Origin of the sequence: Bdellovibrio bacteriovorus (assembly GCF_002208115.1) — a bacterium.
GTDB lineage: Bacteria > Bdellovibrionota > Bdellovibrionia > Bdellovibrionales > Bdellovibrionaceae > Bdellovibrio > Bdellovibrio bacteriovorus_C.
Genome location: NZ_CP020946.1, coordinates 3,384,657 through 3,442,327 on the forward strand (window position 1 = coordinate 3,384,657; position 57,671 = coordinate 3,442,327).

Genomic DNA, 57,671 nt, shown 5'->3' on the forward strand with positions numbered 1-57,671 from the left:
AGGCCGCCGTGAAAGACGGCCTCGTCGCAGGAAACAGATCAAATTGTCAGCTCGTTTTACAGAGCTCGGGTCGTTACACTTGAGGGTGATCTTGATCAGTCAAGATCGGGAACCTAGGTCACTCCAGGATTAACCCTGGAATGACTTGTTCAAGAGTCCAAGTGCTACGTTAGCTTGGGAATTCGCTTGTGCTAGGACGGAAGTACCGGCTTGCAACAAGATGTTGTTCTTGGTCATTTCAGATGTCTCTTCAGCTACATCCACATCTCTGATACGAGAGTTAGCGGCTGACATGTTCTCTACAGACACTTGAATGTTTGAAACTGTAGATTGAAGACGATTCTGGATCGCACCGAAGTCTGCACGCATTGCGGAGACACTGACGATCGCCTGGTCAATCGCCGCCAAAGCGTTCTGTGCAGAAGCTTTGTCAGAAACTGAAGTCAGGTTCACACCCAAAGCTGCAGAGTTTGCATCGGCTTTGGAAGCGTCGAAAGAGATACGGTCGATTTCAGGATTATTTCTGGTACCAACTTGGAAGTCCAGGATGGATCCCACACCCGCCAGCAACTGAGTTCCGTTGAACTCTGTACCTTCGGAGATACGGTCGATCTCGGAAACCAGCTGATCGTATTCCACGTTCAGGAACTGTCTTTCTACAGGACCGATAGTATCGGAAGCTGCTTGTACGGACAATTCTCTCAGACGGATCAAGATCGAAGAGATCTCGTTCATGGAACCCTCGGCCACTTGAACCAGAGAGATACCGTCTTGAGCGTTTCGGGATGCTTGTTTTAGACCGCGAATCTGAGCTTTCAAATTCTCAGAGATCGCTAGGCCGGCGGCATCATCACCAGCTCTGTTGATGCGGAATCCTGAAGCGAGCTTTTCCATGCTCTTATCAAGACCGATCTTCGTCCCCCAGAGAACTCTCTGAGCATTCAACGAAGCACTGTTCGTATTAATTCTGAGACCCATGTTTCCTCCTCCTTGAAGATTTCTGAGTTTCTATCCTTGAAACTCAGTGCACCTACCGTGGTGCCCTTGGGCGGTTCATTTGCTTACCTTACTCATCGGAGTCCCCAGGAATTCCTAAAGTGATACGTCTCATTTTTTTACATTTCTGGACCGAGGGCTTGTATCAGGGACCCTCGCCCCGCCAGCCAAAATCAAGGCTAAATAGCTATTATCAATGAAGTTTTTTCAAACCACTTCGCCGCAGCCTGTAGAGGCAAAAACCCTGTATCTAGCCCTTGGTCCTGTATCAAACAGGCATATCTAGGCAAGCGCAAAGACCTCCTTTATCTATAGATGAAGCTGTTTGACAGCCCCCATGAAGGACAGCTAATTGAGATTCACTGCTAGGAGACCCCATGGAAATTCGCGATCCCGTTCACGGCTCTATTTACTACTCTGAACAGGAAGTCGCCGTGCTTGATACGGCAGAATATCAGCGCCTGAGAGCAATCAAACAGCTTGGTTATGCCGAGTTCAGCTTCCCGGGTGCGACTCACAACCGCTACATTCACTCTGTCGGCGTGGGCCATCTTGCCGGTGAAACATTCGATGCGATTTTCCGCGTTTATCCGTTCTCAAAACCCTCAGTCAAAACCCGCTTCCGTCAGGTGTTGCGCCTGGGGGCTTTGCTTCACGATGTGGGCCACGGTCCCCTGAGCCACACCACAGAGCAAGTGATGCCGCATTTGTCAGAGCTGAAGATTCAGCTTTACAAAGAACAAGAACAATACGGCGAAGAGGCGCACACAGTGATGAATCACAACCGTCGCGCCAATCACGAAGACTATACAATTAAATACGTCACGGATTCTGCGATCTCCGAAACCCTGCGCACGAACTTCCCCGACATTCAGCCGATCCACGTGGCGTGCCTGATCGACAAGGCCCTGCACTGCCCGGATGATTTCTTTGTCGACAATGGCGTCGACTTCCGCCCGATCCTGTCCCAACTGGTTTCCAGCGAGCTGGATGTGGACCGCATGGACTATCTTGAGCGTGACAGTTATTTCTGCGGAACGAACTACGGAAAAATCGATCTGTCCTGGCTGATTCAGAACATGACCTTCCACCGTCGTGAAAACAAAATGTATCTGGGACTGAATCGCCGTGCGCTTTATTCCTTCGATGACTTCCTGATTTCCCGTCACCACATGCACTTGATGGTTTATTGCCATCACAAGAGCATCATCTATGAGGAAATGCTGAACCGTTATCTGACTTCGCCGGATTGCACCTTCGTGCTGCCGGGGGATATTAACGAATACACCAAGTACAACGACTATCGCCTGCACGAGCATCTGTCCGGCGCCAACAACCCGTGGGCACAAAGAATCGCGCAAAGAAAACCGTTCAAGGTTCTGATTGAGCAGCACAACACGGCGGAATCTGAAAGCCCGGAAGCCATCAAAAAAGCCCTGGAAGCTGACGGTATTGAAGTGATCCGCACCAGTTCCAAGGCGCGTCTGTCGAAGTATCACACGGCTTCCCCGGAAGAGCGTGCACTACAGATTTATGTGGTGGACCAGTATGACCGCTGGGCGCAGCCGTCCCCGATCAATCAGACGACAGAGATCTTCCAGCGCTACGAAGGCGCTCGTATCATCGACCGTATCTATGTAGCTCCGGAAAATCTAAGACAGGCAGAACTGATTCTGAAAAGCCTGAAACTGTAAGCGGCCCGTTGAAGGCCGCCTGCTTCTAGCTTCGGAAAGAAAAGAACATCTTTAAAAGGATGATGGTGACAAAGGCCAGACCCAACAGCTTGGGGAAGGCCTTTTTCCATTTTGAGGGGAACTTGCGGATAAGTTTCACCACTTCAAAAGGCCCGACATCAGTGACCGGAAGATGCCCTAGCATTTCGGGAACCGACCCCATGTAAACCACATAATCCACACCGTTTCTTTGGCAGGCGAACAGATAAGCCGGGCCGCGCTTGTAGATGGCTTTTACTTCGGAAAGATCCAGCTCCAGAGGAGCCTTATTCCAATAGTCCTTCAGCGTGTAGTGCGGGATGAAATCCCACCACTGAAACATCGGAGAATGAGGGGTGATTGTGATTTTACCGGTTGCCTGCATTTTTAAACCTAACTTAAAGAGATAACCTGACCGTTCACCGCCGCACCAAACTGGCTGACCAGATAGGTCACGGTGTTGGTGACTTTCTCTGGTTCCGTGATGCGCAGGTGCGGTTCCTTCACCTTTAAAGTTTCAACCGCTTCTTTGATGGATTTGGCTTCCGGGTGCATGGCCAGAATGAATTCTTCGGTCAAACCCAGCTTCAGCACATTCACGGTGATATTGTGTTCAGCCACTTGCTTGGAAAGGCTTTGCGCAAACGGGACCAGCGCCCCACGAGAACCCGCAAGAATTGGGTCCGGATATATTTCATTCAGAAGATAAAGAATACGCCCGCGCTTACGGTTTTTCAGGAAGTTTAGCACCGCGTGGGTCAGCATCACCGAAGATTTGAAGTTATGCTGGATTTCATCATCCAGATAATCAATGCTGTCACCGATTTTATAACGATTGGGTTTGTTGTAGGCCTGGGCATCGATGAACAGATCCACACTGCCAAACGAGTGAGCTGCCGAGCCCACCGCGTCTTTGATGTCATCCGCAGTCTTCATCGGGGACTTGATTCCCAGCGCACGACCGAACTTGGGATTGATTTCACGGGCATCATTGATCTGATTGCAAAAACGCTGACTGGCACTGTTGTCAAAATCCAGCAAGACGCAGTCAGAACCCATTTGGGTTAAACCCATCACCAGACTTTGAACGGTTGAATTAAAAGGTCCAACAATAAGCGCCGTTCGTTCTCTCAAATTAAATTCCATGAGTCCCTGTTCCAGAGGCCGCAGTCCTTGGCGGCCCCTCTGTTAGATTCTTTCGATGATGATCGCAATACCCTGACCGCCGCCAATACAAGCAGAGCCCAGCGCATACTTGGCGTTACGGCGATGAAGCTCGTAAACCAAGTGATTCATGATGCGGGTACCGGAAGCGCCCAAAGGGTGACCGACAGCAATCGCACCACCATTGACGTTGGTTTTTGCCGGATCCAGCTTCAGTTCCTTTTCCACCGCCAGATACTGGGCCGCAAAAGCTTCATTCACTTCCACCAGATCCATTTGATCCAGAGTCAGTCCGGCTTTTTGCAAAGCCAGTCTTGCTGCGCCCGCAGGACCAATACCCATGATTGTCGGGTCACAACCAACGGAAGCGTAACTCACGATACGCGCCATTGGTTTCATACCCAGTTCTTTGGCTTTGGATTCGCTCATCAACAAAGAACAAGCCGCCCCGTCAACAATTCCAGACGCCGCCGCCGCTGTCACAATCCCGTCTTTTTTGAAGACAGGCTTTAGCGTTGCCAATTTTTCCAAAGTGGAATCCGGTTTAGGATGCTCGTCTTTTTCAATAACCACAGTGCCCTTACGGCCTTCAACTGTGACCGGACAGATTTCCTGTTTCATGAAACCTTTTTCGACCGCGGCATGGAAGCGCTGCTGGGACTGGATGGAATACTTGTCAGATTCTTCGCGGGTGATACCGTATTTCACCGCCAGATTTTCGGCGGTGATCGCCATTGGCATCTTTGCGTAAGCGTCAGTCAATGCAGAGGTCATTAGATCTTCCAGTTCGAAGTTCCCCATGCGCATGCCATCAAAGCGGACTTTGCGGGCCACATAAGGAATCTGGGACATTTGCTCGACACCACCGGCAAGAACCGCTGTGGCTTCCCCACACTGGATCATCTGCACCGCATTCACCCAGGACTGGAAACCACTGCCACACAGACGGTTGACCGCAAAGGCGCCCACTGCGACCGGCACGCCGGTTTTCAAACCAATGTGTCTTGGAAGATAAGCTGCATCTGCACCGGACTGAACCACGTTGCCAAAAACCACGTGATCAATCTTGTCTGCAGATAGACCGGCTTGTTCCAGAGTCGCTTTAGCGGCAGCGACACCCAGATCCGTTGCTGATACATCCTTCAAAGAGCCGCCGAAGGCTCCGAAGGGAGTTCTTTTTCCAGAGATAAATACGATTTTTTCCATGTCCTAAGGGTAGGACGCTTACCAGGACCAGGCAAGGCCAATCATCGACAGGCCCTGTTCTTTGTTGGCTTTGTGACTGACAACCAGATCTTTGTTGTTCATGACTTTGTCTTTGAACTGAATATCGGTTGCCGAAGCTTTCGCATCATAATTGACCGCAGCTTTCACCCAGCCGGAATATTCCACTTTCGCCAAAGCCTGGAAGGCTTCAACACGGAAAGAAAACTTGTGACTGACTCCGCGCGGAGTTGCCGCTGGCACCACCACGTCTGTTTTCAGCTTTTCCTGGGTTTCTTCCACAGCACGACCCAAAAGGCTGTTTTTGATAATCGGAGAATTGAACCACATATTGAAACCACGATCTGCGATACGGCTCATCACAGAACCCGTGCTTTCGTTGCTTTGAATGTCCAAAGGAATGATTTTGGCGACGTCTTCTTTGGTGATTTTTGGTGTGACTTTATCCTCAGGAATCACCAGAGGCTTCGTCGTACGCAAGTCCACCTTGGCCCAGCAGGCACCCGAAAAACCCATCATCATTAGAAGGCAAGAAACCAGAAGTCTCATACATACCTCCATATACAAAGAGCATTCCACCCAAAGTGGCTCCAGTCCCTTTAAAGCGGAGATAATAAGCAAATAACAGCACTAGAGCGGGATGTAAGCCTAAGGACGTCCAGCGGCACTTCACATGACAACTAATTGTCAGCCAGTCCATGGACTTGTTTCAAAACGATTCACGTGCGCACCGGTTTTGCATCTATGGTGCGTGAACTTGTGGGTCCTAAGAATTCAGTCAGCGGGTTTGTTGTGATTTCAAGAACTTAGATCACAGCCATCTTGCTGACTGGCTCAAAACGACACACAAAATTAGTTACTTGTCGAAAAGTTAAACACTGGAGACTCTATGAAACTCAAGAACGTTAAGTGTGGCGTGATGGCATTCGCGCTAACGGCAAGCTTCATCGTCCCCCAAACACCTCAGCAGGTGTGGGCGGCTGGAAGCACATCAACATTCCCGCTGAATTTATTCGGCGATGACGACAACAGCGATACAGGCCTGGGTTCGACATCCCCGACAATTCCATCCACGGGCGGTACTGGCGGCGGCAAATCCAACTCAAGCTCCAGCGGCTCTTCTTCACAGCCTCGTTCTTCGACGGTGAAAGCGACTTCAACAACGCCGGGTAAAATGAATGCGGCGAAGGTTCCGGAGGCTTACAGCTGTCCACTCTTCGACAATAGACCTCACGCAGAACTTATTTCTGCAATCGACTCCCTTTCCAAAGAGGTGAAAGCTTCTCCGGAATGTACTGGCAGTCCTTCTGCTAAATCTTTGGAAGACAACGGTAATGCGATCAAAGAAAGCATTTCTGCTCTTCAAAAACTCATGACGGCACAGGATCCTTCCCAGGTGAATGTGAACTCCATCGAATCCACAATGGCGTCTGCTTTGACGGCGGTGGGTAATCTGGGTGACATCGTCAACAACAACAACTTCCTGAACTCCAAGTGTGGTCGTCAGACGATGTCCACCGGTAAAGTTCTGTTGGCACTGAACGACGTGATCAACGGTCTGGCTCCATACGCTTTGTTCGCGGTTTCCATGAACGCGGCGCTGGGTCCGGCGCTTCCATTCGTTATCGGTGGTGCGGTTGCAACCAGCGGTATTTCTGCAATCGCGAAAATGATTGATCAGAACACTCTGGACATGAGCAATCCTGAACACCGCAAAGCGGTTCTTCAGAACACCTGCCAATACACGAAAGTGGCAAAGAAAGTTCGTTTCATGCAACTGGCTCAGTCCGGCAAGATCGAAAAGATCACTCAGGAGCTTGAAAAGAACGTGGACCTTTACAATGCGAAATTTGCCAAGCCAACCGGCGAACTGGCAAACCTGCTGAAGTATAAGGATTCTTCCGAGAAATACCTGGCAGCCGTGGGCAATCAGTTTGTCAGCGATAAAGCGGACATCACAACGGTTGAAGAACAAATCCAAAGCAACAACGACGACCTGATGGTTTGTACACTGGCTAACGAGCTGGTGAATTGGGGTGCGGATGGCAAGACCTTCCCGTCTTCTGCGATCGTGAATCTGGAGCGTGCGACAGTTCAATCGGACCGCACAACAAAACTTCAGGCTTTGACTTTGAAAACCCTGCACACCAATTCCATGAAACGTGTTGCTGAATACGCAGCAAAATCCGGTGACAACGAAGCGGCTTTGAAAGCATGTGCGCAGACCGGCCGCTCCTGGATCCAGGGCATTCGTCAGGCTGTGAACACCACTGGCAACGTGGTGGCTAAATCCAAGTCTGATCTGGAAGTTCAACTTTCCAGCAGCGCGGACTACCGTCAGTGGAAAGCTCAGTACACTTTGATCGAAACAGAAAGAACTACGATCAAACGTGTTGAGAAAGCAATGCAACAGTTGTCCCAGGACAATTCCATCATCGACCGCTCTGAGCTGGCTCAGCGTATGGTGAATTTGAAATCCGGTCTGTTTGGTTCCCGCAGCTCCTGGGGCTTCGGTAAACCACCTGTTCTGGCTTGGATCAACCACACTAAAACCATGCATGACCAGGCTGTTTCCGGTTTCATCGCCAACATGAAAGCATTGCGCGCAGGTTCTTACAGCCTGACTGACGCTGGCTTGGGCAAGGGCTTGATCATCACTCCAGCGGGCGGTTACTATACCGACCCTAAAATTCAAGTCGCAAGTGCGAAGATCAGCCAGAATCTGGCGAACTTCACTCTGGATCAGTTGCCAGTAGGTTCTCGCGAAAACGAAATCGCGTGTCAGCAGCTTGAATCCGCATGGTTGGATTGGTCTTCAGCGATCGACCATATCGGTGCGATCCAGTTCTTCTGCGACATGATCGATCCGGTTTTGGATGTTAAAATGGATGCGTCCGTTGTAACTTCCTGCCGTGGTAATGCTCAGCTAAATGGTCGTGGTTATGTGAAGTCCACAGTGGATCAGGCGAAATTCGTTCTGAGCTCCAAGGGCTTCCAGAATGAAGCAAACCTGGTCAGCAAAAAACTGAAAGAGCTTCAGTGCCCAATGCCGGCTGTTTCTGTCATGAATCAGTAATTCGAGTTTCTTAAATTAATGCCAAGTGAAGGGTCTCTGAAAAGGGACCCTTTTCTTTTTTAAGGGAAGATTGAAACACGCTCCGAATTGAGCTGAGCCACATCCAGAATATCCTGCCGACTTAAGCCCGCCTGAGCCGTGCGAATCACCACCTGCACCCCGGCCCGGACATAGTCCTGCAAGTCCGTTTTCAGCACGACTGAATTAACGTTGTAAATAAAAGGCTTGGCCGCCGCCAGAATCAAAAGATCGGCGCGGGAAAGGCCCGAGCTTCCCGACATCACTACCAACTGAACATTGGCATTTAAAAGAGCGACCAAGTTGTCCCGAGAAAGACGACTGCTATCAACGTAAAGCACATAGGTGCCAGCCGCCGCCATATCGATAAAATCCTGATTGGTATAGCTGGTCTTGCTGACGGAAAGCCCCATGTTCACATTGGGATTTGAAAGCATCGAAAGCAGCTCTGTCTTGCCGATCAAACTGACCTGATTCTGGCAATAAGTGATACGTGAAACCTTCGCGATCTCGGTCACATCCGCCGCCGTCATATTCGAGCCCGAATTCTGCTGCAGACACTCCGAAAACTGCGGAGGCAACGCCGCCCACACAGCAGATGACACCAAAAGAACCAAGACAAAAGACAGAACCTTCATAAGCACCTCACCTCAAGTTTAGTACCTACAAAAAAATATACTCAAAGATTTTCCATGATATTTGCCAAATCCACTGGCGAGGAACCGTTCAAAAAGGTCCAGCCGCAAGGCGGAGGTGCGCCCTCGCAGCGCAGGCGTGCTCCAAGCACGTCGAAGCGAGAAGGTGCGCCGACAACGCAGTCGGATGGGCCTTTTTCAACGGTTCCGGTCTATTCGTCTAAGATGTAGTTGATTGGATCTACGGCGGTACCGTTAATGCGGACTTCATAGTGCAAATGAGGGCCTGTTGAACGTCCGGTGTTACCCACCGCGCCCACAACGTCCCACTTGTTCACGCGCTGGCCGACTTGAACATAGATCTGTGACAAGTGACCAAAACGAGTCGTCACTCCATAACCGTAATCGATGGTGATCAGCTTACCGTAAGACTCATCGTAACTGGCAAAGACGATAACCCCGTCAGCCGGAGCATAAACCGGTGAACCCGGCGCCGCGGCGATGTCCAGACCCGCATGCAAGGCGGTCTTACCCGTGAACGGAGACACACGATAACCAAAACGTGAGGTGATCCAGCCCTTGGCAGGTTTCATGTTCGGCGTGGAGTTCAGCAAGCTCTGGCGCTCGGAAAGACTTTCCCAAAGATCAATGACACTTTGTTCTTTCAACTGGGTTTCTTTCACGGCCTTGTCGATACGAACCACCAAAGAGGCGTAGTCTTTATCCGCATTTTCGTTGGCCAGTTCACCCTGTTGATCGTTCAAAGGCTTTTTGTTGGCAAAGACCTGATCCTGTTCTTCCAGAACGTCGGTGCTTTCACGCTGCTCCATCGGTTCGTATTCTTCCACCGGCTGACCGGCAGCAGGCTTCGGACCCATGGTCAGCTTGGTGATACGGTCGTCGGCATCGACGTTCGTGATCAATTTCAACTTGGTGGTGAAGGTCTTTACGCGCTCCAAAGAGTTTTCCAAGGCGCTGACTTTACTTTCAACCACCTGGAACTGTTTAATCAGCTGAGCATTTTCAGCTTTAAGACGTTTGTTTTCCATGGCCTGCAACAGCAGACCGAAATAGTCCACCAGACCGGCGGCAAAAATGATGATAACGATGGCGGAAATAAAGGAGATGGCTTTAAGCCAGGCAGCCGAGAGCACAAGCTTACGGGTTTTCCCCGTCTGATTGCTCACAATAAACAGCGTGACCTTCTTTTTATCCAAACCTTGACCCCTACTTAGATATCTTCGCTAAAACTATCAGTAACTCTTCACAATTATTCGTGGAAATGCACCAGCATCACTGTGACGTTGTCATCTCCACCATTTGCCAGGGCTTGTTCTACACAGGCTTTAACGGCTTTGTCAGGTGTATTTTGATTTAAAATCTCAGAAATTCTTCCGTCTTCCACCAAACCGGAAAGTCCGTCGGAGCACATGAGGAAAATTTCCCCAGGGAAGATCTCGCGCTCAATGATATCAGGATAAACTTCGCGCTCATAACCCACGCTGCGGGTGATGACATTTCGCCCCACAAACTGGCGCACCTGCTCTTCGCTCATCACGCCGGCGCGCAACTGCTCATTGATCAGGGAATGGTCTTCCGTGATCTGCCAAAGGTTCGGGCGCTTGAAAAGATAACAGCGGGAATCGCCGACGTTTCCGACGTAAAGATGTTTGCCGCGGATATAAGCCATCACCATGGTGGTGCCCATACCGGCAAGTTCGGGACGTTCATTCGCCGCCTTGTCAAAGATGCGTTTTGAAGCCTCTTCGTAAGCCTGCAGAATCACTTCGCGAGGTGATTTTCTTGTGGCTTCCGGCTGAAGCATGATTTCTTCGACCGTCTCCACCGCCATGCTGGAAGCGACTTCGCCGCCCATATGGCCACCCATTCCATCCGCCACAATGAACAAACCCAATTCCCGATTGATTAAACAGGAATCCTGGTTCGAATCACGACGAAGACCTTTATCTGTCAGATACCACGAGTCAAATTTCATAGTTGTATCATTTTCACCCACTACCGACAGAAGAGTCAAAGTCTGGCCCTAGACTTGGGTCGCAATCTTTGAGTCCGGCTCACCATCTTCTCAATTTCAAGTGTCATAATACCGATAGAAAGGGGTGAGGTCTTATGAAGAAGTCACCGACTTTCAGAAAATATATTGTGCTGTCCCTGCTTCTGCACTTTGTGGTCGTAGGAGGCTTTTACATCACGAGTTTGCTAAAAGAAGAAGCCCCCCTGAAAGAGACTGTCAGTATTGATTTTCTGACGCCGGAACAATTGCAACAATTTGCCCAAGCTGAAAAAGCCCTGCAAAAAAAGGCTTTGCAGGTGCCTGCCAATCAGATTGTAGAGCAAAGCGAGACCTCTGCGAATGAGGAAGAGGTCGACACGCGCTTCCTTTCCGCCAAAAACCAGAAGGTTAACAAGCAAACTATCGCCGCTGAACGTGGTCAGTTCCAGAACACCAAAAAAGACCAGGCGGTAAAATCGGGTCCAAAAGGTGACGGCCGCCAGAAGAATGTGGCCAAATCTGAAGAGTCCCAAAAGCAAATCGCCAAAGATCTTTTCAAAGGTTTTGATGCCAATGAAGCGATCGAAAGACAGAAGCTTGCCGACCAAAAAACTGGACTGGGTGAAGGTCGTGGTACCGGTGAACAAAACACCGGAACAGGCGCTGAGGCCAGCCAATCCAACGATTATATTAAAGACGTTGAAGTGGGTCTTGAGACTTTGCTGAACACCCGCGAGTTCAAGTATTACTCTTACTACAACCGCATCCGCAAGCAGTTGTCCCAGCACTGGGAAGGCCGCGTGCGTGATAAACTGAGCAAAATGTTCAAAGAAGGCCGTGCTCCCGCTGCTGCCAACCAGGACCGCATCACTAAACTGATGATTGTTCTGAATGACAAAGGCACCCTGGTTCGCGTGCAGGTCTTGAGCGACTCTGGCGTGCAGGATCTTGATGACGCTGCCATTGAGGCTTTCCGCGCTGCTGCTCCATTCCCGAATCCGCCAAAAGGCATCGTGGAAGGTGATGGCACTGTGAAAATCCGCTGGGACTTTGTTCTGGAAACCTAAGCTCTTTTCATGAGGCTTTTTTCATTAAAAAGCCTCTGCCGACTTCCCTCGTGCAAATCACTTTGCTTCCTGTTATGACGGGCCTATGCAATCTTCCGCCAAGCCCAACACTCCCTTTGCTTTATTGATTCTTCTGCTGGCCAGTCTGACTGCGTTCGGTCCACTTTCCATCGATATGTATCTGCCGGCGTTTCCGGCGATCGCAGAAAATCTGAATGTGCCTTTGTCTTCCGTGCAAATGTCGCTGGCGTCTTTCTTCATCGGTCTTGCCACCGGTCAGATTTTTTATGGCCCGATCACTGATCGTTTCGGGCGCAAAAAACCTTTGTACGTGGGTTTGGGGATTTACGCTTTGGCGTCTTTGGTCTGCGCCTTCACCAAGAATGTGGAGATGCTGATCATTTTCCGCTTCCTGCAAGCTTTGGGTTCCTGCGCCGGCGTGGTGATTTCCCGGGCGATCGTGCGTGATCTGTTCACTCACCAGGAAACCGCGCGCGTGTTTTCACTTTTGATGCTGGTGATGGGGGTTGCTCCGATTCTGGCTCCGTTCTTTGGCGGTTACATTTCTGAATTCTTCGGCTGGCGCGCCATCTTTGCTTTGATGGTGATTATCAGCACCTCCTGCATCGTGATGCTGGCCATCTTCCTTCCTGAGACACATCAGCCGGATCAACGGGTGCATATCAAAGACTCTTTGAAAAACTACATGCAAATTATCAAAGACCGCCACTTCATGGGATATGCCCTGGCGGGAGGCGCGGCCCAGGCGGGACTGTTTGCCTACATCACCGGCTCTTCGTTCGTGTTCATCAATCTTTTCAATATTCCGGCGAAAAGCTTTGGCTGGGTGTTTGGTTCCAACGCCATCGGCCTGATTGCGTGTTCACAAATCAATGCACGCCTGCTGAAACGCCTGAGTTATGACGTGATTCTGGATAAAATCTTTGTCGTTCTTGGATTGCTGGGTGTGATTCTGGCCATGGCCGGAATCTTTAACTGGGGCTTCTGGGGCCTTGCGATCCCGCTGTTCCTGTTCATTGCCGCGTTAGGCATGACGTTCCCCAACGCCACAGCCGGGGCTATGGCGACACAGAGAAAAGCGGCTGGCAGTGCTTCCGCCCTTTTGGGAACTTTGCAGTACGGAATTGCGGCACTGTCTTCCGCGGCGGTCAGTCGTTTGCATGACGGCACAACCTTGCCAATGTGTGCGATGATTGGATTCTGTGGTGTGCTGGCTTTGGCTCTGCACCGCCTGTTGGTGAAAAAAACCACCTGATCGTCTGCGGGCAGATTGCCCCCATCGCAGGGCACTTTGCCCTGCCTTGTTTCGTGTAACTCAAATTAAGCCGAACACAGACAGCGCAAAACTTGCATTCACGGCCTTCTTATCCACCAGGAGGTCACCCGTGAAACATCACCCCAACAAGCCCGTTTCGTCCACAAAACCCACACAAAAACGCAGCCCCCCGTTGCATGAAACCGGGCGACATCAAAAGCCATCAAAACCTGAGGTGGGCCGCGTGCAACACACTCCGGAAGGCACCATAGAGGAAAGCCACGAAGAACAGGCCCCCTAAACTGAAAAATATTCATTCAGGGCTGCGTAGGGCACAGCCCCTTCGTCCTAAATAGAGCCAGAACTCTTGCTGCGGGGCTTAAAGGCATGGACTCCTCCTCTGTAGAGTGCTAGTTTGCAGTCGCTATAAAAGACTGAAAAAACTTAGGAGAACCACGTGGATAACACTAATCTCAAAAACGCAAAACCTGAGGTTCTGGACTCTATCGCTAGACGCGCCCATTACCTAGCTACCCAGATGATCTGGCAAGCCAATCATCGCCCGGACAAAGAAAAAGGCGATCCTAAAATCGGTGGTCACCCTGCCGGTTGCGCAAGCTCCCTGCACATCATGGGTGCGCTGCACCTGTTGGTAAAATCCGGTTTCGATCACATCGCGAACAAACCGCATGCTTCCCCAACAGACCACGCTTACAACTATCTTTTGGACAATTTGCTGAAGTCCGATCTTTCCAAACTGTCTTTGGAAGAAGCCAACCAGGCTATGCACGGTCTGCGCAAGTTCTCTAACGGTGACGAATATGTATTCCAATCCTACCACTCTGCGTATGACCCGGATCAACACAACTTCTTCCCGTCTGGCTCTGTGGGCATTCCACCTGTTGAAGCCGGTTACATGGCATTGGCGTACCGCTATGCTGCTGAACACGGTTACGATGTGCCAAAAGACGCTCACTTCTGGGCGGTTTGCGGTGACTCTGAATTCCGTGAAGGTTCCATGTACGAAGCGGTTCCGGATTTCTCTGAACGTGAGATCGGCAACCTGACCTGGATTCTGGATTACAACCGTCAGTCTTTGGATGGTCACCGTCTGGTGAACAACGCCATCCTGGGCGGTACGGATGCAGACCGTGTTGAAAGAACCATGGCAGCCAACGGCTGGGAAGTGATCCAGGTTCGTCACGGCGGCAAGCGTGAAGCTTTGTTCGCGAAAAAAGAAGGCGAAGCCTTCAAAAACTTCCTTGAAAAAGAACTGACGGACTATGACCTTCAGGCGTTGCTTTTGGTTCATGACCTGAAGCTGCTGAAAGACACTTTGGCCAAAGACTACCCGTCTCTTAAAAAGTTCCTGGCTGCGACGGCGGATCAGGATGTTTACGAAGCTCTTCGTGATTTCGGTGGACACGACATGATGTCCCTGGCGAAAGCCATGATGAAATCCAAAGAATCCAAGCGCAAGCCAACCATCATCATCGCTCACACCCTGAAAGGCTGGGGCCTGAAGGCGGCGGCTCAGCAGGGCAACCACTCTTCTCTTCCACACGAAGATGAAGTTGAAGAACTGCGCGCAAAACAAGGCATCACCGGCAATACACTTTATGCTCGCTTTGATGACAAATCCGTTGAAGGCAAATTCCTGGCTGCTCGTGGCGAGAAGATCTATGCTGACATCAAGGCTCAAAACGCCTTGAAAGCAAAAAACCAGGAATTCTTCCTGACCAAACTTGCTGAGTTCGGCGATATGCCATCTTCTTTGGAAATCAACACAAAGATGACAAGCTACCCGCACACACAGTGGATGCTGGGCCAATTGACTGCAAAACTGACTCGTATCTCCAACACTTCTTTGAATGAGTCTGAATTGAAAGCGGGCCAAAAAGCCCTGACGGACAATGAAAAACCATTCAAACTGCCAGGCGAGCTGTTCATCTCCATGGCTCCGGACGTGGGTACTTCGACGAACTTGAATCCAGCGATGGATGGCAAGATCTTCGGTGCTCAGGAAGTTCAGGACATCGAGGCAGAACTGGGCGTAAAAGACGGCAAACTTCCGGATCTGGTTCCTGGTGAAGACGTAACGGATCGTTTCCTGCGCTTTGAAATCGCGGAAGGCAACGTGATGTCCTGCGTGGGCGCATTCGGAAAAATGCGTGATATCGTGGGTGTGCCTATCATCCCATTGATGACGGTTTATGACTTCTTCCTGAAACGTGCATTGGATCAGTACTTCTACAACCTGTACTGGAAATCCTCTTTCATCTGCGTGGGTACTCCATCAGGTGTGACACTTTCTCCGGAAGGCGCTCAGCACGGCTGGAAATCCGACGTTCAAATCCCGAATCAGATCACTTGGGAGCCATACTTCTGCCAAGAACTTGACTGGATCATGGTGGACGCGATCCGCAGACACGTATTGAACGACAACGCCGGCCGCTCTGGTGTCTTGCTTCGTCTGGTGACTCGTGGTGCGGAACAAAAAGACTTCACAAAGTATCTTTCCAAACAAGCTCGTTTCAAAGTGGGTCTGGAAGGAAAACTGTCCCGCGCGGAATTCCCGGTTGCGGGTGCGGTGAACGAAGAGGAAGTGGCAGCAATGAGCGAAGCAGAAATGTTCGCCGTTGTTCGTGAAGAAGTGCTGAAAGGTGCTTACTTCCTGATTGATTACCGTGGTTACGCTGGCTACGAGCCGGGCGACAACGTGATCAACATCTTCGCAATGGGTGCTTTGGTGGCTGAAGCCATGAAAGCTTCTGAAGCTCTTCTGGCTCGTGGCATTTATGCCAACGTGATCGTGGTGACTTCATCTGATCTGTTGACTGGTATCCAGGCGCACGAAAACGATTACCACTATCTGCGCAACGAACTGGGCATCAACGCGGATCTTTATCTGAAAAAAGCAGAAGAGATCTCTTCCGGCGACCTGATCACGGTTGCGGGTCGTCGTATCCCGGTTGTCAGCGTTCATGACGGTGAAGCCGGTCTATTGGACAACTTGGGCTCTATCATTGGTGTTCGTCAGGAATGTCTTGCCGTTCGCAAGCACTCCAAGTGCGGTCGCCCTTCTGAGATCTTCAAGTATCACCACCTTGACGACGCTTCGATCGTTGAGGCTTGCGGCAAGGTTCTTTCTGAAACCGCTCTTGAAAAAGTCATGGTTTCTGAACAGGCATTGGGCGAAGCAAACCAAGCTTCCCACAAAGCCGCTCACTGGACTGATTTGTGGCCATCCGCAACTCACAGCCAGAAGCACTAATGCGCAAAACGCAAAAACAAGAACTCCCCTTCGATGGGGAGTTCTTTTATTCCCGCAGCAAACGTTTTGAAGAAGTCGTCTTTTTCGTCCACTTCTTCGAAGGCAGCAAAAAACAGCTGCTTCGTCACATCAAACTCGTCAATGAGATGGGTTTTGATGCTTTTGCCTTCAATCTTACCGGCACCCACAAAGATCTGACATCACTCAAGCTTCCGATCAGCTCCAAAGGCGGATTCGGGCTTAAACATATCTATGCTGATCAGATCGAAACCCTGTTGAATCAGGTGCCGGGCAGAAAAATCATCTTCTCGTTTTCAAATCCCACAGCTTCGGCCATTGAAGCCATGGCCCGCCGCAATTGCAGCGACACCGTGGCTCTCGTTTGTGACAGCGGCCCTTCGGGTAAGTTCATTCCTTCGGCTTACAACCTTTACACGCACGAATACAAGATCCGCCCTTTGCCATTGCGTCTGGCTTTGACCCCGGTGCTGAGTCTTGCCTGGAGCCCGTTCCTGCACAAGGATCTGGACAAGGACCTGAAGACCTTCCCGCAGGGCTTTAAGATTCTTTCCATTCGTGGCTGGAAGGACTTGCTGATTCCACCGGATCACATCGACCACGTGTTTGAACCTCACACGAATCTGGATTGGACGAAACTTTCCCTGCCAGAGGCCGGCCACCTGACTGGGCTGCGTGATTTCAAATCCGAATACGCGCCGACGCTGGAAAAATTCCTGAACAGTGTCGCAACCCCTTTGACATGATATTTGATCCGCAAAACCCTTTCCCCCTGAGACCCCTGACGGACTATGCCTATCACGAAGCTCAAGCCCATGCGGCTTTGGTGGATGACTGGCTGGGCTTTCAGTGCCTTGAGGTGGAAAATCAAATCCGCTCTCTGCCGAAAAATGCGGGCGAACATCAGAACTGGGAACACCTTTCGCTGCAGGCGTTTCAAACCCCGTACTGCGAAATTCACAACATTCTGGATCTTTTGCAGCCACAACCCGGTCAACATATCGTGGATCTGGGCTGCGCCTATGCGCGCATGGCCTTTGTTCTGCATCGCCATTATCCCGGATGCAGCTTCACCGGTTTTGAACTGGAAGCTTTGCGTGTGCATGAGGCCCAACGGGTTTATTTCCATCACACGGGAAAGAATCTGAATGCGCTATCACAGGATCTGTCGGCCACCGATTTTATTCCCCCGGCAGCGGATATTTATTTTATCTTTGATTTCGGCAATCAAAGATCCGTTGAGAAAACCCTGAACGACCTGAAAGACCTTGCCAGACGCCAGTCCATCATCGTGGTGGCCCGCGGAAAGCTGTCCCGATTCTGCATTCACAAGGATCACCCTTGGCTGACGGCCATTCAGGATCCCCAGCACTTCGCGCATTTTTCCATTTACCGTTCCTGATTTGCACTTACACAACAAGCTTTGGTTTTTGTGGCTGAATCCGGCCGCATTTTCTATTCTGGGAATCCTGGAGGGGACCCATGAAAATGATTTTGCCATCAGCACTGCTGCTGACTGCTGCCCTGTTCACTTTTTCGCAAGAATCTTCAGCAGGCTTTGGATTCGGAAAACGAAACGTCGGCTACATCTACGAAACCAGTTTTTCATCCATGGGATGGCGCTATCTGTCCCTGCTTGAAGACAAAAGCACGGATGATCCCAAAACCCTGGAATCATCCCAGCGCAATGCCTGCTACAAACGCTATGGAACCATCATCAATGACAACACTTTGGACATTCGCATCGCCATCGGTTACTTCGACTGGACAACAGGAAGCAACGTGCACTACGCCGGACGCAGTTACGGCGTCAGTCCTTCTTTGGACATCGGTGCTTATGAGGCCCTGAAAGATCTTTTGACGTCCTCTTGTGGTGGCAAGGCCCGCTTCTGCGGCTTCCGCAAAGATCCGCAGAACAGTTCACTATTCACCCGCGAAGTCACAATCCATGGCAAGAAAGTGCTGGCCCGTGTGGAAATTCGTTTTTCATCCGCAACCGAAATCCTGTCTGAAAATCTGGGCCGATACCGGGATACTCAAAATCAACGATCCCGCTATGCGGATGACTTTTTCACCCGCTCTTTGCGGGAAGCAGACGCCGTGTTTTACTTTGGGCATGCCAGAAATGGCGGAGGACCTGATTTCTATCCTCCCGTTTTTCTTCCCGGTACCAATAAGTTGAACTACAGCGGTTATTACAAAGCCAAGCGGCCCGGGTTTAACAAGATGTTAAGTGCATTGGATTCTTCCCGTCAGGCTCCGGTGATTGGGTTGATGGCGTGCGCTTCCCGGGATCACTTCCTGCGTCGCACGCAGGCGGTGGCGCCAAATTCCGGGGTCATCAGCTCGATGGATGTATTGAACGTGGACTATGTCTATACCGCGATGATTGGTGCGGTGGATGCTTTGTTGCGCGGTCAGTGCCAGAAAAGCTTTTATCAGTCCATTCGTATGACCAGTGGCAATCAGAAGTACATCACCATGGATGGAATGTTTGAATAGCAGGACCAATACCCTGCCATTTAGCCGGACCAGATCTTGGTCCGGTATAAATACAAGTCCCCGTTTAACCGATAAGGTTCCGGGAGACCACGATGTCAATCAAAGCCAAGATACTTATTATTATTTCCATCCTGCTCACGATTGCGACAGGCTCCGTCTATTGGATTAACAGAGATTCATTCGTCAAAGACAAGACATCCTATCTTTACTCTGATTCACTTGAACGCATTGAAAGAGCCTCCAGCGAAATCACTTCTGAATATCAGACCTACTTTGACAAGATCCGCACTGCTCTCTATTTCTTCGACTCCACCACCGGACAATTCAACGCTGGCATCAAGCCGCTGGCGACCACTCCTGAATGGGGAAGAATCCGCGCATTACGTATGAACATCATCAATGATCTGGAAGTCACTGACACCCTGGGCGTCTCGGCTGCACCGCTTGAGCAGGAAGCCCTGAAAGTCCTGAGCACCTTACAGGATGGTCGCACATTCACGCTGCACTCGACAAAGTCACCACAATACCTTGCGATTCTTTACCGCAAGGGAAATAACTATTTTGAGGCTGAAATTCAACTGCCGGCCCTGCAACGAATCTCCTCCGAAGGACGCCTGAGTCTGCTTAAAGGTGACAACAAGGATTTTTTAGGTGGCACAATCTTCGCCAATAATCCGCAACTGCAATACCATTTCCATAAAACCTTTCAACCGTCCGGCAAGGCCGGAGCAACAGAATTACGCCTTGATGGTCAGGACTATCTGATTTCCTACAAGGAAGTGCCTGTTCTGGGCACCTTCCTGATTAACACCGTTCCAATGAGTTCAGTTTTTGTAGTCGTGAAGAAGATCACCACACAGACTCTTTTCATCTCTTTAGGTATCCTTCTGGTTGGATTGTTTGCCGTCTATATCAGCATTGATTCCATCACCAAAAATCTTCTGGCATTGACCAATGCCATGTCCTCGTTCAATGCCAATGGGACTTCTGCAAAAGTGAAAATCATCAGCAAAGATGAAGTGGGCCAAATTGCCGGCATCTACAACAAAATGCTCTCAAAAATCGACGAGCTTCTGCTTCATACTGCTTCTAAAACTCGCATGGAAGCCGAACTGGAGACCGCGAAGGAAGTCCAGGAGACTTTGCTGCCCTCAACCAAGGCGGACACAGATGCTTACGTTATCAAGGGCTTCTATCGTCCGGCTTCAGAGTGTGGAGGAGACCTTTGGTTCCATCATGCAGAAGACGACAATGTCCTGATTTTTGTTGGGGATGCTACAGGTCACGGAGTTCCTGCCGCATTGATTACTGCCGCAGCCCGATCCATCCTTTCTGTCGCTGTTAACGAGAAGATCTGGGATCCTGCAAAAATTCTTTCTCTGATCAACAAGGTCATGTGTGACACAACCAAAGGTGCAAAAATGATGACCGCATTTGCATGTGTTTACAATATCAAGACATACGAACTGACCTATTCCAATGCCAGCCATGAACAGCCGTTCATCATGCCCACAAAGGGGGCTGATAAAATCACAAAAAACAGCCTGAGAATCCTTTCAGAAGCCAAGGGAAAAAGACTCGGAGAAAAGTCCGACAGCTCCTATACTAATTCCAAGGCCTCTCTGCAAAAAGGGGAAGGTTTGCTGCTTTATACTGATGGACTGACCGATGCGATCGATGCAGAAAAAAATCAGTTCTCTGAACGAGGCCTGTTAAAAACGATTGTTGAAACCTGCAACAAGAACAACAACAAAAGCCTGCACACTATTCTGGAAAAGAAGATTGTGGAATTTACCGGAGATATCGAACAGCCGGACGATATCACTTTCGTCAGTCTGTTCGCAAAGGCAGCCTAGAAAAACCTAGGCTGTTTTACCCATTACAACATTACCGTCCACCAGATCACTCAGGCGAACCGATCGTGACATCAAAACCTCTTCAGCTTTGATACAAACTTCCCGTCTGGTTCTGGACGTGATGCTCTTTTGCGGAACGACCACACCATCCTGCAGATCACGCTCTACCAACATCGCCTTTTTCTGAGGCAACGCCGCCAAAACCGCACTCTGCACATCGGCCTTTGATCTATACAAAGCGGCATAGATCACGTCAGTGTCATAGGAATCAAACAGTTCCGAAAGCAGCTCTGTACCCAGAATCTTCAAGTCAGAGAAGACCATAATCACCCTGCGAATACGATCGAACTCCTCGGGGTTTTCCTCTTCAAAGAGCTTGAGGATATCCATCTCTTCTTCCGGTGACATTCCGCGAACAACCCGGGCAAGAACAGAAGCCCCTTCCACTCGCAGTTCCGGACTGGCTTTCATCTCAGCAATTCTTGCCTTGAAGGAGGCTTCGACCGACTTGATCACATCCTGAGGAAGCTTTTCAATTCTTGTCAGTTCTGAAAGAACCCGGGACTTCTTTTCACCCCCCAGCGAGGAAATAATATCGGATGTAACCTCAGGAGGCGCATTCAAACAAAGGACTGCAACATTGGAAGCGCTTTCCTTTTCCAGAAGGTGATTTCGCTCTTCCGGCTTCATCTTCAATACGAACATGAATGGATTTTCATCTTCGTTTTCCATCTGATGCTGGATATAGTCTGCCAGGATCACTTTATAAACATCGCGAACGGCGGTCTCCATTTCAGATTTCGTTGGATCAGCCTTCTTATTCTTGATCGCCTGACCAATACGCGCCCAAGCCACCGCTGGGATATCTGTATAGATCTTTTTGGACGTATCCCAACCCAAGAACTCCATGAACAGCGTTACTTCGTGAGAATGCCCTTTCAGGACAAAATCAGAAATGGACTTGGAGGACAACTGAGGATACTGGGTTGCAATACTGATAACATGTTGCTTGATGGACAACAGATCCATCTCAACTTCCATTTCGCCGGCATTCGGTTCTGATCCAGCGGCCACAACCTCTTTGGTTTCTCCAGATTCATCTTTTTTATCTTCAGGACCGTGTGCGTATTCGTGAATCTCTTTAAGATCTTTTGGATTTTCTTTGGACTGACCACGTCTCCATGCCCAGAACATCAGACCAGACAGGGCCAGCAAAGATACGACAACGATCAAAGCCCACATTTTCCATGTTAGCTCGGGCAGCTCCGTAGGTTTCTTTTCAACAGTCGGATCCGCCGGAAGCTCAATTCGCTTCAACGCCACTGTGTCACCGGACTGCATGTCCAGATGAAGTTTGGATACCAGAAGGTCCTTGATCACTTTTTCAACGTCAGGATTCACATTGCGGGAAAGAACCACATGAATATCAGTGCGCGCCTTCATTTCATGCAGGCGGTTGGCTGACTTTGGCATCGCTGGGGCTTCGCCCATCAATGGCATTCCGGGAAGATACTGAGCTTCAACCTCGTCCTGATACTCTTTCAGCTTTTTATCGTCGCGATCGAGTTCAACCGAAACTACAAGAGTATAGTCTGTCGGACGAAGAATTGTATTCAAGACCGAACGAGCCCGAGTCTCGTAAATAGTCTCAAGTGTTCCAATCTCTTCTATATACTGAGCCTGAGCCCCCAACGGGCCGACAAGTAAAAACAGTAATGTTAAAAACGTCTTCATTGCATTCCCTTGTCTTTCATTTGTACTTCACTCAACAACACTTCAGCAAAAGTTCTCATGTGTGGATGCGGGGAACCTTCCACAATCTTGCTCAATTCCGACTTGTACTGGTCCGCAACGCCCAAAGCCCGAAGGCCCGTCAGAAACGCATCTGTCTTCTCTTCACTTTCAAGGTCCACTTTTTTAGCCAGATACTTCTTAAGATCACCATCAACATCTTTTCGGTGAATAACCAGATGTTTAAAAACACGCGGCCTCACCTTTTCCGGATAACTGCCATAGTTCTGGTAAATTTTTGTGAGAGAGTTTCTTTTAAAATGCTCATCTTTGACTTTAGTCAAAAGACGCAACCCCTCCAAGATGTTTCCTTTGGGAGCAATATCTTTATCCAGTTCTTTTTTTGCCAGAGCTGGCATGGGATCCATTGCAATCAACAGCTCAGAAATGCTGTCCTTCTGATTCGCGTCTTTGGTGGAAAGGTAGGTTTTTTCCAGCACCTTTCTGCTTTCTTCATCCACACCCAATTTCGTCAGAACTGAAACGGCATAACGAACTGCCTTGGCATCATCTCCCACCAACTGCGCGCGATCCTGGCATATGAATCTTGCAATGTGCAGTTTAAGATCATTCAGTCCGACCTGGTCACTTTCCAGCCATTCGATTTTCGCTGCATCAAGAATATAGATACTGGCTCTGAAGAACCGCTCATTGTCTCTTTTGGACTTTTCGACACCAAAGCTCTGCTTCAGGTTTTCAAAATTCTTTCCAGTCCACGCCTTGCCTGCCGGCGAGTCCATATGAGTTCTCACCGCACCGTTATGCGTTTTTTTCAACTGCTCCCAGTTAGTCAGACCGACGGAAGTTCCCGAAGGCTTTCTGTTGGAGAAAACAAAGTACCAGGCCCCAGCCCCAACCACGGCCAATGTTGAAATCCCAAGTGCAATTTTCTTAGCTCCGAACTTCATCCTGAAATCCTTTGTCTTCTAAAATGAGGTAAACCGCAGTCCCGCCAGTAAAGTAAAATTGCTGTAAGCAACCTCTTCTCCGACTTCACCAGACGAACTCAGACTTCCTCCAAAAACAACCTGTCCGATCAACAAGGTATCTGACGCCAGAGGAATCTCAACTCCTCCGCGCAAAGTATAATCCATGAATGTGGCATTAAATCCCTCTACTGAAAGATTGCTCATACCCAGATTGATTCCGGCAAAAGGTGTCGGTCTCCAGACCCTGGCATCAGCCCGACTGTCCAAAATCAGCTTTTGTCCGTTCAGACCCAAGAAGTAGTAACGACCACCAAATGAAATGCGGGTATAGGGAATCTGCTGTCCGCCGGAACCCATCATTTCCGTAAAGGAAACCGTAAATGCGCTGTTCATCGCGCTGCTGTTAATACTGTAATTGACCTCGACCGTAGTCGCTGAATCCAAAGAATCACTCAGGTCACCATAGGAGTAGTTCAAAGAAGAAGTGCCCAGACTTACGTCCCAATCAGACGTAAGGTAGGCCCATGAAGGTACGGTAACGAGTGTGAGCAACGCGACAACAAGGTACTTCATCAACGAACTTTCTTTCTCTCTTCAATTTCCACGTTGGATGCCGGGTATCTCATTTCAGTGCCGTTTGTCGGCAATGGCCCCAGGTTCAGTTTCTTATAAACATCAGACAGATACTGATAAGCGACTTTATTATAAGGATCCAGCTTAAGAGTGCGCTCCCAAGCCAGGCGCGCTCCCTGATAGTCTTTCATCAGGTACTTTACGGAGCCCTTCAACAACCAGCCATTATTGGAGTATTCGTCCAGCTGCAAGGCCTTGTCGATCTGATCCAGAGCTTTCTGATAGTCACCCTTCATGATGGCCTGCTGTCCCTGGAAAACCAATCCGACAACCTTGTCAGCACGATCCCGATCCACGCTCGGCATGCCGCCGGAAAGACGTGGAGAGAAAAGAGCATCTTTATAGAATGAACTTGTATTTTCAAGCAGGGCCACGCGCAATTTCAGCTCTTGCATTTCCGCCAGAAGTTCTTCCATTTTTTTATCTTCTGGTTTTTTGTTTTTATCCTCAGGCTTTTGCTGATCCGGCTTTTTTTCCTCGTTGGCAGCAAGTTCTTCGGCCTTCTTTTCATCATCAGTCAATGGATCCAGACGAGTGGCAACAGCGATACTTTCGCCTTCGTTCACCTTCACCATGACTTCTTTTGTTCGATAGTTCTGTTTCTCAAAGATCAGGAAGAAGACATCACCAAGTTTTGATTCTTCCTGTACTTGCAGCGGAGCAATTCCAAGAAACTTCTTTTCCTGGCTTTGTACGTCTTTGATATAAACCTTTGAACCAGCAGGATATGACTTGACGGAATATTTTCCAGCGCATGCAGTAAACGCAAAAATAAAACCAACCAACGACAACAATCCTAGTTGCCTTTTCAGCTGCATAGATCGGACCTCCATCCATAGAGTCTCACAATATTGACATTTTTAGATTAACACATATACAGTTTTTAAAGAAAACTAATTCTGAAGGGCGGCCCATGCGGTTTAGGTTCTTTCCATCGTTCTTACTTTTTTTCCTGGCCGCTGCCCTATACAGCCCGCAGCTTCGAGCTGAGCTTGAAGCACCTGTACTAAAAGCCAAGTTGGGAATGTCCATGCTGACTGTTAATGCAGGAGAGCTGGTCCAGAATGAACCTTTGGGGTCCATGATTACGATCCAGCCATCGGTGCTATGGAACATTTCCTCACTAAACTCTCGTATAGGTTTTCACTTTTTAGCTGACATGAGCAGTAACTATGGTGCCACACCGATTTCCGGAATTGGCGTCAGTGGATACTACTATCTTCGCGGACTGACTTCGGCTTATGAGGTTGCTGACGGAGACGTCCTGACACAAAAATCGAAACCAGGCATTTTTACTTTTGCCAGCTTCACTCCTGTGAATTTCAATCTCAATAAAATCGACAAAGAAGTACAGTCCAACTCTTTTGCTCCAAGCTCGACTGTCTATGAATTAATGATTGGTTTCGGGTATGAGTACCCAATTAAACCGAATATGCTTATTTCGGCAGAACTTGCGAAGAGAGATGGAACTCTCTCCGCATTAAGCAAGGAACTCAGCTATTCAGGCTACATGTTCTCTCTTGCCTTTGTGACTTCCTACTACTGAGTCAGGTCTTTTTGGAACTCTTCCGTCTTCTTCTCTAGTTGACGGATTTGCTTTTCCATACGCTCCAGCTGCTGCTGCTTGCGTTTTTCTTCCTGAGCTGCCTTGTACTTTTCCTGCATCTGCTGATACTTGGCCTGAGCGTTCTTCATTCTTTCCTGAAGTTCCGCTTCACGCTTCTGCTCTTCAACCTCCTTGGCTGTCAGCTTCTTCGTGAATTGTTTCTGCTGCAGTTTGTATGCCGCTTCGGCATCATTCAACGTCAACGTCACAATCACCCGGCGGTTTTCCGCCTTGTTGGCAGCAATGTCAGCGCCCTTTTCATCCTGGTTCGGCTTTAAAGGCCTTGTCTGGCCATAGCCGGTTGCCGACATGATCTTTGAATCCACATAACGCTCTTCAAAGTACCGCAGCACCGAGCTGGCACGAAGAGCCGAAAGTTCCCAGTTGGATCTGATTGGACCATCAGAGGCAACAAAAGGATCGTTATCCGTATGACCTTCAATGCTGATCTTTTCAACGCCCTTCACCGACTTGATAGCCGCCACCACTTTATTCAGAGTTGGCGCCGCCGCCGGCTTCAGATCAACAGCTCCGGATTCAAACAAAACAGAACCGTCAAATTTCAATGCAAGTGTATTCGGGTCATTGCCTCGGGAGATTTCAACCCCCTGCATTTCACCGGAACCCTTTAGAATGTTAACGATCTTCTGCTCTACAATCATCAGAGAGCTCTGGGACACGTTACCACCAAAATATTTTGCAATCTCTTTGCTGACCAGATCGAATTTATTGCTGTCGAACCGGCTCATGGAATACATAAGAACGAAGAATCCAAAAAGCAGGGTCATCATATCCGCATAGCTGACCAGCCAGTTGGATTCGTCATGAGCCGCATTGTGCGTGTGCGGCTCCTCATGAGGTTTTCTTCTTCTATGACCTGAACTGCCACTCATAATTAAGCCGCCTTACTTTGAACCGGTGCAGATGAATCTTCACGTTGATGCGGAGGTAAGAAGGACTGAAGATACTCTTTGATAAAGACCGGATGTTTTTTTGCCTGTACCAGCAAAACGCCCTCTTTAATGATCTCCCGAAGAGTCAGATCCGCCTGAGAAACCGTTTGCAGCTTTTCGCTCAATGGAATCAAAACAAGGTTGGCCACGGCCAAACCGTAGAAAGTTGCCACCAGAGCGACTGCCATCGCGGGACCGATACGATCCTGAGCTCCCGGCTCGCCCAATGTTTCAAGCAAACCAATCATACCCAAGGTCGCACCCAAAAGACCGAATGCCGGCGGGAAACGAGCCATGGTCTGCCATACTTTGGTTTCCTCTTCGTCACGTTTTCTTTTTCCGCGCAATGCATTCGAAAGAACATCATCAAGCTCTTCCTGATTGAATCCATAGTCAGCCAGAAGTTTCACGCCGTCCTTCAGAAATGGATGCGCATTGGGTCTTAAAGCCTGAGTGATGGAACGGCTGTCTTTACGATAGGCCTCAGAGATCTCAACAATGTTTTCGATAGCACCAAGATAGTCGATACGCTCACGACCCAGCACTTTACGAATGATGATCTTAGCAGCGCCAGCCAGGCTTCTGAAGTTGAAGCTCAACAATGCCACTGTGATCGTACCACCCACAACCAGGACAACTGCATGCACATTGGCAAAAACGATTGGATTCTTGGTGGAATCAAGGATTGAGTAAACTGCAATCCCCACCGCTGCAAGAATTCCCAATAAACCCGCTAAATTCATAAAACCTCCGGTTTTCTACATTAGTCTTATCGACCGGCGGCAAGAGTCCTTTACTGACCCTAGGTGTAGATTTGGTAATTTCTCGCGTTTTGCTTCTACATCTGCACTCGGCTCATAATATACTGAAAGGGGTGTATTGCGCCTTTTACAGAGGGGAATAAATGACTGAGATTATTCTTTATTCATGCCTGGGAATCTTTCTGATTGAGATGTGTCTGATCCTTAAGGAACTCCGACGGATCAATTTCGAAAAACGCTCCCAATCAACGATCAAAGAGCTTCAAGAGCAAAAAGACAAGCTCAACCAAAGACTGAATCAGGCTCTGTCTGACGTGGAAGGCATCAATCACCTTTGGAATCAGTCAATCATGTCAGAACAAAAGCTGAGAAAAGAGCTTGAAGTCACCAAAGTTCAGATGGTTTATCTGGCCCAAAAGGTGGTCAAGGCACAAGAGCCTGTTCTGGAAGCTGAAGAGGCTGAAACTGACAAAAAGTCCTATTGGGAAAAGAGCTCCGGAGAAGCCATGCGAGTACGCTATCCAATGACGGAAAAAACAATGGATTTCGTTTAGTAACAAAAAAAACCCGGGCTGACATGCACCGGGTTTTTTATTTTTCTTAATCACACTTGATGACTTTATAACTGACATCATCCTTGTTCATTACGAACAAATGCCGCCCACCAGGCATTGGCTCCCATAAAAACTTTTCCTTTGCCGGAGGAAGTTTAAAGCCGACGGAATACCTGACAACCTGATTGGGTTCAATCAGGCGGGAAACATAGCTCCTTCTCCAGAAGATGTTCTCGCGGGCCTCTTCCGCCAACCACAAGTCTTTTTCCACCAGATTTCCGTCTTCATCGGTGACTCGCTTGAAGTCCACTGGCTTCAAAGTCTCATACTTTCGCGAACTGTCCAGACTCCCATCCACTAAAGGGGAAAACTGCCAGCGCTCACCGGCATCCAGCATTCCGCTGATTCTATGGCCGAAAAAGTTTTTACCAGCGACCATAAAGGAACCAAAGAATTCCACCGGCAAACTGACTGTGGATGGCTTTAATGAAAGCTCTTTGGCATCACTTTGATAAACTGAAATCTCTGGTTTATCTCCGGAGGTGTAAGCGATCACCTGTCTGGAAATACGCACCCGGGCTTTGCTATTTCCCTGCAATTCGGAACATTGACTGTACGTCAGTGCATTCGCACCACCCACCGTCAGTATGGAATCCGGCGTTTGAGCTCCCCCTCGAGGCACGAGACCTTTCATGGTGAAAACATCGTAGAACCCAAGGACACCACCTTGAGTCACCAGCAGATTCTTGTCATTCAACTGCGTCCACTCTGCATCCGGACTCCAAGGCAGATTACACAAGGCCATGCTGCTTTTGGGTTGAATTTTTTCTTCACTGATCACAACCGGGAAGTACTTTTCCCTGCCTTCATACTCCCCGCGAACAACGGCGACATTTCCGAAGGAACCAACAAGTGAAAAATGGTCACCACCACCAGGCAAAAGATCATTGTCAGATGAACTGATCTGTTCAAGATAAGGTGCCATTTCCTGAGAGAATCCGATTCTCATCAAGCGCCACTTTTCAGACTTTGAATCCAGACCGCCGAAGTAGTACCGACCATCTGAACTTCTGAACAGGTGGGACGCAAAAGACACCGGCTGTCCTTCATACTTCAAATGACCTTCATTTTCGATTTTACATATCAGCGGTGCGGCCTTCTGCGGCATTCCGTCATCCAGAAAAGTAACAAGTCCCACACCCAGGATCACCACCACCGCCATCAGGGCTGGCATCTTAATCATTAACGGCACTTTGCTATTCTTCACTTTCCTGTCCATTTGAAAGCTTTCCTGTTACTTTTTCGGGCTAATACAGCTTACTTTGATAAGTTCCCGTTTTCCGGTGCTGGCAAGTTCCTTAAAGAAGCACTTGTCATCGACCTTGACCTGATAAGCGCCGGCTTTAAGAATAAACGGGAAGTTAGTCAGATAGTTCCCTATCAGCCTCTCACCATTGTCGTACAGATACAAGCCTCGCACGATCTTATCCTCGACAAAGAAGGCCGACGCCTCATTAACGTCATAAATATAGTCACCGTCAGGAATAATCAGATAGTCCTCGACGATCTTTTCAAAGAACGGCTCGCGGTAAAATCGCATGTTCCACTTTCCAGTGGGCAGGGAAACCCTTTCATCACTGGTGAAGGACTTAACCACCTTCTTTGTCTCGCGATCCAGCAATTGAATTTTCATCAGCTTGTTTAAGAAGTTCGCCTTGAAGAATCCATCGCCGACAACACGCAAGGTGACCTTTCTTTTGGGCAACACCGTGAATGTGGCAAAACGGTATTTCGGGCGAAGATTCACAATCGCCGTATAGCGCCCCGGAGGCACCTCAATCCCGATCCGCGCCTGGAACTTGCGATAGAGCTCTTTCTCATTCCCTTCCCTGAACAGAAACACCGTGGCGTCAGGATCCGGGCTGACCACAAAAAGATTCTTGTTGGGATTAAGCATCTTATCAAGTTCGTTCATCTTGTTATCGAGTTCGCTTTCACTGTCGGCCTGACTCATGTCTCCGATGCACTGAAGTTTCATCAGGGTGTCGGCCTGGTTGGCTAGTCCCAGAGCCACAACAAAAACCTTCAGATCCGTACCACTGTCCTTGATCTGCTTCATGATTTTGCAGGGATCTTCACCACAGGTTTCCTCACCGTCGGTAAAGAGCACAATTCTTTTCGGGCCTGCGTAGTGTTTGATGTCATTGTAAGAAGCCTGCAGTGACTTTCCGATCGGGGTCATGCCAACAGGCTCAAGATTCTGCACCGACATCTGAATCTGACCCAGCTGCGACTGTCCCGGCGTCAGCACCAGTTTGATGTCTTTGCAGTCTTTTTTCCTTTGAGACCCAAAAACCCGCAATCCACTGGAGCTCTTTTCTGTCCACTGGGACAGCAGATACTTGGAAAGAATCTTTTTCAGAATGTAAATCTTGGTTTTGTTTCCGGACATTTCCTGACCCATGGAACCGGAGCTGTCTATCAAAAAAGAAACCAAAGGCGTCTGCTCACTGGACTTCATTTCCTCGGTAAACGCCTCAACCGCATGCTTGGCTTTCACTGCTGCGGGATCAAAATCAAGCTCATCGAGCATATCCGATTTTTGCAGGCGAGTTGCACCCGCCGGAACAGTGTCATTGTCAGCATAAGCGTGCCCGGAAATAATCAGAGCAAGCAGCACCCAGACATAAAGCATTTTCATATCGGCCTACCTTGGCTTGAAGAAGCGGCTGACAAAGTCATCCAGACGCGCACCAAACATGATTTTAAAGAAGGTTTGAGACTCACCATACGACTGCCCTGGCGGAATATTATAGAATCCGTCAGCGGGATCAACCACTTCGCCGGAGAATGACATGGAATCCTGCCGTACTCCCGCCAGAACATCCACCTGCCAGCGTTTCACCCACGGAATCGCCTGAATATGCATCAGTGCTGTCGTTCCAAGCGTGATTTCATAAATCTGCCCTTTGCCCGTACTGCCGCGGGTAACTCCGCTGTCGCTGAAGGTCACCTCGGGGAAAAGATTTATGTCGGCATAGATACGGTTCCATGACCAGTCAAACCCCTTCGTGGATTTAAACAAAGGGTCACCCAATAAATAAGTGAATCGGCCACCCAGACCCAAACCCGAAGTTTTTGTACCCAGAACATTTTCGTCATCATTCTCAGTGACGAATTCGCCACTTAATGAAATCAGCTTTACCGTAGGTCTTAGCTCTTTCCAAATCGGAAGAAATCTGTAGTGCAGAGCCATTCTCATTTCGGAATAGGACGTCTGCTCCAGGGTCCTGTTGTAGGATTTCAATGGGATCTTGGCGCCGTATTGATCAAATTCGATTCCAAAGCGCCACAAAAAATCTATGTACCATTCAAAATGGGTGTTCAGATAGCTGTAGTCGAATGTCTTGAAACCATTGGCTCTGTTTGAAGTCACCGTTGACAGATTTCCATTCAGCAAACCGGTTTGTATCTGAATATATCCTGGCTCGTACGTCTCGGGATCCGGTTCGGGAAACGGACTGGTGGACTCTGGAGGTGGCTGTTCAACAGCACCAGGAGTCAATCTGGCCAGATTGATAACTCTATCTTTAGTGGTTGGAATTTTTACGAGCGTTCCCGGCTGAAGTATCAAGACAAGTTTCCCGTCCTGAACAGTTCCCACTGATCCCTGTGCGATGATCTCGACGTTATCAGCATACAGTCTGACGACTGAAATCAGATCACCAACACGAAGCAGTGGAGTTCTGTCCACAACAAGAATGTCGTTGTCGACTTTAACAATCGGGACCGAATCTCTTTGTATCAGATTCAGTCCCCATTCCTGCGCATTGCTGAAAAATCCAAGAAGAATTACACAAAGCAGTTTAAGCATTACTTAGCCCGGTAGATATTTCCTGTGCTGCGGCTGATTAACAAAATCTGACCCGAAGTGTACACCGCGATGCTATCAATAGGGTTCGGGGCAGAGCTTGTGTATATCTTATTATTTGTGAGATCCATGGTAAATATCTGATTGGAATCTCTCATAGTCCCTACCAAAGTCCGGTCGGCTGAATTCAACACAAATCTTCGCCCCTGCCCGGCCACATCAAATGGTGAAGCACTGAGTGTTCCCTTACCGAAGAATTGCAGATCCGAAGCCAACGGCGTGACGCCACTGCCATCTGCGAAGGAGGCGATCTCGCCAGTACCGGTCAACAGTACATAGACCTTGTTGGTCGTATCATCCAGAACGATGTCTGTAGGGCGTGTGTCCACATCCGCAGCCAGACCATTCCAGATATTGAAGCTGCTTACCAATGTCGGAAGATTTCCTGACTTAACCGGATAGACGTTAAAGACATACATCTTGTGCTGTATTGGAGATTCCTGCTGTGTTGCCACATACAATCTGTCCAGGTTCGCACTGTAAGCCATGCCGGATATCTTTTCTTTGGCTGCATTGAAGGAATATACCAAACCGCCATTTCCTGGCAGAAGATAGTCGTAATACAAAGCATCCTGAGCATCACTAGCATAGAAGACATAGTCCCCGAATGAAGCGACGATACGGTTGCCGGATGCACTTGTAGATGTGTACAGCTGCTTAAAGCAGGTGGCATCGCACTTATTCCCTGAACCCAAAGACAAAGCCGTCAGGTCGCCTCCAGCGATACTGACTGCCTGAGCTGTGGTGCTGTAGGGTCCAGAGCGACCCGGCTGTGAAACCAGATTGATTTTATAAGCAGAAGCACTGGTTTGCACTACTGCCAGACGTTGCGTACTGAATCCAGACGCCCAAGGCAATGTTTCATAGAAGTTCCAGACAGAACCTGACTTCAAAGATCCATTCGGAGTTGGAGCCACACCTTTGATACTCAGGAAGTCCCAGACAAAGTTCTTCAAAGATGAACCGTTTTTATAGCTTCCAGAGAAAATCAAGTGATCCAGATTTCCACTGGCAGAATTTACTGAGTATGGAACCTCATTCAACCAGGTGATGGACGATGGCGTAAAGCTGGATGGCGACGCCTTCCTTGCATTGGAAAGATTAAACACGCTTTCCGCAAGAAGATAAACGTTTCGTACACGCGCTGTCCATTCACGGGTCGTGACAAAGTTACCGTCTGTCACTTCAACTTTAATTTTTTGAATACCGGCCGTGGTCTGCCCAGTGTTCACCAATGAACCGGCTGAATCATTTGGCTTATATTTGAATTCAGGTCCTTCATCTTCAGTCAGGACGCCGTTCACATACCAACGATAGAAAAGGGTGTCATTGGCATTTGAATCCGTTGCAGTAACCTGGAAGGTACTCTCGGACTTTTCAGTCACCAAAACGGAGTCAGACGCCGGGAAATAGCTATTGATTACCGGGGCCTGCTCTAGAGGTGAATAAGGATCCTGCACGATTAGATTAAAGTATGTCGTATCAGTCTCGTTGGTCTTGGTGTCTTTAATCTGAATTCTGACCACATGACCTGTGCCACCAGACGGTGTCACATCATCGGGAATCTTAGGTGTCCACGTGATCACACCGTTACTGTCCACACACATCCCGTTGGCCACGCCACAGGCCCGTGGCGAATTCAACAATGTATAGGTTAGTGTATTACCCCGTGAGTTACTGACGATGGTTTTATAAGTAAATGGATAAGTCGCCAGACCACCTGCCGTCTGAGGCATAAAGTGCAGCGGCTGACCTGCCAGATCGCTTCTTGGACTGATAAAGTATGGCGGAGCTTTTACAATCAAACGTAGAGGAGCCGAACTGACTGTTGGAGTCAGCGCGACGCCATCCCTATCCACATCTCCGTTGTCAGTCAAATAAAGCGTCGCCGTATGAGTTCCGATATGCCCACGCTGCGGGCACCACTGAAGACGATAATAGTAGAACCGAACTCCGGAAGAAGTATTTGTTCCCGTGGACATGATGTAAAGCTTCGGCACGGCAAAGTCAGGATTTACAACGCCATTTTTCACGCAAGTCGCGATCCCAAGATTTCTGTTATAACTTGGATCAAAAGTGGTGATCTCTTCAGACCAGGTTTTAGATTGCGCATGACATGTCGTCACCCAGGATGAGCTGGTATCCAGCGTCGGATGAAGCAAATTTGTGCCATCATTATTTTTACACAACGTCAGCTTGGTCACAAAGGTGCCGCCACCAGGGATATTCATATCCTTGTCGTTCACAAAGAAGTCTTTATAGAAGTACGTGTCCGCCTCGATAGCCAGCTGATTGTTTGTGGCGATACCGCCAAATGTCGGATATTGATTGGTATTTACGACACGCACTTTAAAGAACAAGTCCTGTGATTTTGAAATAGCCGGACTGGTGCTGGCATCTGTCGCACGCATCTTCAGAATAATTCCGGCAGCACCTGAAAAAGCCTTTGCATGACCGTCGGTGGGCGTCCACTTAAACAATGCCGTCGTACGGCTACCTTTACCTGATGGGTCATCTTCACGTTTATTGATCGTCAGACTGACGTTGACTCCTGGTGCACCACCATCAGTTCCGTTTTTAAGATCTCGCGTACCAAGCAGTGATACACTGACAGTTTTCAATTCTGTACCGCGATTTGGATCCTTCAGATAGAAATAGAAAGATCCTTCTTTACCCTCCTGGAAGGTCCCCATATCGATAGGATTGGCAATGGTCGTTCCAACCCCTGCTGCCAAAGGTGCAAATGAGCTGTCTGACAAAATCGGAGCCACGTTCTTTTCAACAACCACCAGACTCAGGTTCGTCTGAATAATAGCGGCTGCAGATGTCGATCCACCAGACCAGGATGGATACTCGTAACCGGTAAGCTTGAATGAGAATGTCCCTGACAGATCCTCATCATGTGGTTGATAGCGCAAATAACACCGGGAGCTTTCAAAGTAACCCTGATAAGCCGCTCCCGGCGCCGTGTTCGTACAAGGTGTACAAGTCGAAGCATAGGTAGCTCCGGCCTCGCGACAGAATTTATAAGCGCCTTGCGGAGCTGTCCCCACCGATTGAATACCCATACTAAAATAGTCGAATTTGTCGATCGGATACCAGTAAGGGTCCACTTGATAATAGGGTGACGGAATGCCTGAACCGGAATCTGACAGCTCGACTATTCCATCTGTCAGATCGATTCCTTCATTGGCATAAATGACCGACGACGAAACCAGACGAGAAGATGTGTTCCAGTAAGAATAGCGGACCTGATATGGCAGCTCCGAAATATAGCGCGGATCAGATGTTAAAGTGTCATACCGTCCGATATTAGAGGTCCGTTTCACCCAAACATCTGCTGTCGTTTGACCGACAGCAAAGTTCACCGGCGAAATGACCGAGTAAAGCGCAAACAGTGAGTTGCGGACGATAAATCCTGCAGGAATAGTAAATGCAGTCGTGGTGGAAGTTCTGCTGAAACGAACTTTCCCTTCAAATGTAAACTTACTCAAAGCCAAGGACGCCGGATTGTCCACCGTCAAAGTCGCCGCCCCCGCAGGCAATGCACTTACGATCGTGTTGATTGTTCCATGGTCTGAAATATATCCATCCAAGGCACGATACTTGAATTCCCGAGTGGTGTTTCCACTGAGAAACTTATCGTCTTTCCAGATATTTCCCGCATTCACGTCAACCAGATTAGATCCCGTAGTCGCGGACAGCACCGGCCCACCGGGCTGGGCACTGGTGATACTCATGGCATCGCCAGCATTAAAAGTGATCCGTTTTCGCCATACCGGCACAGATACACTGCTGCTTGCCGCCGGGAAAACAAATGCGGTCGGGATTTCAAACTCAATACTTGGATTGCCCGTTGTTTTCACAACGAACCCTTTGGGAATCGTGACATCTGTTGCAAATATTCCCGGACGATAGAATGTCACCAGGCCCTGATCAGAAATCACTGCGGTATTTTTGACTGCGATCTGCGCGTCGGCCAAGGCAGAACCCAGAACCGTCACAGAATTTGCGGCGGCATCCCGGTTTACAGCCACAACCGGAATATAAGCTTTCAAATCCTGTGCATTCAAAGTCACCGCAAGCGCAGTCTTATAGGCAACAACATTTCCCGAAACCCCACTGGTCGTCGTCACAGCAAAATTCTTGGGAATAACCACATCACCGGTATGAGTCGTTGCCCGGGAAAATACAACATAGCCAGCAACGTTATTGATCGCAACATCACCCGCAAACACTGTGCGCATCGGGAATGTTCCACCCTCTTTTCGGTACACCGGACCATCACTGGAAATGGTTTCTTTAAGCACCAATGGGTAGCCCGTTGAATTGTCATACATAAGCTTCAAACTGTCCAAATTGGTTGAATCAAAGCTGAAGAACTCAAACCAGACCGGACTGCCACTATAGCTTGTGGCCTCAAGATTACGAATAACCTGTGGATTCACAGAGTTCAAGGTTGTCTGCGGAACTCTGGTCAGCAAACACGGTACGGTGATACGGGGTTCAGCTTCCAGATCAAAGACTTCAGCTTTACTGATTCCTCCGTGATTATCCTTCACACTGACGGTGATATTCCCCTTAAGTGCGGCCCGCATTGGCTTCCACGTATATGTAATACGAGTTCTGGCTGCTGTGATTTCCCGTGGCGGAACTTCGGTCAGATCCGCAAACAAAGTACCACCGATGGTGATCTCCATCGTATCCATTGGATCCGCAGCCGGCGTCGCCACGTTGTCCGGGTCTGTAATATCAACATAGAAAGTATACGGATCACGGCCCAAAGGATCCTGGTCCGAACAGGTATCCCATTCGCCCGGAGTCATCGTCGGATCTTTAGGTGTCAGTCCGGCAATGACCGGTGCCGAGTTGATATCCACAATTGTCAGAGGAATAGTGACAATGGCCAAACCACCCCGACCGTCTTCGATACGGGCAATAATGTTCGTAGAGCGTTTACGAGCATCTTCGTTGTTCGGCGTCCACTTCATGGTGATCTGGGTTTTGCCGGTCAAGGTCACCGGACTTGGATTCCCATCAACATAGATCGGGCGCGATCCGCTGATACTGTCCACCACGACACTTAATGGATCGCCATCGTCATCCAGGAACTGAACCGTACAGGTCCATTCCTGATTTTCCCTGGCTTCTTTAGGGCATTCAAAATAGCTGATCGGACGGCGATTGACGTCCTCAACGTAAACATCCCAGTTTGCCGTCAGGATCTTACCGCCATCAGTAATCAAAACAGTGATCAGGAAAGGATCCAGACGACCGTCATCATAGCCAGGAGTCCAGCTCATCCGGCCTTCGTCAGAAGCAACAGGGGTTCCTTCCAAACGCCACGCATAGAACAGCTGATCGCCTTCGGGATCTCGTGCCGTGGCACGCATGGAAAGCTCTTTTTGTTCACGAATGCGCTGATCCACCAGCTTGGTCGAAGACTTTTCATCCAGAATCGGCGCACGGTTGTTCACACCGAACGGATAAGGTGCACTCAGCACATCCCCATTGGCGTCATAGTTAAAACTGACCTGAAAATCATTTTTTAGAAGTTCCAGGAACGTATGATCGACCGACAGACCATTGCGAATGAATCCATACAGCAGGTCTGTATTGAAGCCTTCCTGCAGACCGAAAAGCTCCATACGTTCTTTTTTGAATTGTGTAATATAGGCAATAATTTTTTCGAATTCCAAAGAGGAATAAGAAGATATGGAACGGTCCGGATAGTTGGAGATCAGATTGAAGGCCAATGTGCTTTCAAGGCTTGGTTTTACCACAACATCCGGGAATATCAGGCTGTACCAGGTGGTGGTGCTGTATTCCATGATCGTTTTCAGAACCATCGGGCCTTTTGAACTGACCCCTTTGGGAAGAATGGTTTGCACCAGGTTCTTTTTTTCCAAAGACGACAGATCGACAAGGTTCTTGATCAAACCAGTAGTCTGACTGTATTCAGCAATGAAGAACGAATACTTTTCAGAAGTAATAGTACGGACTTCAGTGGCATCGATTTGAATCAATGCCCCTGGATCAATAACGATTTCGCTGGTCTTACTGGCTTCCTCCAGGCAACCCGTGGTGAAAGCAAATGAGATCATTAGCAATAAACGTACAGCTGTTTTCCCCATTTATCCCCCAACATTAACTTCCTAATACAGCAGGAAGAATGTGCCGGTTTGAACACCCTTTGTTGTTCCATATCCACTATGCTGCTGCGTTGGAACGAGCAGATCCATACTGCCATCCCCGTTAACGTCCCCCGCGCTGCCAAGATCATAGAAGTACCATGGTCGAATCGAAACTTCAGTTTGACGAACAATAAACGGCTTCACCTTGCCGGCGCTGTCAGCAACAACAACGCTATCTGGAATATCTGAAGTATGCAGACCAGTTGAGCTGCCGAAGAACATCACACCACGGCCATAACCATCAACTGCGTTAATTGGATCGTCCCAATAAGGAGACCCCAGCAACACGTCATCAAAACCATCATCATTGAAGTCCCCGGTTGTTCTGCTGGACATCAACGTCATACCGTATTGCTGACCAGATTCCGCATCTTTCACATAGAAGGCCTGCGGTGCCGGCTTGGGCGTATTGCTGCTTCTGTTACATTCAATCAGCGGCGTAATCCCAAGGGCAGGGTTCGAGAACTCCACTTGTGTATTCAGATTGCTGAATGCATAAGTCCAGACTGCACTTGTATTATCCGATCCGCAGATCGGCCCGTAATAGACATAACCCATGCCCGCTTTAGCCAATGAAGACGATGGGGACTGCACAGGAGCTGTTACAACCAGATCCTCGTAGCCATCTCCATTGATGTCCCCCGGATTCGCAATTCTGTATCCAAACAGTCGATCCGAGCTGTTCAAGCCACCAAATAACGGAGGCATGATAGCCCGCGTGGTTCCTGCGGTACCATTTCCGGTTCCACCATTTCCATTCAGTGTGTTATCCGAAGCCTGGAAGGCAGTATCACTCGTACAAGTCGACGCAGCATACGGAGCATAATAGCTTTTGCGTTCAGCAGCCTGAATACCCTGAGCTCCACCCCGATAGATGAAGATTCTGCCATAGCTTTTCTTCGGATTGGTATCATAGTAACAAGCCACGTCTTCCCAACCCGGAGCCGAAACATACAGATCGTCATAGTCACCGTTACGCATAATTGCGACGCTGTGACCGAACTGGTGTCTCATGGTATCGTAACCATACGGAACGTTTTCCACCATCGGACTGTATAGGTACTGAACCTTACATTTATTATTAGGAGCACCGGTGCAGACTTTATCAGCCGTTGCTGCCGTTTCGGTTCCATAAGTATCGATCAACCAAGAGCTGACACTTGATGGATTCACAAAATTTGGGCTTGGCTCATCGCCAGCTGTATACGATGGGCTTGCTTTCTTCGGCGTCTGCACACCCTGTGCAGACCCATAAAAGATCGCCAGTTTCCCCATGTGCACCGAGCCTCTGCCAGAATAACAATCTTCATCCGCCACAGGAAGACACTGCCAGCCCTTTGCTGGTGCTGCACCCGTTGGAGGCGGCCCCGGGTTGATCCCGTCTGCTACATTCATTTTGAACATTGAAGTCGCATGGCCATCAACCAGCACAAGATCTGACTTGCCGTCACCGTTGAAGTCACCGTGATAGACATACTGCGCACGATGCTTGAAGGATGCCGCATAGTCGGCATCTTCAACTGAATTTGCACCCCAGATCTTGGTGATGATCTGAGGGTCACCGATGGCCGCCACCCACGATGGGCTGTTGACTGCAGACAGCCCCGATGCAGAACCATAGAAGACCGTCACTTGTCCGGTTGCATTTGGATCCACAAAGGCAACATCCGCAAATCCGTCGCCATTGACGTCACCGGCTGCGAAGGCTCTCAGCGCCCAAGAAGCGGAAAGACTGGAAGGACGGACAATCAGCTGAGGCAGAGGAATATCGTCATTGGTGATTCCCTGTGCCGGAGCCACCGTTGGATAACAACTGGAGCTGTCTGTCGCCGCATCTTTGAAGATCAAAGCGATATTCTCAAGACAGTATGACGTTGAAATCAAACCCAGCTTGGATCCATAGTACACCACCGCATCAGTAATCTTACCGGTGCCGGTTTCAGATGCTTTCGAGATCTTTGCCACGACGTCATCGTATCCATCACCGTTGATATCACCAACGAAAGAGGCCGACTCATATCCAAAGACCTGCATGCTTCCAAGATTGTCCACAATTTTGAAATCAGGCGTTTGGTTCACACCGGAAAGGACAGAACCGCTACTCAGGAAACCGTACACAGCACCGCCGCCCAATTTGTGCGAGCGATCCAGGTAAGCTCCGGCAGCCACATCCAGATACGGACGTCCACTCGTGGCGAAATCACCATCGAAGTTACCGATAGCCACAGATCTGCCAAAATAGGAATACGTCAATGACTGATCATTATAGAACTTAAGGAAGGTACTGGTCAGACCATAGCCTTTATAGCTTGAGAAAGCATAGACAGCACCGGCGCTGGTTCCCACCGTCGTGTCACCGGTAGCACCCACCACAACATCCATCTGACCATCGCCAGAGATATCGCCGACAGCGATAGCACCGGAATGTGCACCCAGATGTGCCAGCGAATTAATCGATTCACTTCGCACCAATGTGGGTGCACAGTTCATTTTTGTGGATGCCGTTGTGTCACTGAATGCGGCGCAATTCGGCATCTGATCAAGCCAGTCATTTGTTATGTTCGACCCATTCAAGCGATAGAAAGAGTCATATTCATACAACCGGCCCGCATTACCATAGAAGGTCCATAGTGCACCGGAATTGGTCTTGGTTGGGGACGAGAAGAAGCCAGTACCAACTACGATATCCGCCCAGCCATCGCCATTGGCATCTGCAAAAGCAGTTTTGGTTGTATTTGTACTGTCATAGCGTGATGAGTCGCCAAGAATAGCAACAGAGCTACCAAAAGCTCTGGACACATAGCCCGACAAATCACCGCGCGGGAACAGAATACGGAATGAAGACGCATCCGCCAGGCAGGAATAGTGCTCCAAATTCAACATTCCTCGGCGCCCGCACTTCCAGAAAGTTTTACGATATGGTTGATCAATATCTGAAATTGCCGGAGCAGAATCTCGACCACGGCCAAAATAAATAAATGCCGCACCTGGCGCGCCACCAGTAACTGAAATGCTCCCGCTGTCGGTTCCATTCCCAGCTTTAATGCCATAGGCATTATTAACACCGTTAGCCGTGAAAGACGTCCCACCAAACCAACCACCATCACCCGGTGTTACGGATTTACAGTTGTCGGGGCATGAACCACCAGTAGGCAGCTTAAAGTTCGCCGAATCGGATGCATCCGGATAATTGAATCCCGGAGCCCCAATGATCATATCAGATCCACCCACAAGTGTGCCGTCAGGTCTTCGAACTTTGAACTTCCCATCCACATCAGCACCGCCGGCAATGGAGAAACCAAACTTCATGCCTGCAGTTGGAATTGGTGGATAAATCTGAAGGAATCTGAATTTGGCATCAGAAGCACTCTGCGCAATAGATGCTTCCGGAGTTTCATAACCAACTCCATAGGCCGACCCAAAGTACATGGAAACATATCCGACATTGGTGACATATTTGGATTCACCAGGCAGAGCAGCATTGGCTACCCCCTGCCACACCCCGCGCGGAGCACCAATGGCAATGTCATCGTATCCACCGGCATTGAAGTCACCGACGAAGGCAACAGACAAGCCGAAATTATTACGGATGCGGGCCCAACTAGGCACTGTTTGTGCCGGGTCATAGTAACCAGCTGGATATAAAGCTGTGTTCGGCCACAACATGACCGCCGAACAAATCGCCCCCTCCAGAACCCCGTTACAAGTTTCGATATTCTGCTGCATGTCCTTAACATGCCCCGGTGCTTTCAGGCCTTTTTCACTGCCGAAGAAGACAAATGCCGCACCTTGATCTTCGATCCCGCCACTGTCAAACCCAGGGGCACCAACCAGCAAGTCCTGACATTGATTAGAACCACTGATGTCCCCGTTCACATTTCCTTTACCCGCCAGTGCATAGCCGAATTGACTGTACCTGTCCAAATCATCAAATGTGATGATCTGAGGATCTTTACCGGGACGTGCCGGACTGATCAACGGCTCGCCAGTTCTGTTCAGCTTGTAAACACCATTGATAAGCTCGGAATAATAAATAACAACGGCCCCGGCCTGGGGTACCGTATTCCCCAATGAAGTGATGGAGGCATTGGGCATACCGACAGCCAGATCCTCATATCCATCACAGTTGAAATCCCCGGAAGTCATGGCTTCACCAAGGAACGCCACACCCAAATCAGAATTCAGCACCGGAGGTGATTGTTTGATCGGGGAAATACCTTTGATATAGGTGGACAGTCCGTCAAACACTCTTGTCTCATCGACGGTGCTGTCTTTGTAATTTACGCGAACCTCAATGTTCTTAGCCTCGCCAATAGGCAGATTGGCTGATGAAGAAAACACCAAAGTGCCCTTGCCAACCAGTGGATCCGATATCGCCTGCCCGTCTTTATAAACTCGGGTGGTGTAGTTTTCGTTTCGATACTGCAGATTTACAACTGGCTCGACATCCACATAGGGCAAAGAACCAATGGAAATACGGCTGAGCTTGACCACGGGCTCCGGGAACGAAGACGTTGTATTGGCCGTTACAACCTTGGTGGAACGTTCATAAGTTCCATCTTTATACTTAGCCTGAACAACAAAGTGATAGCGGCTGGAACCGTCCAGATTCTGGAACACATACTGGTTGGCAATCGTGGAAGCGTTATAAACTGTCCAGTCAGACGTATTGGCAGCTGTCGGATCTTCCTGCTTTTTATAGAAAATCAAATAGCTATCAACCTGCTTGTCATATTCCCAGGAAACCGTGACGGAGTTTTCAGTTCCCAAAACCGCCTTGGATACGCCGGCAAATCGCTTCCAGGTGGTCACCGTGACCTCGCGCTCGCCGCCGACCACGCTGTCTCCACTTTTTCCGACAACCTTATAGGTATACGAAGTATCCGGACTCAGATTGCTGACAGTGTATTCACCAAACTGAATCACATCCAGAGGTTCAGTCTTGGAACTGTCATAGATTTCATACTCTTTGTAACGATCATGCAGGTTCCAGATGATTTTAACCGACGTCGGAGATAAAACCTCGATGCGGTCCACACCGCTGAAGTCCACCAGCAAGGAACCGCTTTCAAGTTTCTCGGTACAAGAAACCAGTATCGTCAGAAGAGATGTCAGAGCAAATATCTTCCTAATAAAGCACATAGATCACTCCAGTTGAATATGCTTGTCCTGACGGATGAGTTCTTCCAGTTGAACCCACAACAACATCCAGCGCACCATCACCGTTGACATCGCCAACAGCATTTTGACTCAAGTACGTGTATTCATTTTGCGTCCGCAATGGCAAATAAACCAAAGAGGGCTCACAGATCGGACTGGATCCGCCGCGGTAGCAGCGAGGTGTCGGAGTCGGCGTTTCCACGATTCTTAAACCCAACTGACTGCCGAAGTAGACTACGTAGGCGCCCGTGCCCTCGATCACTTGATCAGAGTCATAAGTTTTGCCCGGAGCATTTACCAACAGGTCCGGATAACCATCCAGATTCATGTCACCAATGGCGGCAAGCCCCACCCCGACCTTGTCGCCTGGAACAAACAAAGACGATTGAATTCTTTGTGGTTTTGGCTGCAATACATTGGCGTGCATCGTATTAATTGGCAGCGGATTTAATGCCGAATCAAAGTAGTCTGTGCTGTTCAAATCCGTCGCTCCGTAGAAGGCATAACTGCCGCCAACAACAGCTCCGTAGAAGACATAGGTAATACCGGTATTCGCAGACGATGAAGAGGCAAATGGTGCCGAAAGCGCCACGTCGTCAATATCATCTCCGTTAACATCCCCCAGACCGGCAAGGCTGTAACCAAACATTTCCCCTGGGGTGGATCCCACAAGTTTCTGGATTGGAGTGTATGACAAACCCCGATCGGTTCCACGATACAGATAAGCACGTCCTGAGTAGGAATTATAGCCAGGATCAGAAACCAACAGTTCTGAATAGTCATCACCCGCGGCTTCATCAAGTGAATCCAAGCCTATTGCGCCCCAGCCAAAGTACACACCCGAATCGACAGAAGCAATCTGTTGAATTGAGCAAACGGCCGGCTTGGCAGCAGTACACGGCTGTTCTACAACCACGTCGGCTTGAGTTTCAGATATTACATTTCCACTGCCATCATAGGTCACGTTACGCAGCAGAATGGTACCTGTCGCACGATTCACCTGCAATCCGCTGGCACCGCCATAAAGCACGAACAAGCGTCCACGATTTCCACTGACAAAGTTACCAACAGCATCCGCCGGAATAACAGAATCCGGCAGTTTGTAGGTTCTTGCGCCGGAACTGGACCACATGCCTACGACAATATCGCTGTAACCATCGGCATTGAAGTCACCATAATGAACACCCCGATTGTTTGAACGCATTTGAGAGAATTTAAAAACATCCGGTGTCGAAGACTCTCCGCCATACAAATAACCATCATGGAAGACGGCAACAGCCGAAGAGGAATTTCGGGCAAACCAAAGAGGGTTGTTACCCACTGGATTGATCGACGGTTCGCCTATAACAACCCCAGAACTTGAACCATAGAATATATAGCTGCCTTTGGAACCGATCACCATAATATCGTCATAGGCATCACCATTGACACTGCCAATACGATGGTACGCACTTCCCAGATAAGCATCCGCCGTACTGGAAAGTATGGTAGGAGAAGTCGGAACGGAAGGCGTCTTCGACGGCGCTGGTGAAGTGATCAACCCGCTGGCACTGCCATAGAAGATAATCAATTCATATCCCTGCCCCGTGGCAATATGGGTCATAACATCATCGTACCCATCGCCGTTAACATCCCCGACCGCTTTTCCTTCTTCAAAGGAATAGTTCAGCTCCTTACTGAAGTTGGGCTTGATGGTCTCGGACGCTGTCGTCACTGAAGATGCAAAGGCACCTTTTGAATTAAAGATGAAGAGCGCACCATTTCCGTATGCAGGAGCATTTACGTATGGGGCACCGGCAACAAAGTCACCTTTTTCATCTCCATCAAAGTCACCACCCGCCAGGCTGCCAAGGCCAAAGCTTGCACCTGAATTCAGATCCTTTGGATAAATAATTGAAGGTCCAAACGGATTGATACCACCACTGTACCAGGTACACTTGGTCGTACATCCGACAGTGTCATCATCAGACAAGACCGGTGCGGTGATTTCAGTGATCGTGCTTCCATCATCCTCTGTTCCAAATGTCGAAACATCCGGACTGTAAAGATAAACAACCCCGTTATTGGTAATATTCGAAGTGCCCGAGCTGTTCTTCACAGACCTGAATGGCGCTGACACCGCCAAAGATGGCAAGGCGCGAGACTTGGATTCCACATCAGGTACCGTACCCATGGAGTATCCAAACTGAACACCGGTTTCCGCTGGGCTTGTGAAGATCATCTGATGGTTGCAATGCAGCAGGGTTCCTGTGGCAACAGCGTTGTTTCGGCTGTTACAGGCAACTGAATTGGCAGCAGCAATCACTTGACGCCCTTGAACCAATCCACTGTTCAGAATCCCCTGGATTCCACCCGTGGTATATGAAGACGACTTCGGCGTCATATAATAACCAAACACCACTCCGGCGTTCGTAGCGCCCTGAACAGTTGATTGAGGCGCACCTACAAACAAAGAACCACTGATGTCCGGCACCGCATTGGAAGTTTTAATGATACTTTCAAGCGGGTATCCATTCTGATTTTTAACCCCGTGGATACTGAAGCCGTAACCCTTCACGGTCACATTCGCAGTTTCCTGAGCGCCCCCTGCGGCCGCCATATCAGGATAGGACTCCTGACAATCCCAGCTTGAAATTTTATAGCGATCAGCTCCGGAGGTTGGATTCACCCCTTTACAAGTCACAATAGAGCCTCGTCCCGATGCACGGTCCGGGACACCAATCACCAAATCATCACACTTGGTGAAATCAAAGCCCTTGGCTCGTTCAAGATTGGAAGGACGGAACTGAGCCCCCGCCGGGCTGCCGGTAATACAAGTACGGGAATTATATGCGACACCCAAGGCGCTAGCAAAGCCATCCAGGTATCCGTACCCAAATCCATCAGATAAATCCGCATCAAAAGAACCATCTGTAAGAAATCCGGTAGCGCTGAGACCTTCAGCCGTGATTGGAGCATGATTCAAAGTACTGCTTGGCGGATAAAGTCCCCAAACACTTCCACGCAGGACATGAACAGCACGCGCGTATGTGCCCGTTTGCTGAACACCAATTGCCAGATCATCATAGCCGTCGTTATTGAAGTCACCGAAAGCGATGGATTTGACGTCTTTCACGTTCGTGTCATCCAGCTGAACCGGACGACATTTATGTGATGACGGTTCACACGTCACTTCATTTGTGCCATATGATGTACCACCGCTACCAGAAACCAATCCAGTCACAGGGTCGCCAAAGATAACAAAGACCTTTCCATTGTCTGTGGTGATCGCCAGATCATCACAAGAATGGATCTTTTTTACCTTTGCCAGTGGCATCTGTCCGGAACCAGTAAATGGAACGTGCAGATCATTACAACTGCCAACTGTACTTGCTTTCGTATCCGGCAAAGTTTCCGGATCAAATTCTTCCGATCCATAACGGCTGTAACAGTCACCATTCGCATTACCCACCGCCATCTTCAGCCCCAGACGTGCCTGAGCCCCCACAGATGGATAGTAAATCAGCTGAGGATTTGGAGCCTTGGCCCCTTCCGTCGGCAATTGGTCCGTTTTCAAGCGAGGATCCGGAGTATATGGCGTCCCGTTTTCATCCTGCTGGTCAGCCGGTTGGTATCCATAATAAACAACAACCGCACCCAAACCGGCACTGCGATAGGCATTCACCACAGGTGTTGCCCGCGGAGCCGTCACGGCCACATCATCAAATCCGTCACAGTTAAAATCACCTACAGCTGTATTCTGACCCAGATCCTGAATTCCAAGACCACCGTTCACCAAACGTGGATAAAGCGGGTCTTTCGCACCGGCTCCTTCAAGAGAACGAATCAAAGGTTTCGTGAAGGCACCTGCGCCTTCGGTGCCAATATTTACGATTGTTGCGGCTGAACCGGAGCTGACTTTTGCATACCAGTCTTTTTGGCCAGGGCCGATTGAAGTCAGGGCACGGAAATAGTCATTCCCCTGAACTGAAGCCACACGAACATCGGTTGCCCGATCAAAGATCTCTGTCTTATATGTCGTGTCTCCGTTTTCAGTCCAGAACCATGGATAGTTTCCGGAAAACGCCATGTTGATTTTTACCTGCGGAAGGTTCGGCAAAAGCGACTGAACCAGCATGCACGGAGCTTTGGAATTGATATAAGCCAGAGTGTTGTTTTCCGGCTGTGAAGTTCCGTCACCATATTTTGCAACAACCCAGAAACAATACTTCGAACCACTTGCCAACGTCGTCAACGAAGTCTGCCCTTTGCCAACAACTGAAGCTGTTGGAGACATCAGGTTCCAAGACTGGGACTCCAAACGAGTGAACACCTGGTATTCAACGTTTTCGCCATTTTTAAACCAGTTCACTTCCACAGCACCATTGGTCTGCGGAATCACGCCTGAACTTGGTACCGGCGTGAAGTTTTCCAGAGTACTTACTGCAACGAATTTTTCAATACCGACTTCGGTTTCATCTTCCGCCTGAACACCCACAACAGAGAACTGATAGGACGTTGCCGGATTCAAACTGTCCACGATTGTAGAAGCAAATGTCACAGTTTTGCGAGGAGTGCTCTCACCTTTGAGATAAATTCTGTATGCTTTAAATCGGGACTGCAGTGTCCAAGAAAGACGAATTGCTGTCGGTGAAAGTGCCACAGCAGAGTCCACGCCGTTGAATTTTGACGGCAAAGTGGTTCCCTGCAAGCCTGCCTTCGCACACGAAAGCAAACTACCGCAAATTAGGAAATACAGAAGTGTGTATTTTAACGACATATACTTCACAGTATAAGTATCGGAATTTATGAATGGAATTAAAGATCTATCGATGCTCGTTCTTGGTACAGTCCAGTTCCTTTCGTATCAAACTGGCCTTTAGTTTTACACTCTTTCAATGATTGAGCTGAACTCGCATGTACGGCATCTGATATTCCACAATGTTGATCCGTTGGGAAAATGCGGGTAACACTTTAAAATTACTTAGCCTCCCATGCAGCGGTCATTTAGGACTTTTGCCTCATTGCAAGTCAGCAGTATGTGACTATTTTGCAGGTCATATTCCATCACTTCAGTATACTGACCTTGTCTTCGCCAAAGGAGGAATTCATGGGTCAGCTTGAACACCTGCCACACCCCAGCCGCCTACCCTCTTTGAATCATCACACATTGGCTTTCTTTTCGAATCCCGATGATGTTCGCAAAGCAGCTTCGGCTTTGGTGAATGCCGGATTCCATGAAGGGGATATCAATGTCTTTGAAGGTGATGACGGTGTTGAGGCTGTAGATCTTGATTCCGACCATGCCGACCTGATGGAAAAGTACTATCGCAAGTTTGTGAAGTTTTCAGATTCCGCAGAATGGCACTTCCTGCTGGAGGCCGACGATGAGCTGCGCCGTGGGCACGTCCTGATGTGCCTGGTCACCATGAACGTCGAGGAAAAAAATCTGGCAGTGCCTATCTTAAGAAAGTACAAAGCCTTCGACATCCGCTACTGCACCGGCATCGCGATCGAAGAGGTTGTTTAAACATTCTTTATGCGGTACATCTGTCACATCCTTTGCGAGGTGACAGATGACCGATCTTGAATTCAAAATCTATAAAGTTCCTTCTGAATTCGGCGAATGGCTGGCGGCCTTCGAAGACGACCAGTTGATTTTTCTGGGCAGTTACAATGCCGGGAAGAAGCTGGTGGAAGGCGACCTCGCGGCTTTGATTGCAAAATTCTACAGCGTGCGTATCGGCTCTTTCCAACCCGCGCCCTGGGACCACGGCAACTTCTGGACAACCCAGCATCAGATCAAACTTCAGGGCACCGAGTTTCAAATGAAAGTGTGGCTGGAGCTTTTGAAAATTCCCTCAGGAAAAACCGTCACCTATTCTGAACTGGCCAAGAAACTTCGCAAGGGCTCAGCTGTTCGAGCCGTGGCCACGGCGGTGGGAAAAAATCCCATCAGCTATTGGATCCCCTGTCACCGCGTCGTCGGCCAGGGTAACAATCTTCTGAAGTATCACTGGGGTCCGGAAGTAAAAGAGTATCTGCTGATGAAAGAAGGCGTTCTTTAGAACTTCAGATTGAAGTTCAGCGTAATGCCGGGATTTCCGACATAGTCATACTGATCAGCAAAGTCGACATTTGGAATGACCTGTACGTCGAGCATGTTCTTGTACAGGATGCGGCTCCAGGCCACGCCCAGATTGTAGCTTTTCATCTGATAGTTCGGGCGGTTCTTCGAGGTGACAAAAATATTGTAAGACATATTGGTCACCTTCGAGAACCACTGCCCCAAAGCCACACCATTGGTCACCGTGAACAAATGGGCGCGGTCTTCATAATCCCCTTCATTCACAAAAGTCAGATTGAAGCGCTGAGAAAGCTGAAAGGCAAAGTTGAAGGCCAAAAAGATTCCTGTGCCCTTGTCAGCATCTGCATAAAATTGCATCTTTGGATTCACGCGATAGTTTTTTCCACGCTCGACCACACTTTCAAATGTCAGTGTGTGTGAAATCAGGAAAGATCCCGCAAAGCTGATACGCGGTTGGAAATACGCTTTGACGTCCCCCAATTTGCGGAAGAAACCCAGGGTCGCCCCGTAATCCCGTTCCCGCGGGGTTTGACGAAGATATGTCTGGGAGATACCGCGTTCTTTGGTTTCATCATAGCTGGTAAAAGTGATTTGCCAGTACTCTTCGACATTGGGAAGACGCAAGTTGAAATTGAATGCGAAAGCGTCATTGTAACCCTCTTTTTCATTGTAATAAAAAGACGGCTCAATCAGGAAGGCGGTTTTGTTCTGTTTGGTGGTGTACTGCTGACCTGCCAGAAACAAATCGACCCCTTCGGCCACACCGTCAAACCATTCAGAAATGGCGATATTGCCGGTGATGAAGGATTTTTCCCATTTGCCTTCCTTGGATTCAGACTCGGCTTCAGAGTATTCAGCGCGCGCGTTTCCACAATACAGGGCCAGGGCCAGCATCACTGACCCCAGAGCACTTATGCGCGCGAAAGATATTGGTGCTTTTTTCCCCTGCACGTTTTAGTCTCCAGACATGAAGTATTTTAGACTTATCCTTTGCCTCCTGTCGCTGAGTATCTCGCTGCTGGCTGCAAAATCAGTCCAAGCCTACATCCCTCAGCGTGGCAACGTCGTGGCCACACTCAGTCCCTATTTCTTTCAGACAAATTATGACGGCCACGAACAGGGACAAAACAAAGTGGACACCGGAATTTCTTTGGTGGCCAATGGGGATGTCGACAACAAAGGCAGTCTTGAAATCGCCGTGATCTACATGAACAAAACCTATTTCCGTGAAGACGGCAGCCGCACGGTTGCTGAAAAAACCCCGCTGATGCACATCACAATGGGATATCGTCGCTGGTGGACTGAACTTTTTTCGACCTCTTTGGCTCTTTATACCTCTTATCCGATGGGTCTTGTGGATGTGCTTCACAATGATTTCACTCCGGAAGAGGACATGGGAACAACCGCTCGGTCCACCACTGAAACCGGCTTGGATCTCGCCCTTCAATATGAACTGATCAACCGGGAGCGCTTTTCGATTGTGGCCGAAGGACGCTATTCATATTCACTGACCAAAAAGTCCAACGAGTACGCCGACCAGTACGGCGCCAGCATCGGGATCAGGTACTTCATCCAAAGCAAAGTGGCCTCCCCTAAAGAACTCCGGGATTAATCAACCTCTGATTTAGGTTAGTTAACTATTTGATTTTGTAGTTCTTTTAAGAAACACAAACTTTGGTCCATATTTGAAAATAGCCTCTTTACTTACATATAATTTACATAGTAATTTATGTGTAAATGGAGAGCTTCAAATGAGCACCCTTGCCCTTCCCGAACTGGCTAACATCCCTTTTGTCTCTGCCGAGCAGCTGCAACCGCCGCCGGGACTTCCCACTGGCGTGAATGTCCTGGATGACTTTCTGCTGTGGCGAGGAGTCCCGCAAGGCGACCTCAGCCTGCTGCAGGGGGCTCCGGGCACCGGCGCCACTTCTTTGTGGATTCGCATCGTTCAAAACGTGCATTCCCAGAACAAGTGGGCGGCGTGGATCAACGGGGATGCTCAGCTTTTTCCGGCTCATTTAAGCAATTACAAAATCAATCTGAAAAAACTGCTGGTGGTCAAGGAGCCCAAAGAAAACGAACAGCTTTTCTGGCTGCTGCAAGAGCTGATCACAAGTTCCCTGTTTGAAGTGATCGGCTGCAACCTGAAAGAGATGTTTTTGAAAAACCATCAGCTGCAAAAACTGAAACGGCTTTGTCGTCTGCACAAGGTGGCTTTGGTTTTTGTGAATCAGAAGGCCAGCAAGTTTGTAAACCCGCTGTTCAGTCTGATGATTCATTTTCAACGCGACTTTATCACCATCCAAAGGGCTTTGCACCGTCCAACGCCATTCAATCTGGCAGGGAGTATGATTCATGCGAACTTTATGCATCAATTTAAAAACACCGCAAGAAAGCTCCTCAGCTGAAGCTTTTTTGGTGCTAAGCCCGCGCGTTCAGTATCGCTTCCCGCACTATATCTTCGTGGACATTGGCTCGACCCAGCACTTGATGGGCGGCGAAATGGGCTGCCTTGAAAAAGCGCTGGAAATCGCCTCGAAGTTTGCCCCTGATGCCAGCGCCGCCATTGGTGATACTCCTGCGGGCGCACAGATGCTGGCAAAGTGGCGTCCATCGCATATCAGTCTGCGCGGCAAGGAACAGGAAAGCTTCAAGGGTCTGGGGCTGGATGCACTGAAGGATCTTGAAGGTCTTTCACCGTGGGCACAGAAAAAACCAGTGGAGCACATGATTGCCTTCTTCCACACCCTGGGTGTGTATGGGTTGGAAGGTGTTCTAAATTTTCGTCTGAATTCACTGCGGGAACGTTGGGGGGATTTTGGTGTTTTACTTTGGAATCGTCTGCATTCTCAGGACTCTCAGGTCATTTCACCTCTTGTGCCTCGCGACCCTCTTGTGGGCTATGGCTACCTGGATGATCCCTTAGGTTCAGCCCCTTTGCTGATGAACCGGATCAAGATTCACCTGGACATTCTGTTTGCGCGCCTGCAGGGCCTGGCCCGTCATGCGCAGCGACTGGATGTGGTTTTGCACTGTGAATACTCGGACAAACGCTACAATCTTTCCATTGAACCGGTCAGTCCGACGCGCGATCAGGAGTTATTCGAGGATCTGCTGTTCAAAAAACTAGAACAGCAGGTTCTGGAAAATCCGATCCGGGAATTTGAAATCACTTTGTTTGATGTACCGGAAAAGATCCAGCAACTGGATTTTTTTGAACCCCGGGACAACACCGAGGACCGCTGGCGCCGCCTGATCAGTTTTGCCAAACAATCCCAGTGTGAAATGGGCTTTCTGCAAATGGAGGCCAGTCATTTCCCCGAGCAAAGCTTCCGCCTGGTGACGGACTGGCCCGAAGACTTCAAACCCCAGGATCTGGTGGAAAGACAGGACGAGGCTTTGCAGATCAAATCGGTCTATGCCAAAGCTCTGGCTTCCAGCCCGCGCCCGTCCCTGCTGCTGGAAAAGCCGCAGGCACTGAGCACGGGCGAAGTGCAGAAGCTTCGTTTCGTGTCGTCCCTTCCCAGTGAACGGATTGAATCGGCTTGGTGGCAGATTTCAGTTCAGGATTTAAAAAACAGAGATTATTACTTTGCGCTCTCTCATCAAGGTCAACTGCTGTGGGTTTTCAAAGATCGCATAAATTCACAGGTCTACTTGCATGGGTACTTTGACTAATAAAGCTTTAGTTCCGTCACAAAATTCCAGGCTGCCGGCCAAACCCCGGCCGCGCGCCAAAGGCTTCGTCGAACTTCTGGGGCGCAGTAATTTTTCATTTCTGCAAGGGGCCTCCAGTCCTGAAGAAATGGTCTCGCAAGCCGTGGAGTTTGGTTATGACGGCATGGCCCTGTGTGATCTGAATGGATTGTACGGTGTGGTTCGGGGTTTTCAGACCATTCAGTCCCCGTCGTTGTTCACCGCCTCCCCGCAAGTGAAAGAGGGCTTTCATTATCTGATTGGCTCAGAGCTGACTTTGACCGACGAAAGCTCCGTTGTGCTGATCCCGATGAACAAACAGGGTTATTCGCATCTGTGTGAAATTCTGACATTGGGAAAACGTCAGGCCGCCAAGGGGTTTTCCAAACTCAGTCTGGAACAGATTGAAAAATACAATCAGGGACTTTTGTGTCTGGCCATTCCTCCGTGGACGGATGAACGCTATGAAAAACTTGAAAAGATTTTCGACAACCGCCTGTATCTGCCGCTGTGGCGCGATCTGACCTGGGAATCCCAGGAGTTCTGTCGACAGGGATTTGCACTGGAAGAAAAGTATCAGGCTCGTTTGTTTGTTACCCAGCGCCCTTTCATGCACAGTCCGGAACGCAAGCCCTTGTTTGATGTTCTGACCTGCACGCTTCATCACACCACGTTGGCAGAGGCGAAAAACAAACTGATTCAGAATTCCGAGAGATGCTTAAAAAGCCTCGATGATATTTCGTGGCTGTGGCAGGACCGCCTGGATCTTGTGGAAAAAACTGTGGAGATCTCGGCACGTGTGACGTTTTCATTAAATGAAATACGTTACCGCTATCCCGCATCCAGCTTGCCTTTGGGGATGACACCCACTGAGCACATGCGTGAACTGACGATGAAAGGGGCGCAGTGGCGCTATCCGGAAGGCATTCCTGAAAAAGCCTTAAAGCAAATCGAACACGAACTGGAACTGATCAAGGATTTGCAGTACGAGGATTATTTTTTAACTCTGAAAGAGATCTGCGACTTCGCCTCATCCCGAGGAATCCTTTACCAGGGCCGTGGTTCCGCTGCCAACTCGGTGGTGTGTTTTTGTCTGGGCTTAACCGCGATTGATCCGGTGAAAATGAATCTGCTGTTTGAACGTTTCCTGTCGCGGGAACGGCGCGAACCGCCGGACATTGATATCGACTTTGAACACAGCCGCCGCGAGGAAGTGATTCAGCATATCTATGAAAAATACAACGAACGCCACGCCGCCATGGTGTGCACGGTGATTCGTTATCGTTCCCGCATGGCCATTCGTGAAACTGCCAAGGTGTTCGGCATGCCACTGGCTAAAATCAATGCCATGATCAAATTCATGGGCCGCGACGGAATGAAGCGTCTGCTGGATCCCGCCGTGGCAGCGGACTTCGGCATGGAGCCTGAACCTTGGAAGATGTTCATGGCTCTGGCTCAGCAGTTGCATGGATTCCCCCGTCATCTGGGAATTCACAGCGGTGGCTTTTTAATCACTCAAGATCCCATCACCGAAATGGTTCCGGTGGAAAAAGCCACCATGAACGGCCGCTATGTCATTCAGTGGAACAAGGACGACGTGGATTTCCTGCGCCTGATGAAAATTGACGTTCTAAGTCTGGGAATGCTGACGTGTCTGCGCAAGTGCTTTGATCTTTTGCGTGATGTGAAAGGCAAGGACTACAGCCTTGCCACTTTGCCTGCCGATGACAAGCCCACTTACGACATGATCTGCCGTGCGGAAACCGTCGGTGTCTTTCAGATTGAATCCCGCGCGCAGATGAACACGTTGCCGCGCATGCAGCCGCGGAATTTTTATGATCTGGTGATTGAAATCGCCCTGATTCGTCCGGGCCCATTGCAAGGGGGCATGGTGCATCCGTTCTTGAAACTGCGCCAGAATCGTCCCAAAGAAATCAAATATGCGCATCCGGCCCTGGAGCCGATTCTAGAAAAAACCATGGGCGTTCCCATCTTTCAGGAACAAGTGATGAAGATGGTGGTGGCCGTGGCGGACTTTACTCCGGGGGAAGCAGATGAACTGCGCCGGGTGATGTCTTCGGCCTGGAAACGCAAAGCCACCATGGGTGGCATCGAGCAGCGCCTGCGCACCGGGTTTGCCCGTCACGGGATCTCCAGTGAATACGCCGATCAGATCTATAAAACCATCGAAGGTTTTGCCAACTATGGCTTCCCCGAAAGTCACTCGGCCAGCTTTGCTCTTTTGACTTATGCCAGCTGTTATCTGAAATGCCACTATCCGGATGTATTTGCCTGCGGGCTTTTGAACAGTCAGCCCATGGGCTTTTACGCTCCCCGCACGATCATCGCCGAAGCCCAGCGCAACGGTGTGGTGGTGGCACCCTTGGACGTGCAGAAGTCCGACTATGACTACACCATTGAAAAAACCGCCTCGGGTGATCAACTGCGTGTGGGATTAAGATCTATTTATGGCATTCCCGAAGCATTGATTCGCCGGATTGAAGACAGCCGCAAACAAGACGGCCTGTATCTGGATCTGGCAGACTTTATCCGCCGCACTCAGCTTCCTCGAAGTGTTCTGCTGAAACTTGCCGCCGCCGAGGCTTTTGAATCTTTCAACAGCAATGTGCGGGAACTGATCTGGAATCTGGAATCCTTAAGTCTGGATCAGCAAAGCTTCCTGTGGGGCCACCCCAAAGAACAGTTCGAGCTGGGAGAAGACGAGGACGAACCCGAGCATCTGCCCTTTGAATCCAACTGGGACCGCCTGCGCCGTGAATATGACAGCAAGGGGTATTCCGTGGAGTCCCATCCGATGTCAGTCCTTAGAACCTATCTGCACAGCAAAAGCGAAGCTCTGCGCGAAAAACGTTTTGTGCCTTATTTTTCCTCGGAAGATCTGAAACGCATGAAAACAAAAACCAAGGTGCGGGTTGCAGGCCTGGTGGCAATTACCCAACGCCCGCCCACGGCCAAGGGCATGTGCTTTATCACCCTGGAAGACGAGTTCGGTTTTATGAACATCGTCATTCATCCTGAAATCTATCAGAAGGACCGCACCACGATTTACACCCGCTCGCTGCTGGAAATTCACGGCCAGGTTGAAAAAGTGGGTGCCATCACCAATATCCGCGCCGAACGCATTCTGCCGCTGGGATAGCCTTTGAAAGTGCTTTTCAAGTCCGATCCCCCGGTGTTATGGTGCCGGCATGATCCGCGAAGCCATTGAAATGATTTTCACCCCTGCCACGTCCGTCGCTAAAAAATACGGATTCGTCTATCATTCGATTTCTTTGAAACACCGCTTTGAACGCTGTAAAAAAATCTGGCTGCCGCATTTGAAGAACTGTCAGGACACTTTCCTGCAAGTCGTAAAAGACCTGCCACAGAAAAAGTCCGTGGTGGTTCTGGGCAGTGCCCACCTGCACGAAATCCCCCTGCACCTGCTGGTGGATCATTTTGAAAGCATCACCCTGGTGGATGTCATCCATCCTTTGAAACACCACTGGGCGGCCAAACGCAACTCCCGCTTGAAACTGATCACCCAGGATCTTGGGGGATCTTTGCAGGAACTGGAAAATCTGAAATCTTTGGAGGACCTGAACAAGCTGATTCAGAATCTGTCTGAAAAACAGCTTTTCCATTTCGAAGCGGATCTGATTGTGTCGGGGAATCTTTTATCCCAGTTGGCGCTACTGCCGATGGAAGCCCTGGAAAAATACACCAAAAAAGATCTGACTTTGGCGGAAAAAGACCATATCTGCACGGCCTTTGGCGAAATTCATCTGAAGAACCTGCGCCAGTGCACCGGCCACAAACTGATTTACACCGACCGCGAAGTCACCTATCGCAATCCGCAAGGGGAAGAGATCTATCAAGGTTCGTATCCGGTGAACTTTGACGGCTTCACTAAATTGCGGGAATGGAACTGGATTCTGGCTCCGCTGAAAGAAGCCTCAAAAGATTATTCCATCGAAATGAAAGTGGAAGCTTACTCTTCCAAATAAAAAAAGCCGCATTTCTGCATCACAGATCATGCGGCTTTCTTTTTAGCAGCGTGGTCCTTTGCTGCAACCCAGAAGGTCTTCGGTTTCTTTCAGCTTAAAGAAGTTTTTCAAACGGGACTTGTTATCCAGATGAGTTGAGCTGTCGCCTTCAGTATCATGCTCCTCTAGATGGCACATCCAAGAAAGAGCCGCTTTGGCTTTTTCCGTCTGCACAGACAACTCTTTATCCTGCTTCAGGAAAATATTCAGAATGCGGAAGCCCATGATGTCGGCTTGAGTTTCCTTGTTTTTGCTTTCAACAAACTTTGCCGACTTGTCTGCCAGGTCCGAGTTCACACATGTTAGAACACGATTGTCCAATTCAAATCCACGGTACTGCAGCTGATGTGTCATCTCATGCGCCAATGTCATCACCAGGCCCGCGATTCTTTCCACTTTGGTTTTTCCGGCATTCAACAACAGCTGTCCAGGGCAGATATAGATTACACCGTTCGGACCACCACCTGGCAACAAAGAGCGCGCCATCACATTCAAACCATCAATTCCACAAGCTGATG

40 protein-coding genes (1 of these 40 only partly in view) are annotated in these 57,671 nt (G+C 49.2%); 18 read left to right on the top strand and 22 right to left on the bottom strand.

The window, feature by feature from the left end:
• Positions 1 to 129 precede the first annotated feature (129 nt).
• Positions 130 to 978 carry a flagellin N-terminal helical domain-containing protein gene (locus B9G79_RS16265; protein WP_011162997.1) on the bottom strand — a complete coding sequence of 283 codons (849 nt, stop codon included), beginning with the start codon at positions 976 to 978 and terminating at the stop codon, positions 130 to 132.
• Between the two features lie 395 nt (positions 979 to 1,373).
• Here B9G79_RS16265 and B9G79_RS16270 point away from each other — a divergent pair, with 395 nt between their 5' ends.
• Positions 1,374 to 2,690, top strand: a complete 1,317-nt coding sequence (locus tag B9G79_RS16270; RefSeq protein ID WP_011162996.1) for an HD domain-containing protein — start codon at positions 1,374 to 1,376, stop codon at positions 2,688 to 2,690.
• Between the two features lie 25 nt (positions 2,691 to 2,715).
• On the opposite strand, the gene B9G79_RS16275 is transcribed toward B9G79_RS16270, so the two are convergent.
• The 4 genes from B9G79_RS16275 to B9G79_RS16290 are packed head-to-tail and all read right to left on the bottom strand — an operon-like array spanning position 2,716 to position 5,645.
• Complete coding sequence (locus tag B9G79_RS16275; RefSeq protein WP_088566427.1) at positions 2,716 to 3,093, bottom strand: hypothetical protein; 378 nt, start codon at positions 3,091 to 3,093, stop codon at positions 2,716 to 2,718.
• A gap of 8 nt (positions 3,094 to 3,101) precedes the next feature.
• A complete protein-coding gene (locus tag B9G79_RS16280) occupies positions 3,102 to 3,854 on the bottom strand; it encodes an SDR family oxidoreductase (protein WP_088566428.1) in 753 nt (250 codons plus the stop codon).
• A 42-nt stretch (positions 3,855 to 3,896) separates the two neighbouring features.
• The gene (locus B9G79_RS16285; protein ID WP_088566429.1) at positions 3,897 to 5,078 is read right to left on the bottom strand and encodes an acetyl-CoA C-acetyltransferase; all 1,182 of its coding nucleotides are present in this window, start codon (positions 5,076 to 5,078) and stop codon (positions 3,897 to 3,899) included.
• Positions 5,079 to 5,096: 18 nt separating this feature from the next.
• Entirely contained in the window at positions 5,097 to 5,645 is a 549-nt protein-coding gene (locus B9G79_RS16290; protein WP_088566430.1) for a hypothetical protein, read from the bottom strand.
• 340 nt (positions 5,646 to 5,985) lie between these two features.
• Between B9G79_RS16290 and B9G79_RS16295 the strand changes: the two genes are divergently transcribed.
• A complete protein-coding gene (locus tag B9G79_RS16295; RefSeq protein WP_088566431.1) occupies positions 5,986 to 8,172 on the top strand; it encodes a hypothetical protein in 2,187 nt (728 codons plus the stop codon).
• A gap of 59 nt (positions 8,173 to 8,231) precedes the next feature.
• Here B9G79_RS16295 and B9G79_RS16300 read toward each other — a convergent pair whose 3' ends face one another.
• The 3 genes from B9G79_RS16300 to B9G79_RS16310 form a co-directional block, all read right to left on the bottom strand.
• Positions 8,232 to 8,828 carry a hypothetical protein gene (locus B9G79_RS16300; RefSeq protein WP_088566432.1) on the bottom strand — a complete coding sequence of 199 codons (597 nt, stop codon included), beginning with the start codon at positions 8,826 to 8,828 and terminating at the stop codon, positions 8,232 to 8,234.
• A gap of 209 nt (positions 8,829 to 9,037) precedes the next feature.
• Positions 9,038 to 10,042: a M23 family metallopeptidase gene (locus B9G79_RS16305; RefSeq protein ID WP_088566433.1), complete on the bottom strand. Its 1,005-nt coding sequence runs from the start codon at positions 10,040 to 10,042 to the stop codon at positions 9,038 to 9,040.
• A gap of 53 nt (positions 10,043 to 10,095) precedes the next feature.
• A complete protein-coding gene (locus tag B9G79_RS16310) occupies positions 10,096 to 10,821 on the bottom strand; it encodes a Stp1/IreP family PP2C-type Ser/Thr phosphatase (protein ID WP_038452089.1) in 726 nt (241 codons plus the stop codon).
• 134 nt (positions 10,822 to 10,955) lie between these two features.
• On the opposite strand from B9G79_RS16310, the gene B9G79_RS16315 reads away from it, so the two are divergent.
• From B9G79_RS16315 to B9G79_RS16345, 7 genes are all read left to right on the top strand, one after another.
• Positions 10,956 to 11,906 (top strand): TonB family protein, encoded by a 951-nt coding sequence (locus B9G79_RS16315; RefSeq protein WP_088566434.1) that lies wholly within the window; start codon positions 10,956 to 10,958, stop codon positions 11,904 to 11,906.
• 85 nt (positions 11,907 to 11,991) lie between these two features.
• Positions 11,992 to 13,182, top strand: a complete 1,191-nt coding sequence (locus B9G79_RS16320) for a Bcr/CflA family multidrug efflux MFS transporter (protein ID WP_088566435.1) — start codon at positions 11,992 to 11,994, stop codon at positions 13,180 to 13,182.
• A gap of 457 nt (positions 13,183 to 13,639) precedes the next feature.
• Positions 13,640 to 16,456, top strand: coding sequence for a pyruvate dehydrogenase (locus B9G79_RS16325; protein WP_088566436.1), 2,817 nt, complete (start codon positions 13,640 to 13,642; stop codon positions 16,454 to 16,456).
• On the top strand, positions 16,456 to 17,220 hold the full coding sequence (locus B9G79_RS16330) for a hypothetical protein (protein WP_015089577.1): 765 nt from the start codon (positions 16,456 to 16,458) through the stop codon (positions 17,218 to 17,220). The genes B9G79_RS16325 and B9G79_RS16330 overlap by 1 nt, the downstream gene beginning before the upstream one ends.
• Positions 17,217 to 17,876, top strand: a complete 660-nt coding sequence (locus B9G79_RS16335) for a class I SAM-dependent methyltransferase (protein ID WP_088566437.1) — start codon at positions 17,217 to 17,219, stop codon at positions 17,874 to 17,876. The genes B9G79_RS16330 and B9G79_RS16335 overlap by 4 nt, the downstream gene beginning before the upstream one ends.
• An 80-nt stretch (positions 17,877 to 17,956) precedes the next feature.
• Positions 17,957 to 18,976, top strand: coding sequence for a hypothetical protein (locus B9G79_RS16340; protein ID WP_088566438.1), 1,020 nt, complete (start codon positions 17,957 to 17,959; stop codon positions 18,974 to 18,976).
• A 92-nt stretch (positions 18,977 to 19,068) separates the two neighbouring features.
• Positions 19,069 to 20,832, top strand: coding sequence for a SpoIIE family protein phosphatase (locus B9G79_RS16345; protein ID WP_088566439.1), 1,764 nt, complete (start codon positions 19,069 to 19,071; stop codon positions 20,830 to 20,832).
• Positions 20,833 to 20,838: 6 nt separating this feature from the next.
• Here B9G79_RS16345 and B9G79_RS16350 read toward each other — a convergent pair whose 3' ends face one another.
• Genes B9G79_RS16350 through B9G79_RS16365 form a run of 4 tightly spaced genes read right to left on the bottom strand, consistent with a single transcriptional unit; the run spans position 20,839 to position 25,003 of the window.
• Entirely contained in the window at positions 20,839 to 22,566 is a 1,728-nt protein-coding gene (locus tag B9G79_RS16350) for a FliG C-terminal domain-containing protein (RefSeq protein WP_088566440.1), read from the bottom strand.
• Positions 22,563 to 23,531 carry a hypothetical protein gene (locus B9G79_RS16355; protein ID WP_088566441.1) on the bottom strand — a complete coding sequence of 323 codons (969 nt, stop codon included), beginning with the start codon at positions 23,529 to 23,531 and terminating at the stop codon, positions 22,563 to 22,565. The genes B9G79_RS16350 and B9G79_RS16355 overlap by 4 nt, the downstream gene beginning before the upstream one ends.
• 18 nt (positions 23,532 to 23,549) lie before the next feature.
• Positions 23,550 to 24,125 carry a hypothetical protein gene (locus B9G79_RS16360; RefSeq protein ID WP_088566442.1) on the bottom strand — a complete coding sequence of 192 codons (576 nt, stop codon included), beginning with the start codon at positions 24,123 to 24,125 and terminating at the stop codon, positions 23,550 to 23,552.
• Entirely contained in the window at positions 24,125 to 25,003 is an 879-nt protein-coding gene (locus tag B9G79_RS16365) for a tetratricopeptide repeat protein (protein ID WP_088566443.1), read from the bottom strand. Before B9G79_RS16365 ends, B9G79_RS16360 begins: the two co-directional genes overlap by 1 nt.
• A 95-nt stretch (positions 25,004 to 25,098) precedes the next feature.
• On the opposite strand from B9G79_RS16365, the gene B9G79_RS16370 reads away from it, so the two are divergent.
• Entirely contained in the window at positions 25,099 to 25,731 is a 633-nt protein-coding gene (locus B9G79_RS16370) for a hypothetical protein (protein ID WP_232468816.1), read from the top strand.
• Here the strand turns inward: B9G79_RS16370 and B9G79_RS16375 are convergent.
• Both B9G79_RS16375 and B9G79_RS16380 read right to left on the bottom strand, forming a co-directional pair.
• On the bottom strand, positions 25,725 to 26,684 hold the full coding sequence (locus B9G79_RS16375; RefSeq protein WP_088566444.1) for an OmpA/MotB family protein: 960 nt from the start codon (positions 26,682 to 26,684) through the stop codon (positions 25,725 to 25,727). The genes B9G79_RS16370 and B9G79_RS16375 overlap by 7 nt on opposite strands.
• 2 nt (positions 26,685 to 26,686) lie before the next feature.
• Positions 26,687 to 27,487 (bottom strand): motility protein A, encoded by an 801-nt coding sequence (locus B9G79_RS16380; protein WP_088566445.1) that lies wholly within the window; start codon positions 27,485 to 27,487, stop codon positions 26,687 to 26,689.
• A 161-nt stretch (positions 27,488 to 27,648) separates the two neighbouring features.
• On the opposite strand from B9G79_RS16380, the gene B9G79_RS16385 reads away from it, so the two are divergent.
• Positions 27,649 to 28,059, top strand: coding sequence for a hypothetical protein (locus tag B9G79_RS16385; RefSeq protein ID WP_088566446.1), 411 nt, complete (start codon positions 27,649 to 27,651; stop codon positions 28,057 to 28,059).
• A 46-nt stretch (positions 28,060 to 28,105) separates the two neighbouring features.
• Here B9G79_RS16385 and B9G79_RS16390 read toward each other — a convergent pair whose 3' ends face one another.
• The 6 genes from B9G79_RS16390 to B9G79_RS16415 are packed head-to-tail and all read right to left on the bottom strand — an operon-like array spanning position 28,106 to position 48,034.
• A complete protein-coding gene (locus tag B9G79_RS16390; protein WP_157678801.1) occupies positions 28,106 to 29,302 on the bottom strand; it encodes a hypothetical protein in 1,197 nt (398 codons plus the stop codon).
• A gap of 51 nt (positions 29,303 to 29,353) precedes the next feature.
• Entirely contained in the window at positions 29,354 to 30,760 is a 1,407-nt protein-coding gene (locus tag B9G79_RS16395) for a vWA domain-containing protein (RefSeq protein WP_088566448.1), read from the bottom strand.
• A gap of 6 nt (positions 30,761 to 30,766) precedes the next feature.
• Positions 30,767 to 31,933 (bottom strand): hypothetical protein, encoded by a 1,167-nt coding sequence (locus B9G79_RS16400; RefSeq protein ID WP_088566449.1) that lies wholly within the window; start codon positions 31,931 to 31,933, stop codon positions 30,767 to 30,769.
• Positions 31,933 to 38,124: a hypothetical protein gene (locus B9G79_RS16405; RefSeq protein WP_198298023.1), complete on the bottom strand. Its 6,192-nt coding sequence runs from the start codon at positions 38,122 to 38,124 to the stop codon at positions 31,933 to 31,935. The genes B9G79_RS16400 and B9G79_RS16405 overlap by 1 nt, the downstream gene beginning before the upstream one ends.
• A 21-nt stretch (positions 38,125 to 38,145) precedes the next feature.
• Positions 38,146 to 43,326 (bottom strand): fibronectin type III domain-containing protein, encoded by a 5,181-nt coding sequence (locus B9G79_RS16410; RefSeq protein WP_088566451.1) that lies wholly within the window; start codon positions 43,324 to 43,326, stop codon positions 38,146 to 38,148.
• Entirely contained in the window at positions 43,313 to 48,034 is a 4,722-nt protein-coding gene (locus B9G79_RS16415; protein WP_232468818.1) for a hypothetical protein, read from the bottom strand. Before B9G79_RS16415 ends, B9G79_RS16410 begins: the two co-directional genes overlap by 14 nt.
• A 399-nt stretch (positions 48,035 to 48,433) precedes the next feature.
• Between B9G79_RS16415 and B9G79_RS16420 the strand changes: the two genes are divergently transcribed.
• Positions 48,434 to 48,853, top strand: coding sequence for a hypothetical protein (locus tag B9G79_RS16420; RefSeq protein ID WP_088566452.1), 420 nt, complete (start codon positions 48,434 to 48,436; stop codon positions 48,851 to 48,853).
• 46 nt (positions 48,854 to 48,899) lie between these two features.
• Positions 48,900 to 49,391 (top strand): methylated-DNA--[protein]-cysteine S-methyltransferase, encoded by a 492-nt coding sequence (locus B9G79_RS16425; protein ID WP_088566453.1) that lies wholly within the window; start codon positions 48,900 to 48,902, stop codon positions 49,389 to 49,391.
• Here B9G79_RS16425 and B9G79_RS16430 read toward each other — a convergent pair.
• Positions 49,388 to 50,305, bottom strand: a complete 918-nt coding sequence (locus tag B9G79_RS16430; protein WP_088566454.1) for a hypothetical protein — start codon at positions 50,303 to 50,305, stop codon at positions 49,388 to 49,390. The two genes, B9G79_RS16425 and B9G79_RS16430, sit on opposite strands and share 4 nt — an antisense overlap.
• A gap of 73 nt (positions 50,306 to 50,378) precedes the next feature.
• On the opposite strand from B9G79_RS16430, the gene B9G79_RS16435 reads away from it, so the two are divergent.
• The 5 genes from B9G79_RS16435 to B9G79_RS16455 all read left to right on the top strand — a co-directional run bounded on the left by B9G79_RS16435 (position 50,379) and on the right by B9G79_RS16455 (position 57,114).
• Complete coding sequence (locus B9G79_RS16435) at positions 50,379 to 51,023, top strand: hypothetical protein (protein WP_088566455.1); 645 nt, start codon at positions 50,379 to 50,381, stop codon at positions 51,021 to 51,023.
• Positions 51,024 to 51,162: 139 nt separating this feature from the next.
• Positions 51,163 to 51,819 carry a recA protein gene (locus tag B9G79_RS16440; protein WP_088566456.1) on the top strand — a complete coding sequence of 219 codons (657 nt, stop codon included), beginning with the start codon at positions 51,163 to 51,165 and terminating at the stop codon, positions 51,817 to 51,819.
• A complete protein-coding gene (locus B9G79_RS16445) occupies positions 51,767 to 53,089 on the top strand; it encodes a hypothetical protein (RefSeq protein ID WP_232468820.1) in 1,323 nt (440 codons plus the stop codon). Before B9G79_RS16440 ends, B9G79_RS16445 begins: the two co-directional genes overlap by 53 nt.
• The gene (locus B9G79_RS16450; RefSeq protein ID WP_232468822.1) at positions 53,073 to 56,267 is read left to right on the top strand and encodes a DNA polymerase III subunit alpha; all 3,195 of its coding nucleotides are present in this window, start codon (positions 53,073 to 53,075) and stop codon (positions 56,265 to 56,267) included. The genes B9G79_RS16445 and B9G79_RS16450 overlap by 17 nt, the downstream gene beginning before the upstream one ends.
• A 49-nt stretch (positions 56,268 to 56,316) precedes the next feature.
• A complete protein-coding gene (locus B9G79_RS16455; RefSeq protein ID WP_088566459.1) occupies positions 56,317 to 57,114 on the top strand; it encodes a hypothetical protein in 798 nt (265 codons plus the stop codon).
• Between the two features lie 42 nt (positions 57,115 to 57,156).
• Here the strand turns inward: B9G79_RS16455 and B9G79_RS16460 are convergent, their stop codons facing one another.
• Positions 57,157 to 57,671 carry the end of a hypothetical protein gene (locus B9G79_RS16460; RefSeq protein ID WP_088566460.1) on the bottom strand. The gene runs 577 nt beyond the window's last position, so 515 of the gene's 1,092 nt are visible here — the last part of the coding sequence; the start codon falls outside the window, past its right edge; it ends in the stop codon at positions 57,157 to 57,159.

Coding starts and splice junctions, on each gene's coding strand:
- B9G79_RS16265 (WP_011162997.1), bottom strand. CDS start 978: ATGGGTCTCAGAATTAATACGAACAGTGCTTCGTTGAATGCTCAGAGA.
- B9G79_RS16270 (WP_011162996.1), top strand. CDS start 1,374: ATGGAAATTCGCGATCCCGTTCACGGCTCTATTTACTACTCTGAACAG.
- B9G79_RS16275 (WP_088566427.1), bottom strand. CDS start 3,093: ATGCAGGCAACCGGTAAAATCACAATCACCCCTCATTCTCCGATGTTT.
- B9G79_RS16280 (WP_088566428.1), bottom strand. CDS start 3,854: ATGGAATTTAATTTGAGAGAACGAACGGCGCTTATTGTTGGACCTTTT.
- B9G79_RS16285 (WP_088566429.1), bottom strand. CDS start 5,078: ATGGAAAAAATCGTATTTATCTCTGGAAAAAGAACTCCCTTCGGAGCC.
- B9G79_RS16290 (WP_088566430.1), bottom strand. CDS start 5,645: ATGAGACTTCTGGTTTCTTGCCTTCTAATGATGATGGGTTTTTCGGGT.
- B9G79_RS16295 (WP_088566431.1), top strand. CDS start 5,986: ATGAAACTCAAGAACGTTAAGTGTGGCGTGATGGCATTCGCGCTAACG.
- B9G79_RS16300 (WP_088566432.1), bottom strand. CDS start 8,828: ATGAAGGTTCTGTCTTTTGTCTTGGTTCTTTTGGTGTCATCTGCTGTG.
- B9G79_RS16310 (WP_038452089.1), bottom strand. CDS start 10,821: ATGAAATTTGACTCGTGGTATCTGACAGATAAAGGTCTTCGTCGTGAT.
- B9G79_RS16315 (WP_088566434.1), top strand. CDS start 10,956: ATGAAGAAGTCACCGACTTTCAGAAAATATATTGTGCTGTCCCTGCTT.
- B9G79_RS16320 (WP_088566435.1), top strand. CDS start 11,992: ATGCAATCTTCCGCCAAGCCCAACACTCCCTTTGCTTTATTGATTCTT.
- B9G79_RS16330 (WP_015089577.1), top strand. CDS start 16,456: ATGCGCAAAACGCAAAAACAAGAACTCCCCTTCGATGGGGAGTTCTTT.
- B9G79_RS16335 (WP_088566437.1), top strand. CDS start 17,217: ATGATATTTGATCCGCAAAACCCTTTCCCCCTGAGACCCCTGACGGAC.
- B9G79_RS16340 (WP_088566438.1), top strand. CDS start 17,957: ATGAAAATGATTTTGCCATCAGCACTGCTGCTGACTGCTGCCCTGTTC.
- B9G79_RS16345 (WP_088566439.1), top strand. CDS start 19,069: ATGTCAATCAAAGCCAAGATACTTATTATTATTTCCATCCTGCTCACG.
- B9G79_RS16350 (WP_088566440.1), bottom strand. CDS start 22,566: ATGAAGACGTTTTTAACATTACTGTTTTTACTTGTCGGCCCGTTGGGG.
- B9G79_RS16355 (WP_088566441.1), bottom strand. CDS start 23,531: ATGAAGTTCGGAGCTAAGAAAATTGCACTTGGGATTTCAACATTGGCC.
- B9G79_RS16360 (WP_088566442.1), bottom strand. CDS start 24,125: ATGAAGTACCTTGTTGTCGCGTTGCTCACACTCGTTACCGTACCTTCA.
- B9G79_RS16365 (WP_088566443.1), bottom strand. CDS start 25,003: ATGCAGCTGAAAAGGCAACTAGGATTGTTGTCGTTGGTTGGTTTTATT.
- B9G79_RS16370 (WP_232468816.1), top strand. CDS start 25,099: ATGCGGTTTAGGTTCTTTCCATCGTTCTTACTTTTTTTCCTGGCCGCT.
- B9G79_RS16375 (WP_088566444.1), bottom strand. CDS start 26,684: ATGAGTGGCAGTTCAGGTCATAGAAGAAGAAAACCTCATGAGGAGCCG.
- B9G79_RS16380 (WP_088566445.1), bottom strand. CDS start 27,487: ATGAATTTAGCGGGTTTATTGGGAATTCTTGCAGCGGTGGGGATTGCA.
- B9G79_RS16385 (WP_088566446.1), top strand. CDS start 27,649: ATGACTGAGATTATTCTTTATTCATGCCTGGGAATCTTTCTGATTGAG.
- B9G79_RS16390 (WP_157678801.1), bottom strand. CDS start 29,302: ATGATTAAGATGCCAGCCCTGATGGCGGTGGTGGTGATCCTGGGTGTG.
- B9G79_RS16395 (WP_088566448.1), bottom strand. CDS start 30,760: ATGAAAATGCTTTATGTCTGGGTGCTGCTTGCTCTGATTATTTCCGGG.
- B9G79_RS16400 (WP_088566449.1), bottom strand. CDS start 31,933: ATGCTTAAACTGCTTTGTGTAATTCTTCTTGGATTTTTCAGCAATGCG.
- B9G79_RS16405 (WP_198298023.1), bottom strand. CDS start 38,124: ATGGGGAAAACAGCTGTACGTTTATTGCTAATGATCTCATTTGCTTTC.
- B9G79_RS16410 (WP_088566451.1), bottom strand. CDS start 43,326: ATGTGCTTTATTAGGAAGATATTTGCTCTGACATCTCTTCTGACGATA.
- B9G79_RS16420 (WP_088566452.1), top strand. CDS start 48,434: ATGGGTCAGCTTGAACACCTGCCACACCCCAGCCGCCTACCCTCTTTG.
- B9G79_RS16425 (WP_088566453.1), top strand. CDS start 48,900: ATGACCGATCTTGAATTCAAAATCTATAAAGTTCCTTCTGAATTCGGC.
- B9G79_RS16430 (WP_088566454.1), bottom strand. CDS start 50,305: ATGCTGGCCCTGGCCCTGTATTGTGGAAACGCGCGCGCTGAATACTCT.
- B9G79_RS16435 (WP_088566455.1), top strand. CDS start 50,379: ATGAAGTATTTTAGACTTATCCTTTGCCTCCTGTCGCTGAGTATCTCG.
- B9G79_RS16440 (WP_088566456.1), top strand. CDS start 51,163: ATGAGCACCCTTGCCCTTCCCGAACTGGCTAACATCCCTTTTGTCTCT.
- B9G79_RS16445 (WP_232468820.1), top strand. CDS start 51,767: ATGCGAACTTTATGCATCAATTTAAAAACACCGCAAGAAAGCTCCTCA.
- B9G79_RS16450 (WP_232468822.1), top strand. CDS start 53,073: ATGGGTACTTTGACTAATAAAGCTTTAGTTCCGTCACAAAATTCCAGG.
- B9G79_RS16455 (WP_088566459.1), top strand. CDS start 56,317: ATGATCCGCGAAGCCATTGAAATGATTTTCACCCCTGCCACGTCCGTC.